Source organism: Streptomyces sp. NPDC050743 (genome assembly GCF_044456925.1).
Lineage (GTDB): Bacteria > Actinomycetota > Actinomycetes > Streptomycetales > Streptomycetaceae > Streptomyces.
In genome coordinates, this window is the sequence record NZ_JBITGJ010000059.1 from 1 (window position 1) to 55,480 (window position 55,480).

The 55,480-nt window shown below is 71.2% G+C and carries 55 protein-coding genes and 1 pseudogene (1 of these 56 cut by a window edge); 25 read left to right on the forward strand and 31 right to left on the reverse strand.

Annotated features, from left to right (window positions below; genetic code table 11):
• Positions 1 to 175 precede the first annotated feature (175 nt).
• The 4 genes from ACIBJF_RS36550 (at position 176) to ACIBJF_RS36565 (ending at position 4,418) form a co-directional block, all read left to right on the forward strand.
• Complete coding sequence (locus tag ACIBJF_RS36550) at positions 176 to 1,084, forward strand: sortase (protein WP_399180397.1); 909 nt, start codon at positions 176 to 178, stop codon at positions 1,082 to 1,084.
• Positions 1,085 to 1,119: 35 nt separating this feature from the next.
• The gene (gene pstB, locus ACIBJF_RS36555) at positions 1,120 to 1,941 is read left to right on the forward strand and encodes a phosphate ABC transporter ATP-binding protein PstB (protein ID WP_399180399.1); all 822 of its coding nucleotides are present in this window, start codon (positions 1,120 to 1,122) and stop codon (positions 1,939 to 1,941) included.
• 185 nt (positions 1,942 to 2,126) lie between these two features.
• On the forward strand, positions 2,127 to 2,402 hold the full coding sequence (locus tag ACIBJF_RS36560; RefSeq protein WP_351802473.1) for a hypothetical protein: 276 nt from the start codon (positions 2,127 to 2,129) through the stop codon (positions 2,400 to 2,402).
• A gap of 189 nt (positions 2,403 to 2,591) precedes the next feature.
• Positions 2,592 to 4,418 carry a phosphatidylglycerol lysyltransferase domain-containing protein gene (locus tag ACIBJF_RS36565; RefSeq protein ID WP_399180401.1) on the forward strand — a complete coding sequence of 609 codons (1,827 nt, stop codon included), beginning with the start codon at positions 2,592 to 2,594 and terminating at the stop codon, positions 4,416 to 4,418.
• Between the two features lie 15 nt (positions 4,419 to 4,433).
• Here ACIBJF_RS36565 and ACIBJF_RS36570 read toward each other — a convergent pair whose 3' ends face one another.
• The 7 genes from ACIBJF_RS36570 to ACIBJF_RS36600 form a co-directional block, all read right to left on the reverse strand.
• Positions 4,434 to 5,702, reverse strand: a complete 1,269-nt coding sequence (locus tag ACIBJF_RS36570; RefSeq protein ID WP_399180403.1) for an ArgE/DapE family deacylase — start codon at positions 5,700 to 5,702, stop codon at positions 4,434 to 4,436.
• A gap of 78 nt (positions 5,703 to 5,780) precedes the next feature.
• On the reverse strand, positions 5,781 to 6,464 hold the full coding sequence (locus ACIBJF_RS36575) for a hypothetical protein (RefSeq protein ID WP_399180405.1): 684 nt from the start codon (positions 6,462 to 6,464) through the stop codon (positions 5,781 to 5,783).
• Between the two features lie 88 nt (positions 6,465 to 6,552).
• Positions 6,553 to 7,962: an ATP-binding protein gene (locus ACIBJF_RS36580; protein ID WP_399180407.1), complete on the reverse strand. Its 1,410-nt coding sequence runs from the start codon at positions 7,960 to 7,962 to the stop codon at positions 6,553 to 6,555.
• Entirely contained in the window at positions 7,963 to 8,694 is a 732-nt protein-coding gene (locus ACIBJF_RS36585; RefSeq protein ID WP_399180409.1) for a response regulator transcription factor, read from the reverse strand.
• 156 nt (positions 8,695 to 8,850) lie between these two features.
• Positions 8,851 to 9,498 carry a CE1759 family FMN reductase gene (locus tag ACIBJF_RS36590; protein WP_399180411.1) on the reverse strand — a complete coding sequence of 216 codons (648 nt, stop codon included), beginning with the start codon at positions 9,496 to 9,498 and terminating at the stop codon, positions 8,851 to 8,853.
• Positions 9,495 to 10,583, reverse strand: coding sequence for an LLM class flavin-dependent oxidoreductase (locus ACIBJF_RS36595; protein ID WP_399180413.1), 1,089 nt, complete (start codon positions 10,581 to 10,583; stop codon positions 9,495 to 9,497). Before ACIBJF_RS36595 ends, ACIBJF_RS36590 begins: the two co-directional genes overlap by 4 nt.
• Before the next feature lie 119 nt (positions 10,584 to 10,702).
• A complete protein-coding gene (locus ACIBJF_RS36600; RefSeq protein ID WP_399180415.1) occupies positions 10,703 to 11,593 on the reverse strand; it encodes an NADP-dependent oxidoreductase in 891 nt (296 codons plus the stop codon).
• A gap of 135 nt (positions 11,594 to 11,728) precedes the next feature.
• Here ACIBJF_RS36600 and ACIBJF_RS36605 point away from each other — a divergent pair, with 135 nt between their 5' ends.
• Complete coding sequence (locus ACIBJF_RS36605) at positions 11,729 to 12,133, forward strand: winged helix-turn-helix transcriptional regulator (RefSeq protein ID WP_399180417.1); 405 nt, start codon at positions 11,729 to 11,731, stop codon at positions 12,131 to 12,133.
• Positions 12,134 to 12,159: 26 nt separating this feature from the next.
• Here the strand turns inward: ACIBJF_RS36605 and ACIBJF_RS36610 are convergent, their stop codons facing one another.
• On the reverse strand, positions 12,160 to 12,639 hold the full coding sequence (locus ACIBJF_RS36610; protein ID WP_399180419.1) for a hypothetical protein: 480 nt from the start codon (positions 12,637 to 12,639) through the stop codon (positions 12,160 to 12,162).
• 125 nt (positions 12,640 to 12,764) lie between these two features.
• On the opposite strand from ACIBJF_RS36610, the gene ACIBJF_RS36615 reads away from it, so the two are divergent.
• Genes ACIBJF_RS36615 through ACIBJF_RS36625 form a run of 3 tightly spaced genes read left to right on the forward strand, consistent with a single transcriptional unit; the run spans position 12,765 to position 14,088 of the window.
• Positions 12,765 to 13,103 carry a YnfA family protein gene (locus tag ACIBJF_RS36615; RefSeq protein ID WP_399180421.1) on the forward strand — a complete coding sequence of 113 codons (339 nt, stop codon included), beginning with the start codon at positions 12,765 to 12,767 and terminating at the stop codon, positions 13,101 to 13,103.
• A 53-nt stretch (positions 13,104 to 13,156) separates the two neighbouring features.
• Entirely contained in the window at positions 13,157 to 13,918 is a 762-nt protein-coding gene (locus ACIBJF_RS36620; protein ID WP_399180423.1) for an SDR family NAD(P)-dependent oxidoreductase, read from the forward strand.
• Positions 13,918 to 14,088, forward strand: a complete 171-nt coding sequence (locus tag ACIBJF_RS36625; RefSeq protein ID WP_399180425.1) for a hypothetical protein — start codon at positions 13,918 to 13,920, stop codon at positions 14,086 to 14,088. Before ACIBJF_RS36620 ends, ACIBJF_RS36625 begins: the two co-directional genes overlap by 1 nt.
• A 22-nt stretch (positions 14,089 to 14,110) precedes the next feature.
• Here ACIBJF_RS36625 and ACIBJF_RS36630 read toward each other — a convergent pair whose 3' ends face one another.
• The 3 genes from ACIBJF_RS36630 to ACIBJF_RS36640 all read right to left on the reverse strand — a co-directional run bounded on the left by ACIBJF_RS36630 (position 14,111) and on the right by ACIBJF_RS36640 (position 15,933).
• Positions 14,111 to 14,752: a hypothetical protein gene (locus ACIBJF_RS36630; RefSeq protein WP_399180427.1), complete on the reverse strand. Its 642-nt coding sequence runs from the start codon at positions 14,750 to 14,752 to the stop codon at positions 14,111 to 14,113.
• Complete coding sequence (locus ACIBJF_RS36635; RefSeq protein ID WP_399180429.1) at positions 14,749 to 15,309, reverse strand: SigE family RNA polymerase sigma factor; 561 nt, start codon at positions 15,307 to 15,309, stop codon at positions 14,749 to 14,751. Before ACIBJF_RS36635 ends, ACIBJF_RS36630 begins: the two co-directional genes overlap by 4 nt.
• A 78-nt stretch (positions 15,310 to 15,387) precedes the next feature.
• Positions 15,388 to 15,933, reverse strand: a complete 546-nt coding sequence (locus ACIBJF_RS36640; protein ID WP_399180431.1) for a hypothetical protein — start codon at positions 15,931 to 15,933, stop codon at positions 15,388 to 15,390.
• Positions 15,934 to 16,516: 583 nt separating this feature from the next.
• On the opposite strand from ACIBJF_RS36640, the gene ACIBJF_RS36645 reads away from it, so the two are divergent.
• Positions 16,517 to 16,663, forward strand: coding sequence for a hypothetical protein (locus ACIBJF_RS36645; RefSeq protein ID WP_399180433.1), 147 nt, complete (start codon positions 16,517 to 16,519; stop codon positions 16,661 to 16,663).
• Here ACIBJF_RS36645 and ACIBJF_RS36650 read toward each other — a convergent pair.
• The gene (locus tag ACIBJF_RS36650; RefSeq protein ID WP_399180435.1) at positions 16,660 to 17,853 is read right to left on the reverse strand and encodes an RtcB family protein; all 1,194 of its coding nucleotides are present in this window, start codon (positions 17,851 to 17,853) and stop codon (positions 16,660 to 16,662) included. The two genes, ACIBJF_RS36645 and ACIBJF_RS36650, sit on opposite strands and share 4 nt — an antisense overlap.
• Positions 17,854 to 18,076: 223 nt before the next feature.
• Here ACIBJF_RS36650 and ACIBJF_RS36655 point away from each other — a divergent pair, with 223 nt between their 5' ends.
• The 3 genes from ACIBJF_RS36655 (at position 18,077) to ACIBJF_RS36665 (ending at position 21,320) form a co-directional block, all read left to right on the forward strand.
• Positions 18,077 to 18,934, forward strand: coding sequence for a DUF3558 domain-containing protein (locus ACIBJF_RS36655; RefSeq protein ID WP_399180437.1), 858 nt, complete (start codon positions 18,077 to 18,079; stop codon positions 18,932 to 18,934).
• A gap of 128 nt (positions 18,935 to 19,062) precedes the next feature.
• On the forward strand, positions 19,063 to 19,959 hold the full coding sequence (locus ACIBJF_RS36660; protein ID WP_399180439.1) for a DUF3558 family protein: 897 nt from the start codon (positions 19,063 to 19,065) through the stop codon (positions 19,957 to 19,959).
• A 92-nt stretch (positions 19,960 to 20,051) separates the two neighbouring features.
• Positions 20,052 to 21,320 carry a DUF2637 domain-containing protein gene (locus tag ACIBJF_RS36665; RefSeq protein ID WP_399180441.1) on the forward strand — a complete coding sequence of 423 codons (1,269 nt, stop codon included), beginning with the start codon at positions 20,052 to 20,054 and terminating at the stop codon, positions 21,318 to 21,320.
• A gap of 67 nt (positions 21,321 to 21,387) precedes the next feature.
• Here ACIBJF_RS36665 and lysS read toward each other — a convergent pair whose 3' ends face one another.
• Entirely contained in the window at positions 21,388 to 23,127 is a 1,740-nt protein-coding gene (gene lysS / locus ACIBJF_RS36670) for a lysine--tRNA ligase (protein WP_399180443.1), read from the reverse strand.
• 147 nt (positions 23,128 to 23,274) lie between these two features.
• Here lysS and argS point away from each other — a divergent pair, with 147 nt between their 5' ends.
• From argS to ACIBJF_RS36695, 5 genes are all read left to right on the forward strand, one after another.
• Entirely contained in the window at positions 23,275 to 25,041 is a 1,767-nt protein-coding gene (argS, locus tag ACIBJF_RS36675; protein ID WP_399180444.1) for an arginine--tRNA ligase, read from the forward strand.
• A gap of 64 nt (positions 25,042 to 25,105) precedes the next feature.
• Positions 25,106 to 25,984, forward strand: coding sequence for a nucleic acid/nucleotide deaminase domain-containing protein (locus ACIBJF_RS36680; RefSeq protein ID WP_399180446.1), 879 nt, complete (start codon positions 25,106 to 25,108; stop codon positions 25,982 to 25,984).
• Positions 25,981 to 27,660: a hypothetical protein gene (locus tag ACIBJF_RS36685; protein WP_399180448.1), complete on the forward strand. Its 1,680-nt coding sequence runs from the start codon at positions 25,981 to 25,983 to the stop codon at positions 27,658 to 27,660. The genes ACIBJF_RS36680 and ACIBJF_RS36685 overlap by 4 nt, the downstream gene beginning before the upstream one ends.
• A 136-nt stretch (positions 27,661 to 27,796) precedes the next feature.
• The gene (locus ACIBJF_RS36690) at positions 27,797 to 29,536 is read left to right on the forward strand and encodes a nucleic acid/nucleotide deaminase domain-containing protein (protein WP_399180450.1); all 1,740 of its coding nucleotides are present in this window, start codon (positions 27,797 to 27,799) and stop codon (positions 29,534 to 29,536) included.
• Positions 29,537 to 29,546: 10 nt separating this feature from the next.
• Positions 29,547 to 30,131 carry an SUKH-4 family immunity protein gene (locus ACIBJF_RS36695; RefSeq protein WP_399180452.1) on the forward strand — a complete coding sequence of 195 codons (585 nt, stop codon included), beginning with the start codon at positions 29,547 to 29,549 and terminating at the stop codon, positions 30,129 to 30,131.
• 47 nt (positions 30,132 to 30,178) lie between these two features.
• Here the strand turns inward: ACIBJF_RS36695 and ACIBJF_RS36700 are convergent, their stop codons facing one another.
• Complete coding sequence (locus tag ACIBJF_RS36700) at positions 30,179 to 31,162, reverse strand: helix-turn-helix transcriptional regulator (RefSeq protein ID WP_399180454.1); 984 nt, start codon at positions 31,160 to 31,162, stop codon at positions 30,179 to 30,181.
• Between the two features lie 73 nt (positions 31,163 to 31,235).
• Here ACIBJF_RS36700 and ACIBJF_RS36705 point away from each other — a divergent pair, with 73 nt between their 5' ends.
• On the forward strand, positions 31,236 to 31,622 hold the full coding sequence (locus ACIBJF_RS36705) for a VOC family protein (protein ID WP_399180456.1): 387 nt from the start codon (positions 31,236 to 31,238) through the stop codon (positions 31,620 to 31,622).
• A 74-nt stretch (positions 31,623 to 31,696) separates the two neighbouring features.
• Here the strand turns inward: ACIBJF_RS36705 and ACIBJF_RS36710 are convergent, their stop codons facing one another.
• Positions 31,697 to 32,851, reverse strand: coding sequence for a hypothetical protein (locus ACIBJF_RS36710; RefSeq protein ID WP_399180458.1), 1,155 nt, complete (start codon positions 32,849 to 32,851; stop codon positions 31,697 to 31,699).
• A gap of 134 nt (positions 32,852 to 32,985) precedes the next feature.
• Between ACIBJF_RS36710 and ACIBJF_RS36715 the strand changes: the two genes are divergently transcribed.
• Complete coding sequence (locus tag ACIBJF_RS36715; RefSeq protein WP_399180460.1) at positions 32,986 to 33,804, forward strand: DUF4253 domain-containing protein; 819 nt, start codon at positions 32,986 to 32,988, stop codon at positions 33,802 to 33,804.
• A gap of 90 nt (positions 33,805 to 33,894) precedes the next feature.
• On the opposite strand, the gene hemB is transcribed toward ACIBJF_RS36715, so the two are convergent.
• The gene (hemB, locus tag ACIBJF_RS36720; RefSeq protein ID WP_399180462.1) at positions 33,895 to 34,887 is read right to left on the reverse strand and encodes a porphobilinogen synthase; all 993 of its coding nucleotides are present in this window, start codon (positions 34,885 to 34,887) and stop codon (positions 33,895 to 33,897) included.
• A 236-nt stretch (positions 34,888 to 35,123) separates the two neighbouring features.
• Here hemB and ACIBJF_RS36725 point away from each other — a divergent pair, with 236 nt between their 5' ends.
• Positions 35,124 to 36,116, forward strand: a complete 993-nt coding sequence (locus ACIBJF_RS36725; RefSeq protein ID WP_399180464.1) for a phospholipase D-like domain-containing protein — start codon at positions 35,124 to 35,126, stop codon at positions 36,114 to 36,116.
• Positions 36,117 to 36,261: 145 nt separating this feature from the next.
• Here ACIBJF_RS36725 and ACIBJF_RS36730 read toward each other — a convergent pair whose 3' ends face one another.
• The gene (locus ACIBJF_RS36730; RefSeq protein WP_399180466.1) at positions 36,262 to 37,257 is read right to left on the reverse strand and encodes a helix-turn-helix domain-containing protein; all 996 of its coding nucleotides are present in this window, start codon (positions 37,255 to 37,257) and stop codon (positions 36,262 to 36,264) included.
• Positions 37,258 to 37,712: 455 nt separating this feature from the next.
• Between ACIBJF_RS36730 and ACIBJF_RS36735 the strand changes: the two are divergent.
• Together ACIBJF_RS36735 and ACIBJF_RS36740 are read left to right on the forward strand one after the other, a co-directional pair.
• Positions 37,713 to 38,494, forward strand: a pseudogene (locus ACIBJF_RS36735) (helix-turn-helix transcriptional regulator).
• A complete protein-coding gene (locus tag ACIBJF_RS36740; RefSeq protein WP_399180468.1) occupies positions 38,491 to 38,667 on the forward strand; it encodes a DUF397 domain-containing protein in 177 nt (58 codons plus the stop codon). The pseudogene ACIBJF_RS36735 and the gene ACIBJF_RS36740 overlap by 4 nt, the downstream one beginning before the upstream one ends.
• A gap of 36 nt (positions 38,668 to 38,703) precedes the next feature.
• Here ACIBJF_RS36740 and ACIBJF_RS36745 read toward each other — a convergent pair whose 3' ends face one another.
• From ACIBJF_RS36745 to ACIBJF_RS36765, 5 genes are all read right to left on the reverse strand, one after another.
• Positions 38,704 to 40,416, reverse strand: a complete 1,713-nt coding sequence (locus tag ACIBJF_RS36745; RefSeq protein ID WP_399180470.1) for a uroporphyrinogen-III synthase — start codon at positions 40,414 to 40,416, stop codon at positions 38,704 to 38,706.
• Complete coding sequence (hemC, locus tag ACIBJF_RS36750) at positions 40,413 to 41,372, reverse strand: hydroxymethylbilane synthase (RefSeq protein ID WP_399180472.1); 960 nt, start codon at positions 41,370 to 41,372, stop codon at positions 40,413 to 40,415. The genes ACIBJF_RS36745 and hemC overlap by 4 nt, the downstream gene beginning before the upstream one ends.
• Positions 41,369 to 43,084, reverse strand: coding sequence for a glutamyl-tRNA reductase (locus tag ACIBJF_RS36755; protein WP_399180474.1), 1,716 nt, complete (start codon positions 43,082 to 43,084; stop codon positions 41,369 to 41,371). Before ACIBJF_RS36755 ends, hemC begins: the two co-directional genes overlap by 4 nt.
• The gene (locus tag ACIBJF_RS36760) at positions 43,081 to 43,869 is read right to left on the reverse strand and encodes a redox-sensing transcriptional repressor Rex (protein WP_399180476.1); all 789 of its coding nucleotides are present in this window, start codon (positions 43,867 to 43,869) and stop codon (positions 43,081 to 43,083) included. Before ACIBJF_RS36760 ends, ACIBJF_RS36755 begins: the two co-directional genes overlap by 4 nt.
• A gap of 280 nt (positions 43,870 to 44,149) precedes the next feature.
• Complete coding sequence (locus ACIBJF_RS36765) at positions 44,150 to 44,431, reverse strand: glutaredoxin family protein (RefSeq protein WP_399180478.1); 282 nt, start codon at positions 44,429 to 44,431, stop codon at positions 44,150 to 44,152.
• Positions 44,432 to 44,558: 127 nt separating this feature from the next.
• On the opposite strand from ACIBJF_RS36765, the gene ACIBJF_RS36770 reads away from it, so the two are divergent.
• From ACIBJF_RS36770 to ACIBJF_RS36780, 3 genes are all read left to right on the forward strand, one after another.
• Entirely contained in the window at positions 44,559 to 45,488 is a 930-nt protein-coding gene (locus ACIBJF_RS36770) for an HAD family hydrolase (RefSeq protein WP_399180480.1), read from the forward strand.
• 406 nt (positions 45,489 to 45,894) lie between these two features.
• Positions 45,895 to 46,674 carry an ECF subfamily RNA polymerase sigma factor, BldN family gene (locus tag ACIBJF_RS36775; RefSeq protein ID WP_399180482.1) on the forward strand — a complete coding sequence of 260 codons (780 nt, stop codon included), beginning with the start codon at positions 45,895 to 45,897 and terminating at the stop codon, positions 46,672 to 46,674.
• Between the two features lie 236 nt (positions 46,675 to 46,910).
• On the forward strand, positions 46,911 to 48,143 hold the full coding sequence (locus ACIBJF_RS36780) for a DUF5667 domain-containing protein (RefSeq protein ID WP_399180483.1): 1,233 nt from the start codon (positions 46,911 to 46,913) through the stop codon (positions 48,141 to 48,143).
• 103 nt (positions 48,144 to 48,246) lie between these two features.
• Here ACIBJF_RS36780 and ACIBJF_RS36785 read toward each other — a convergent pair whose 3' ends face one another.
• The 9 genes from ACIBJF_RS36785 to ACIBJF_RS36825 all read right to left on the reverse strand — a co-directional run.
• Complete coding sequence (locus ACIBJF_RS36785; RefSeq protein ID WP_399180485.1) at positions 48,247 to 49,323, reverse strand: lysophospholipid acyltransferase family protein; 1,077 nt, start codon at positions 49,321 to 49,323, stop codon at positions 48,247 to 48,249.
• A 23-nt stretch (positions 49,324 to 49,346) separates the two neighbouring features.
• A complete protein-coding gene (locus ACIBJF_RS36790) occupies positions 49,347 to 50,408 on the reverse strand; it encodes an NAD-dependent epimerase/dehydratase family protein (protein WP_399180487.1) in 1,062 nt (353 codons plus the stop codon).
• A gap of 213 nt (positions 50,409 to 50,621) precedes the next feature.
• Complete coding sequence (locus tag ACIBJF_RS36795; protein WP_003948845.1) at positions 50,622 to 50,720, reverse strand: 30S ribosomal protein bS22; 99 nt, start codon at positions 50,718 to 50,720, stop codon at positions 50,622 to 50,624.
• A 147-nt stretch (positions 50,721 to 50,867) separates the two neighbouring features.
• Positions 50,868 to 51,080 (reverse strand): helix-turn-helix domain-containing protein, encoded by a 213-nt coding sequence (locus tag ACIBJF_RS36800; protein ID WP_159045602.1) that lies wholly within the window; start codon positions 51,078 to 51,080, stop codon positions 50,868 to 50,870.
• Between the two features lie 129 nt (positions 51,081 to 51,209).
• On the reverse strand, positions 51,210 to 52,025 hold the full coding sequence (locus ACIBJF_RS36805) for a phosphatase (RefSeq protein ID WP_399180489.1): 816 nt from the start codon (positions 52,023 to 52,025) through the stop codon (positions 51,210 to 51,212).
• A 166-nt stretch (positions 52,026 to 52,191) separates the two neighbouring features.
• Positions 52,192 to 53,364, reverse strand: a complete 1,173-nt coding sequence (locus ACIBJF_RS36810) for an acetoin utilization protein AcuC (RefSeq protein ID WP_399180491.1) — start codon at positions 53,362 to 53,364, stop codon at positions 52,192 to 52,194.
• The gene (locus tag ACIBJF_RS36815) at positions 53,315 to 54,526 is read right to left on the reverse strand and encodes an MFS transporter (RefSeq protein WP_399180493.1); all 1,212 of its coding nucleotides are present in this window, start codon (positions 54,524 to 54,526) and stop codon (positions 53,315 to 53,317) included. The genes ACIBJF_RS36810 and ACIBJF_RS36815 overlap by 50 nt, the downstream gene beginning before the upstream one ends.
• 81 nt (positions 54,527 to 54,607) lie before the next feature.
• The gene (locus tag ACIBJF_RS36820) at positions 54,608 to 55,372 is read right to left on the reverse strand and encodes a VC0807 family protein (RefSeq protein ID WP_399180495.1); all 765 of its coding nucleotides are present in this window, start codon (positions 55,370 to 55,372) and stop codon (positions 54,608 to 54,610) included.
• 93 nt (positions 55,373 to 55,465) lie between these two features.
• Positions 55,466 to 55,480, reverse strand: partial view of an HAD family hydrolase gene (locus ACIBJF_RS36825; protein ID WP_399180497.1) — the 3' end only. It continues 630 nt past the right edge of the window; 15 of the gene's 645 nt are visible here — the last part of the coding sequence; its start codon lies off the right edge, out of view; its stop codon occupies positions 55,466 to 55,468.

The window sequence follows — 55,480 nt, forward strand, 5'->3', positions numbered from 1 at the left end:
GCCTCCCCCCCGCCGCGGTGCTCGCGGGGGCGCCGGGGGGGGGCCCCGGGGGGGCGCGCCCCCCCCCCCCCCCCCCGCCCCCCCCCCCGCGGGGGGCGCCCCCCCCCCCCCGCGGCGGCCCCCCCCCCGGCCGCACCCGAAACCACCCCACGACCAGTGAAGGAGGCGGGCCGCCGTGACGGTCGCCGTACAGACCACGCTCGCACCGGCCGTGCCCCGGACGCTCGCCCGGAGCGTCACCGCCGTCCGCCACCTCGCCCGCGGCGCCCTGCTCAGCCTGGCCGCACTGCTGCTGGGCAGCACCGCCCAGCTGCTGGTGCTCAGCGGCGTCCAGCAACACAACGCCCAGCACGCCGCGTTCGACGAGCTGCGCTCCCAACTCGCCCTGGGCACCGCCCCGGTGGCCCAGACCGACCAGCAGGGCAGGCTGCTCGCGCCCGGCACCCCGGTCGCCCTCGTCGACGTACCCGAGCTGGGCCTCACCCAGGTCGTGCTGGAGGGCACCGACTCCTCGGTGCTGACCGACGGCCCCGGACACCGCCGGGACACACCGATGCCCGGGCAGTCCGGCACCAGCGTGCTGATGGGCCGGGCGGCCGCGTACGGCGGCCCTTTCGGGCACCTGGCCGAGCTGACGGCCGGGGACACGTTCACCGTGACCACCGGCCAGGGCAAGGCGCGCTACCGGGTCACCGACGTCCGCCGGGCCGGCGATCCGGCACCCGCGCCCCTGCCCCCCGGCAAGGGCCGTCTGGTGCTGGTCACGGCCACCGGTCCCCGTTTCATGCCGAGCGGCGTGCTGCGCGTCGACGCCGACCTGGTCTCGGCACCGTTCCAGACCCCGGCCGCGGTGATCCGCTCCGGCACCCTGCCCGGCTCCGAGGAGCCGCTGGCCCGGCCCTCCGGGGTGCCGTGGCCGCTGGTGATGTGGCTGCAGGCGCTGCTGCTCGCGGCGGTCGCCGCGGTGTGGACCTGGCACCGCTGGGGCCGCCACCAGACGTGGCTGGTCTTCGCCCCGGTCCTCGCGGTGCTCGGCCTTCAGGTCGCCACCCGCACCACCGAACTCCTCCCGAACCTGCTGTAGCCCACACCGAGCCCTCTGTCACCGAGGTGGCCCCCATGACCGACACCGCCGTACTCCCCGCGACCGACGCCCCGTCCGCCCGGCCGGCCACCCTGGAGGCCCGCGCGGTCTCGGCCTGGTTCGGCAGCCACCAGGTGCTCAGCCGGGTCTCGCTGACCATGCCGGCGGGCCGGGTGACCGCCCTGATCGGCCCCTCCGGCTGCGGGAAGTCCACGTTCCTGCGCACCCTGAACCGCATGCACGAGCTGATCCCCGGGGCGGCCTTCGGCGGCGAGGTGCTCTTCGACGGCGAGGACGTCTACGCCCCCGAGCGCCGGCTCACCGACGCCCGGCGAAGCATCGGCATGGTCTTCCAGAAGCCGAACCCGTTCCCGGCGATGTCGATCTACGACAACGTGGTGGCGGGCCTGAAACTGACCGGCACCCGCGTCAGCCGCCGCGAGAAGGACGAGCTGGTCGAGGAGTCCCTGACCCGGGCCGGCCTGTGGAAGGAGGTCGGCGACCGCCTGCGGCAGCCCGGCGGCGCGCTCTCCGGCGGCCAGCAGCAGCGCCTGTGCATCGCCCGCGCCCTCGCCGTACGCCCCCGGGTCCTGCTCATGGACGAGCCGTGCTCGGCGCTCGACCCGACCTCCACCCGCCGCGTCGAGGAGACGATCCAGGACCTGCGGGACGAGGTCACGATCGTGATCGTCACCCACAACATGCAGCAGGCCGCGCGCGTCTCCGACCAGTGCGCCTTCTTCCTCGCCGAACAGGGCACGCCCGGCGGGATCGTCGAGCACGGCCCCACGGAGCAGATGTTCGAATCCCCGGCGGACGCGCGCACGGCGGACTACGTGGCGGGCCGCTTCGGCTGATCCGCCTGCCGCGCGAACCCGATCTCCCCGGACACACCCGCACACCGGCCCCGGAGTGACAGCCGACACACGGCGCGGCGCCGTCTGGACGTCCTCGGCGTCTAACCGGCGGACCCTACGTATTGTAGGTTCCCAACCGGCCGGCGGTCGCAGGGCTGTTCATTCGTCTGTTCATCGGGGGATCCATGCGGGACACGGAAACGGAGGCCGGCGGCGAGGTCTGTGTGCGCAGTCTGGCGCCGACGCTGGCCCTGCTGGTCGTCAGTCTTCTCGTCGCCGCCGTCGGTGTGTACGAGCTGTGCGGGTTCGGGCTGCACAGCCTCGACCGGCGGCCGCATCTGTTCAGCGACGGACTCGCGACCGGCGGGGTGATCGTCGCCGCCGTCGCGGCCGGCGCGGCGGTGGGCAACCTGGCCTGGCATCTGGCGGCGGCCCGGCGGGACCGGGGAGCGCCCGGGTGACGGGGCGGAGGAAGGACCGGGGAAGCGCCGGGTAAGAGGCGCGGTACGGGGAGGGCCGGGTAAGAGCGGTTGTCGGTACGCTCCTCTCCGAACACCGCCCCAGCCGGGCTGCCCTACAGACTGTAGGGTCAACGTGGCCCCGACCGGGGTCGCCCCGTCCCCTCCCCTCCCCCAAGGTGACCAGTCACCATGCCCGCTCAGCAGCAGACCCTGCCCTCCCCACAGCTCCCCGCACAGCGCGGCGCGCGCCGCGTGCCGCAGCTGCCCGTGCCCGGCCCCCGCCTGCGCGCGCGGGCGGCGACGGCCACCGTGTGGTACCTGCGGCTGATCGCCGTCTTCAACATCATCGCGGTCATGTCGCTGCCGTTCCGCAAAGAGGTGCAGGAACACAACGACGGCAAGCTCTTCACCGCCCGCCACGTCCACGCGCACACGCACCACGCCGGCCAGTTCTTCACCCCGTACCTGGCCACCGCCGGCCTGGCCTCGGCCGCGGCGGCGATCTTCCTGGCGCTGGTGATGCGACGCGGGAAGCGGGCCGCGTGGGTGGTCAACCTGCTGTGCGCGGGTCCCCTGTTCGTGCTCTACGTCCTCGCGCTCACCCAGCACCCGTTCCGCGACCACGCCTTCAACTGGGTCTCCACCGCCCTCACCGGCCTCTTCGTGGCCGCGCTGCTGATCGGCCGCCGTGAGTTCAACGCCATCGGCGACCCCTCCAACCCGAAGCTCGCGCTGGCCGTCGGCGCCGGCGGGATCCTGGTGACCGGCTGCCTCGGCACGCTGCTCGTGCACGCCACCAACAAGCTGCCCCACGCCCCCTGGGGCGAAGAGCTCGCCTACACCCTGCTGCGCGGCATCAGCGTCGGCCCGCTCGCCGACCGGGTCGACTCCGTGCACGCGCCCCGCTGGGCCGACATCATCATCAACCTGCTGCTCGCCGCGGCCTTCTGCCTGGTCCTGTACGCCTGCTTCCGCTCCCCGCGCGGCCGCAAGCTGCTCACCGAGGAGGACGAGTCCCGGCTGCGCGCCCTGCTCGACAAGCACGGCGCGCGCGACTCCCTCGGCTACTTCGCGCTGCGCCGCGACAAGGCCGCCATCTTCTCCCCCACCGGCAAGGCGGCCGTCACCTACCGCGTCGTCGGCGCGGTCTCCCTCGCCTCCGGCGACCCGATCGGCGACCCCGAGGCCTGGCCGGGCGCCATCGACGCCTGGCTCACCGAGGCCCGCCGGCACGCCTGGACCCCGGCCGTCATGGGCGCGAGCGAGGAGGCCGGCACCATCTACGCCCGGCACGGCCTGGACGCGCTGGAGCTGGGCGACGAGGCGATCGTGGACATCGCGGACTTCACCCTCGAAGGCCGGGCGATGCGCGTGGTCCGCCAGGCCCACAACCGGGTCAAGCGGGCCGGCTACACGGTCCGCATCCGCCGCCACGAGGACATCCCCGCCGACGAGATGGCGCTGCTCGTCGAGTGCGCCGACCGCTGGCGCGACGGCGCCACCGAGCGCGGCTTCTCCATGGCCCTCGGCCGGCTCGGCGACCCGGTGGACGGCCGCTGCGTGATGCTTGAGTGCCGCGACGCCGACGACGAGCCGCGCGCCCTGCTCAGCTTCGTCCCCTGGGGCGAGCAGGGCCTGTCCCTGGACCTGATGCGCCGGGACCGCGACTGCGAGAACGGCCTGATGGAGTACATGGTCGTGGAGCTGTTGCTGCGCGCCAAGGAGCTGGACATCCAGCGGGTGTCGCTGAACTTCGCGATGTTCCGCTCGGTCTTCGAGCGCGGCGCCCGCCTGGGCGCGGGCCCGGTCCTGCGCCTGTGGCGCTCCACCCTCACCTTCTTCTCACGCTGGTGGCAGATCGAGTCCCTCTACCGCGCCAACGCCAAGTACCGCCCGGTGTGGGAACCGCGTTTCCTGCTCTTCGCCAAGAGCAGCGACATCCCGAGGATCGGCCTGGCGAGCGCCCGGGCGGAGGGCTTCCTCACGCTGCCGGGGATGGGCGGACGGAAGTCCTGAGCCGGAGCGGGCCGCTCACTTCACCCCGACCGTCCGCAGCGCCGTCACCACCACGGACCGCGCCACACCGACCACGTCCCGCACCGACACCCACTCCCGCGGACTGTGCGCCACCCGCACGTCCCCCGGCCCGTACTGCAGGGCCGGTATCCCGGCCGCCGTGTACAGCCGCAGGTCACTGCCGTACGGCGCCCCGCGCTCACGCGGCCGGGAGCCGCCGTTCGCGTCGGCGCAGGCATCGGCCACGGTCCGCCGCAGCGGGTGCCCGTCCGTCAGCCGCCCGCTCGCGAACTGCCCGCCGGTCCAGGCGACTTGAGCCGGATGCCCCCGCAACCAGGGGTCACCGGCGCACGCCTTCGCCACCCACTGCTCGAACTCCCGCCGCGCCGCGTCGGGTTCCTCCCCGATCCGCACCCCGAGCCGCCCCTCCGCGACCAGCAGGTCCGGCACGCTGCTGGCCCAGTCACCGGCCCGCAGCGTGCCGACGGACAGGGCGTACGGGATCGGGTACTCGGCCATCAGCGGGGACGGGTCCTGGTTGCGCGCGGCCTCCAGTTCCCCGAGCGCCCGGTGCAGCGGCAGATACGCGTCGATCGCGCTGACCCCCGCGTCCCGCGAGCTCGCGTGGGCCGCCTCGCCGGGCACGGTGAGGCGGAAGGTGAGGGCGCCGGCGTTGGCGGTGACGAGGGTGTCCGCCGTCGGCTCGGTGATCACGCAGGCGTCCCCGGTGTGCCCGCGCCGCAGCGTCCCGAAGGCCCCGAGCCCGCCGTCCTCCTCCCCCACGACGAAGTGCAGGGCGATCCGCCCGCGCAGCCGTACTCCGGCCGCCCGGATCGCGGCGAGCGCGGCGAGATGGGCGACGAGCCCGGCCTTCATGTCACAGGCCCCACGCCCGTGCACGCGGTCACCCCCGACGACCCTCGGCACGAACGGATCCCCGTCCCACGCGGCCGGATCCCCGGGCGGTACGACGTCCACGTGCCCCTGAAGGATCAGCGTCGGCCCGTCACCACCGTCGGCCGTGTACCCGACCAGCCCCCAGGCCTCGTCCCGGGCGGCCTCCGTCCCCGGAAACGCGGGATCCGCGCGCAGGGCGGGCAGATCCATGGACCACAGATCGACGTCCAGCCCGAGCCGCTCCAGCCGTCCGGCGAGCAGGTGCTGGATCTCCGACTCGGCCGCGGACCCGGTCACGCTCGGCACGGAGATCAGTTCCAGCAGCATCCGTCCGACGGCGGCCTCGTCCACGCACGCGAGAGCAGCGGCCTCCACCTCGGCGAGCATCCTGCGGCCTCCCCCTCCTGAAGTCCGGCCTCGATCATCGCCCCGGACCGGGCCTCTGGAACAGCCCGCGGCAGCGGCCTACCCGGCGGACGAGGGCCCGAGGTCCGGCACGGTCACGGAGTCGGTGACGGACTCGACGGAGTAGGACTCGCCGGCGCCGGCCCGCCACCCGGGGTCGTAGGCGCAGGATGTGCCGGCGCCGCCGCTGAAGTACTGCCGGTCCGGGAACCAGGTGAAGGACATCCGCTCGTCGCCGTCCCGGCGGACGTGGAGCGACCATTCGGCGCCCTTCCCGCCCTCGCGGTACGACGTGACCTCCCAGCCCTCGTCCCGCAGCCGCCGGTGCAGTCTGCGCAGGCCGGGGACGGCCTGGCCGGCGGGCACACGGTCCAGCGCCCAGTCGTGGTACAGCCGGTAGGCGCCGTCGACGGTCTTGTCCTCGAGTCCCAGCGGGCCTCCGTCGTAGCAGTACTCGGCGTCGAGCGTGTTCTCCGGGCTGACGCCGACCCGCTCGACGCCCGGCGGCACGGTCCGGGTGAACCCGATGATGTCGTAGGCCTCCTGGGAGCGTCTGAAGACCCGGTCCGCCATGTCGTTCGGCGCCATGCGGGGGTAGTCCGTCGCCCCGCACGCGTTCAGGGCGAGCGTTCCGACGAGGGCGAGTACGAGGGCGAGCGCGACGCCACCGCACCCGAGGGATCCGAAGACGACGAGGCGGGCCGCGGTACCGGTGGCGCCGGACGCTGTGCTCTTCTCGGGCATACGGGGACGCTATGCGGGCGCGGGGGCCCGGCGGATGAGGGCCGCTACCTGTGAACCGGTAGGTACGGCTACTCACTCGGCCCGGTGCTCACCCGCCGACCGTGAAACCGATCACCGCTCCGCCGCCCTCCCGCCGGAAGGCGAACGGCGCTCCGCCATGGGCCATGGCGACCTCCCGGACGATGGACAGTCCCAGCCCCGACCCCGGCAGGGACCGCGCGTCCGCGGCCCGGTAGAAGCGGTCGAAGATCCGGATCAGGTCGCCCTCGGCGATGCCCGGCCCCCGGTCCAGGACCTCCACCCGCACGGTCCCCGGCCGCGCCGGCCCGGTGATGCTGACCTCGATCGGCGCCTTCCCGCCCCGGTCGAACTTCGCCGCGTTCTCCACCAGGTTCGACACGGCCCGCTGCAGCATCCCGGGCCGCCCGTCGGTCGTCGTGTCACCGCTGGCGCGCAGCACGATCTCGCGCCCGGTACGGCGCTTGGCGAGCCCCACGACGTCCTCGGCGATGTCGGCGAGGTCCACCCGCTGCGGCGGCTCGGTGTCGGACTGCCCCGCGGCGAGGTCGACGAGCTCGTTGACCAGGTCGGTCAGCTCCCGGGCCTCCTGGGTGAGATCGGCGACCAGTTCCTCCCGGGTGGCGGGGGGCAGTTCGTCGATGCGGCGCAGGAGGGAGATGTTGGTGCGCAGGGAGGTCAGCGGCGTACGCAGCTCGTGCCCCGCGTCCTGCACCAGCCGCCGCTGGTCCTCCTCGGACTGCGCGAGCCGGCCCAGCATCCGGTCGAAGGCGCGGCCGAGGCGCCCCACCTCGTCCAGCCCGGCCACCGGCACCTCGATGCCCAGCTGGCGGGTGCGGGCCACGTCCTCAGCGGCTGAGGTGAGGATCACCAGGCGCCGGGTGATCCGGCGGGCCAGCCACCAGCCGAACAGACCGGCCGCCACCACGACCGCCGACATCAGGATCAGCGTCCGCTGCTGCAGCGTGCGCAGCAGGTCCTCGGTGTCGCTGAACTCCTGCGCGACCTGCACCGCGCCCCGTCCGTCGCCGAGCGAGACGGTGGCGATGCGGAACAGGTCCTCGTCCACCCGTACGTCCTTGTGCTCGACGACCTTCCCGGCCGTCGTCGCGAGCGCCATGGCCTTGTCCCGGGAGGTGACGGGCAGGCTCGGGTTGCCGTGGTCCACGATCTGGCCCTGCGCGCCCAGCACCTGCACATCGGTGCGGGCGGGCCGGACCAGGTCGTGCCCGGGGCGGGAGGAGGAGAAGTCGTCGGGGACCATCTCGTGCTGCCGCACCTCGCCCTGCACGTCCTGCACGACCTGCGTGAACACCGACTGCTGGTCGACCCGGACCAGCCGCGCGGCGCTGCCGTACGACAGGATGCCGACGAGGATCGTGACGGCGGCGGTGACGGCCGCGAAGGAGACGGCGAAAGTGGTGCGCAGGGAGACCAGCTTGGGCCGGCCGGGGGTCGGCAGCCGCCGCAGGCGGCCCACCTAGTCCTCCCGGAGCACGTAACCCACGCCCCGCACCGTGTGGATCAGCTGCGGGGCGCCGGGCTCGTCGAGCTTGCGGCGCAGGTAGCCGACGTAGACGGCGAGGTTCTTCGAGCCGGGCCCGAAGTCGTAGCCCCAGATGCGGTCGTAGATCGTGGAGTGGTCGAGCACGATGCCCGCGTTGCGCACGAGCAGTTCCAGCAGCTCGAACTCGGTGCGGGTCAGCTCCAGCTCGCGCTTGCCGCGCCAGGCCCGGCGGGCCTGCAGGTCCATGCGGATGCCGGCGGCCTCGATCTGCCGGTCGGAGAGCTGGGGCTCCCGGCCGCCGTTCTCCCCGGCGCCGGCGCCGGTGCCGGCCGGCACCGGGCTGGTGCGGCGGAGCAGGGCGCGCAGCCGGGCGAAGACCTCCTCGACGTCGAACGGCTTGACCACGTAGTCGTCGGCGCCTGCGTCCAGGCCCGCGATGCGGTCGGCGGTCTCCACGAGGGCGGTGAGCATGAGGATCGGGGTGCGGTCGCCCTCGGCGCGCAGCACCCGGCAGACCTGGAGGCCGTCGATCCCCGGCATCATCACGTCGAGCAGGAGAATGTCCGGCGGCGTCTTGTGGGCCTGCGCCAGCGCCTCGACGCCGTCGGCCACCGCCGTCACCTCATACCCTTCCAGGGTCAGGGCACGCTCCAGGGCATGGCGGATGGCACGGTCGTCTTCGGCGAGCAGCACAGTCTGGGGCACGCACCCAGTCTGCCAAGGCCTTCGGCGGTTCGGCCGGGGCGAGCGGACGTACGATCACCCTTTTTACCCCTCTCTCACCGTCACACGGGCAACCCGGCCCCTGGATCTACCGTCTTCTCACCGTCACGGGGAGACGTGCGGGCGGGCGCCCTCCCCTCACCCGCCGGACGCGCCGAGTCTCGCCAGCTGCTCCTCGAAGGGCACGACGACCTGGAGACCGCGCGAGGCGTCCGCCTCGGCTCCGCCCGGGGTACGCGCCACGAGGCCGGCCGAGGTGTCCGCCGCGGCCGCCGACAGCCCGGTCATCAGGCCGGCCAGCTCCCGCGCCGCCCGCTCGATCCGCCCCGCCAGTCCCTCCTCGCCCCAGTCCTCCGACGCGGCGTACACACCCGTCGGCACGACGACGGCCCGCAGGTAGGCGAACAGCGGCCGCAGGGCGTGCTCCAGCACCAGGGAGTGCCGGGCCGTACCCCCGGTCGCCGCGATCAGCACCGGCTTGCCGACCAGCGCCTCCTTGTCCAGCACGTCGAAGAACGACTTGAAGAGCCCGCTGTAGGACGCGCTGAACACGGGTGTGACGACGATCAGCCCGTCGGCCCCCGCCACCGCGTCCTGCGCGGCGGCGAGCGCCTTCCCGGCGAACCCGTTGGTGAAGTTGTGCGCGATCTCGACGGCGAGGTCCCGCAGCTCGATCACCTCCACGTCCGTCTCCGTCCGGCTCGCCACCGCGGTGGCGAGCCGGTCGCCGAGCAGCCGGGTGGAGGAGGGGACGCTCAGTCCCGCGGACACGACGACGAGCCTCATGCGGCGGTCTCCTTCTGTGCGGCGGCGAGCAGGGACCGGTGGGTCGGCGCGTCCGGCACGTCCGCGGGGCGGCCGTTCGCGAACTCCTTGCGCAGCACGGGCACGACCTCCTCGCCGAGCATGTCGATCTGCTCCAGCACGGTCTTCAGCGGCAGCCCGGCGTGGTCCACCAGGAACAGCTGGCGCTGGTAGTCACCGGCGTACTCCCGGAAGGACAGGGTCTTCTCGATGACCTGCTCCGGGGTGCCGACGGTCAGCGGGGTCTGGTCGGTGAAGTCCTCCAGGGAGGGCCCGTGGCCGTAGACCGGCGCGTTGTCGAAGTACGGCCGGAACTCGCGCACCGCGTCCTGCGAGTTCTTCCGCATGAACACCTGGCCGCCGAGGCCGACGATCGCCTGCTCGGGCGTGCCGTGCCCGTAGTGCGCGAACCGGGCCCGGTACAGCTCGACCATCCGCTTGGTGTGGTCGGCCGGCCAGAAGATGTTGTTGTGGAAGAAGCCGTCGCCGTAGTAGGCCGCCTGCTCGGCGATCTCGGGCGAGCGGATGGAGCCGTGCCAGACGAAGGGCGGGACGCCGTCCAGCGGGCGCGGGGTGGAGGTGAAGCCCTGCAGCGGGGTGCGGAACTTGCCCTCCCAGTCCACGACGTCCTCGCGCCACAGCCGGCGCAGCAGGGCGTAGTTCTCGATGGCGAGGTTGATGCCCTGCCGGATGTCCTGTCCGAACCAGGGGTAGACCGGCCCGGTGTTGCCGCGGCCCATCATCAGGTCGACGCGCCCGTCGGCCAGGTGCTGGAGCATCGCGAAGTCCTCCGCGATCTTCACCGGGTCGTTGGTGGTGATCAGGGTGGTGGAGGTGGAGAGGATCAGCTTCTCCGTCCGCGCTGCCACGTAGCCGAGCATCGTGGTCGGGGACGACGGCACGAACGGCGGGTTGTGGTGCTCGCCGGTGGCGAAGACGTCCAGGCCGACCTCCTCGGCCTTGAGCGCGATGGCGACCATGGCCTTGATCCGCTCGCGCTCGGTCGGCGTACGCCCCGTGGTGGGGTCCGGCGTGACATCGCCGACCGTGAAGATCCCGAACTGCATGGTCGCTCACCCTCCAAGTCGTTTAGGGTTCAACTATATCCGCTGAACCGCCACCCCGGCGGAGTTATTCCGGTCACCTCGCGGTCCGTCACCGCAGAGCAGGTCCGCCCCATCCGGGGTCAGGGGACCAGAACCAGCCGCCCCCGCACCCCGCCCTCCGCGAGCCGCGCATGCGCCTTGGCCGCCTCCTCCAGGGCGTACGTCCGAGCCACCCGCAGGGTCAGCACCCCCTCGTCCACCAGCCGGACCAGCTCCCCGAGCTGCGCGCCGTCGGCCCGCACCCACACGTTCTCCATGCGCACCCCCCGCTCCGCCTCCGGCAGCGCCCCGTCACGGACCGCGACGAACGCGCCCCCGTCCCGCACCCACGCGAGCGCGGGTGCCCCGAGCACGGCGGCGTCCAGTACCGCGTCCACGCTCCCCGGCTCGGCCCCGCCGGCCGTGAAGTGGGCGGCGCCCAGGGACCGCACCAGCTCCTCGTCGTCCGCCCGGGCGTGCCCGGTCACCTCGATCCCCCGGTGCGCGGCCAGCTGCACCGCGAACCCGCCGACCGCACCCGCGGCCCCGGTCACCAGCAGCCGGTCGCCCGGCGCGAGGTCCAGCAGGTCCAGGGCCTGCAGCGCGGTCAGTCCGTTCAGCGGCAGGGTGCCCGCGTGCGCCGCGTCCACCGAGGCGGGCGCCACGGCCACGGCCCCAGCGTCCACGACGACGTACTCGGCATGAGCACCCAGCGGATCCGCGACCCCCGGCACCAGCGCCACCACCGGATCGCCGGCCTCCCAGGAGGCGGGGCCGCCCACCGCGTCCACCGTGCCGGCCACGTCCCAGCCGAGCCCGAGGGTCTTGCCGGCCCCTCCGAAGACACCGGCGCGCACGGCCGCGTCCACCGGGTTCAGCGCGCTCGCGGCCACCTTGATCCGCACCTGCCGCGCTCCCGGCTCCGGCACCGCGACGTCCGCGATCTCCACGCTCTCCGGCCCGCCGAACGCCCTCACCACAGCAGCACGCATGACAACTCTCCCCACATTCAAAGCAGTTGATGACTCCGCGACACCTCTCCGGCCGCAGCACCAACCGTAGGAGAGCTACTATCCATCGGTAAGTAGTTACCTGAGAGTGCGTAGCTGTCCCGAAGGGAAGGGCCCATGGCGACCATGACCGCCGCCCAGCGCCGCGAGCGGGCCCGCGCCGACTACGACGCCTTCCTGCGCGAATGCCCCACCAACCAGCTCCTCGGCCGGCTCAGCGACAAGTGGGTCAGCCTCGTCGTCGCCGCCCTGGCCACGGGTCCCCTGCGCTACAGCGACCTCGGCCGCAAGATCGCCGGCGTCAGCCCCAAGATGCTCACCCAGACGCTGCGCACCCTCGAACGGGACGGCATCATCAGCCGCACGGTCACCCCGTCCGTCCCCGTCCGCGTCGACTACGAGCTCACCCCGCTCGGCGCCGGCCTCGCCGGCCTGCTGACGGCCGTGAAGGACTGGGCCGAGACCCACTTCGAGGAGGTACGAGCGGCCCGCGAGCGCTACGACGCGGAGAACCCCGCCTGATCCGCCGATCCCCTGATCAGGGGGCTTCAGAAGGCGTACGCGTCCCCGGTGTCCAGGACCAGCACCTTCGTCCGGTCGTTCGTGCGGTCCCTGTCCGCGGCGCCGCCGCCCCACGCCGTGTCGATCTCCACGGTGACCTCCGACGGCTTCTCCTTCAGCCGCACCGGCACGTCCAGTTGCTCACCCACCCCGTTCGCGGCCAGCGCGCCCGTCCCGCACAGCACCGTCCGCTCGTCCTCCCGGACACAGCGCGCGGGCAGCCGCTGCTCCTCGGCCAACGCCACCGACCAGCGCAGTCGCACGGTCGCGTCGGGCAGGGCGGACGGACCGTCGTTGTGCGGGGTCAGCTTCACCTCCACCCTGTCGCCGTTCATCACGGCGGTCCCGTGAAAGGCGAGGTCGGCCTCGAGCCCGGCCGCCGGGGCGGCCACGGCGGCCCCCGCCCCCAGAACCACACCGGCCAAGGTCCCCGCCGCACCCCAGGTCCACTTCCGCACGCCGCTCACCACTCCACGCTCGCGATCCGACTGGCGTAGGGATGTATGCCACGGGGACCTCGGCGAAAGGCGCCCTCCAACAGGTGACAGGCGGCCCGTGAACGCCGCTCGCCCTGCGTGCCAAGCTGCTGCCCATGTCGATCCTCCGCTCCGCCGCCCTGTTCGTCGTCGCCGCCGTCTTCGAGATCGGCGGCGCCTGGCTGATCTGGCAGGGCGTACGCGAGCACCGGGGCTGGCTGTGGATGACCGGCGGGGTCCTGGCCCTCGGCGCCTACGGCTTCGTCGCCACCTTCCAGCCGGACGCCCACTTCGGCCGCATCCTGGCCGCGTACGGGGGCATCTTCGTCGCGGGCTCACTGCTGTGGGGCGCGGTCGCGGACGGCTACCGCCCGGACCGCTACGACATCGTGGGCGCGCTGGTCTGCTTGGCCGGTATGGCCGTGATCATGTGGGCCCCGAGGAACGGCGCCTGAGCCTCACTTAGGCTGGACGGAGCCTTTAGCCACCAGACCCCGAGGAGCTGCCCATGGCCCCCGCCTCCCGCATCGCCGTCGTCACCGGTGCGAGCAGCGGCATCGGCGCCGCCACGGCCCGGCAGCTCGCCGAGGCCGGCTACCGCGTCGTCCTCACCGCCCGCCGCAAGGACCGTATCGAGGCGCTCGCGGAGGAGCTGACCAAGGTGGGCCACTCGGCGGTGGCCTACCAGCTGGACGTCACCGACCGCGCGGCCGTCGACGAGTTCGCGACGGCCTTCCAGACCATCGGCGTCCTGGTCAACAACGCGGGCGGCGCCCTCGGCGCGGACCCCGTGGCCACCGGCGACCCGGCGGACTGGCGCACGATGTACGAGACGAACGTCATCGGCACCCTGAACCTCACCCAGGCCCTGCTGCCGAAGCTGGTGGCGAGCGGCGACGGCGTGATCGTGGTCGTCTCCTCCACTGCCGGCCACGGCACGTACGAGGGCGGCGGTGGCTATGTCGCCGCCAAGCACGGCGCCCACGTCCTCGCCGAGACCCTCCGCCTGGAGATCGTCGGCCAGCCGGTCCGCGTCATCGAGATCGCCCCCGGCATGGTCAAGACGGAGGAGTTCGCCCTGACCCGCTTCGCCGGCGACGAGACGAAGGCGGCCAAGGTGTACGAGGGCGTGGCCGAACCCCTCACCGCGGACGACGTGGCGGAGACGATCACCTGGGCGGTCACCCGTCCCAGCCACGTCAACGTGGACCTCCTCGTCCTGCGGCCCCGCGCCCAGGCCTCCAACACCAAGGTCCACCGGGAGCCGTGATGCCCGAAGAAACCACCGAGGTCCCCGGCTCCCCGGACGACCTGGAGCAACGCCGCCTGGCCCAGGAGACCAAGGACGAACGCAAGGTCTGGTACTTCCTGGGCTACTTCCTCTTCGGCATCCACATCGTGGCCTTCGTGATGATCTACGCGGTACGCCACGCGAAGTGAGCCGCCCTGCCCAGGGCGGTTCCTACAGGCGGGTGGTCAGCAGCAGGGTGCCGTCCGCGGCGTGGACACGGACGGTGGGCTTGGCGGTGGCGAGGCCCGGTGCGGACGTCTCCGCGCAGTAGGCGACCCAGCCCGGGGCGCCGGGCAGGGTGTACAACCGGGCCCGCAGCGTCCGGCCGCCGACCACCAGGGTGATCTTGGCCGGGGTCTTTGGGCCGCGGTAGACCCCGGCCCAGACGGTGCCCGAGCCGGTACCCCGCGCCGCGCCGCCGACGTGCCCGGGGGGCGTGTCCGCGACCAGGACGGTGTCCGGGGCGGAGGCGGGACGACCGGCGCCCACCAGGAACACGCCCCGACCGGTCAGCCACAGGGACGTGCCCGAGGGGGTCGTGACCTTCTCGCCGGGCGTCACCGTTTCGGCCCGCGCGGAGGCGCCCGCCGAGGCCGTGCCGCCGGGCCTGACAGGCGAGGTGTCACCGGACCGGACGGCCAGGAGGCACACGGGGGCGAGGAGCGCCGCGGCCACGGCCAGGCCTGCGGCGCGACGCCGGCGCCGCAGGGCACGTCCCTGCCGGACCACCGCTGCCACGGGAGGCGGACTGACAGGGATCCGGGAGGCGGCCTGACGCAGCGCCTGGGCCAAGGCGTCGTCGTCGGTGTTCATAGGCCGTCCTTTGCTGTCGAGCTGATGGGTGCACAAGGCGGGAGCGGGACGGCGGTGCGGCCGGTCAGCTCGGCCAGCAAGCCATCCTGGCGCAGCCTGGCCAGCGCGCGGGAGAGCTGGCTGCGCACCGTGCTTTCCCGGGTGCCCAGTGCCTTCGCCACCTGGGCGTGGGTCATGTCCTCGAAGAAGTGCAGTACCACCGCCGTCCGCTGTCGGGCCGGCAGCTGTCCCAGCGCCTGCACCAGGGCCTCGCGTTGATCCCTCGACGTCTCGGGGGAGGGCGCCGCGGTGTCCGGCAGGTGCGCGGTGAGCCATTCGCGGACCCGGCTGCGGCGGAACTGGTCCGCATGGCAGCGGATCATGATCCGGCGCACGTAGGCGGCCGGGTCGCTGCTGTCGCGCACTCGGTGCCACTTCACGAAGGCTCTGGCCAGCGCGGTCTGCGCGAGGTCCTCGGCGCTGTGGTGGCCCCCGGTGAGCAGGTAGGCGGTGCGGACCAGGGCCGGCCAGCGGGCGGCCATGAAGTCCTGGAACTCGTCGTCGATGGAGCTGGTCAATTGGTCCTTGCCCGAGATCGGCGTACAGCCCGGCGAGCAGGCGGCCGCCGCCCGGGGTGGGGGCGGCCGCTTGTTCCGCTAGCTCTCGACGGTGATGACCGGCTTGTCCGCGCCGACCTTGTGCGTGTCGAACACGTAGAAGGCGCCCCAGCCGGGCTTGCCCGCCAGCGTGGCCACCTGGGCGTCCAGGGAACGGTCGCCCAGCTTGATGGTGACCTTCGTGGAGGCGGAGACCGGGCCCCGGTAGATTCCCGCCCACAGGGTGCCGGAAGCGTCCCCGCGAGCCACGGTGGTGACCTTGCCCGGCGCGACGTCGGCGACCCGGATCAGCTCCGGCCGGTCGGAGCCTGAGGACTTCGGCGCCACGATGGACAGCCCCTCCGGGGTCAGCCACAGCGTGTCACCGCTGGCGGTGAGCTTCTGGCCCGGCTGGACCGTCTGCACGCCGTCGGCCGACGCCTGCACCGCCTTGGCGACCGTGGCCGCGTGCGCCGGGGACGCCTTGGCCGGCGCGTTCGCAGCAGCAGCCGCCACCCCGGCACCCGTCGCCAGCAGCGCGGCCGCGACCACCGCCACCAGCGAGGTCCGCCCGCGGTTCCGCTTGTGCACACCAAAAGACGTCACAACAACTCCCCTGCATCCGAAAGGCGTTGCTCCACCCCAGAAGGCGGAGCGGACGAGCCCTCGTGCCCATCCACCCCCCAGACGGGCCCCCGCCGGCCAAACGCTGCTCCGGCCGCTCGGCGATTCCCTGTGACGCCGCTCACACATGACACCTGCCGCCGGGCACCCCACGCCTCCCGGCCGTCCCACGCCCGGTGCGGACCGGCGCCCGGCGGATCGACGAGGCGATCGCCACCGAGCCCCCCGCCGCCGACAAGCGCGGCAGCCACTTCCACTTCCTGCGCCCCGAGGGCGAGCCGGCGCTGACGCCGCCTCTGATCGGCAGCCCAGCCTTCGCCCTCTCGCCGAGGAACCGGCCGGGGCGGGGACGCTGCAGGCCCCTGGCAGGTTCGGATCGCGCCGAACATCCCGCCGTACCCACACCGTCCCGGCCTTCCCCACATCGATACCGGCAACCCCGAGCCGGCCGGCGGACCGGTCCGCGGCACGTTCACGCTCCCGGCCGGCGTCCTGATGTCCGACCGGCCCGCGCGGAACTCCGGCAACCTCCGGGTCTGGCCGGGCACGCAATCAGGGTCCACGGATGCGCCGCGCCCACCCGCCGATCGACCTGCCCGAGCCCGAGCGCTTCCGGATCAGCGCACGGGACCACGCGTCCCGTCGAAGCGAGTTCCTCCAGGACCCGTGGCTCGACTACGAGCCGATCAGGTCCCGGCCGGCGGGCCCCTAGCCCTTCACGCAGACGACCTGCTTCAGCTTGGCCACGACCTGCACCAGGTCCCGCTGCTGGTCGATGACCTGGTCGATGGACTTGTAGGCGCCCGGGATCTCGTCCACGACGCCGGAGTCCTTGCGGCACTCCACGCCCCGGGTCTGCTCCTCCAAGTCCTTCGTCGAGAAGCGCCTCTTGGCGGCGTTGCGGCTCATCCGCCGACCCGCGCCGTGCGAGGCCGAGTTGAAGGCCTTCTCGTTGCCGAGGCCCTTCACGATGTACGACCCCGTGCCCATGGAGCCCGGGATGATCCCGTACTCGCCGGAGCCCGCCCGGATCGCGCCCTTGCGGGTCACGAGCAGGTCCACGCCCTCGTACCGCTCCTCGGCGACATAGTTGTGGTGGCAGGAGATCTCCGGCTCGAAGGCCGGCTTGGCCTTCTTGAACTCCTTGCGGATGACGTCCTTCAGGAGGGCCATCATCAGCGTGCGGTTGTACTTGGCGTACTCCTGCGCCCAGAACAGGTCGTTTCGGTAGGCCGCCATCTGCGGGGTGTCCGCGACGAAGACGGCGAGGTCGCGGTCGACCAGACCCTGGTTGTGCGGGAGGTTCTGGGCCACGCCGATGTGGTGCTCGGCGAGTTCCTTTCCGATGTTGCGGGAGCCGGAGTGGAGCATCAGCCAGACGGCACCGTCTTCACTCGTGCAGACTTCGACGAAGTGGTTGCCCGCCCCAAGTGTCCCCATCTGTCCGACCGCTCGGCCCTTACGGAAGTGAACCGACTCGGCCACCCCGTCGAACCGCCCCCAGAAGTCGTCCCATCCGGCCGTGGCCAGCCCGTGGAAGTCCCCCGGCTCCACGGGATCCTCATGCATCCCCCGCCCCACCGGAATCGCCTGCTCGATCTTCGACCGCAGCCGCGACAGGTCCCCCGGCAGGTCGTTCGCCGTCAGGGACGTCTTCACCGCCGACATCCCGCACCCGATGTCCACCCCGACCGCCGCCGGGCACACCGCGCCCCGCATGGCGATGACGGAGCCGACCGTCGCGCCCTTGCCGTAGTGCACGTCCGGCATCACGGCCAGGCCCTTGATCCAGGGCAGGGTCGCCACGTTCTGGAGCTGACGCAGGGCCACGTCCTCGACCGTCGCGGGGTCGGTCCACATCCGGATCGGGATCTTCGCGCCCGGCATCTCCACGTACGACATAGGTTCCTCATTCCCCCGAAAACGACAACAAAGGCTTACACAAGGCTTATAAGCAGCAAAGCGAAAAAGCAGCACCGACGCCGGTGAAAAGGGACAAGGGACCGGCGGCCACGGCAGCGCGTGCGATACACATTGTCTCCAGGGGACGCCCCGCTGCGGCAAACGAATAACCAGCGGGGACACTGGAGCACCGAGCGAGCGCACACCCGAGAGGAGCCCGACCGTGCAGCGGAAGGCGTACGTAACCGGCACCGCCGCCCTCCTCGCGGCGCTGCTGGCCGGCTGCACCAGCGGCTCGGGCGGCGACAGCCCCACGGACAACGCCAATCCGGGCGCCGCCGACACCGCCTCGGCCGTCGCCCAGCCCGGCAAGTACCGCACGCTGCCCGAACCCTGCGGCGCGGTCGGCCACGACAGCCTCGACTCGCTGCTGCCCGGCATCAAGCAGATCACCGACCCCGATCAGCGGGACAAGGCCTACCAGGGCCAGGCCGCGCTCACCTACGACACCGAGCGCAAGGTCGGCTGCCACTGGAAGGTGGAGTCCGCCGACGCCACCGACCGTCTCTCGGTCGACTTCGAGCGCGTGGTGTCGTACGACAACACGGTCAGCGACGACGACCAGGCGAAGACGCTGTTCGAGGGCAAGGAGACGGCCGCCGACCTCCCCGCGCCGAGCTCCTCGCCGGCGAGCGGGGCGAGCGGGACGGCCGCGCCGGCGCCGACGTCCTCGCCCTCGTCCAGTGGCTCCCCGTCGTCCTCCGCGAGCGGCGACGCCTCTCCCTCCGGATCCCCGTCCGGGTCGCCCTCCGGCTCCCCCTCCGGTTCCGCCGCGGCCGATCTGCGGCCGCGGGTGCTGTCCGATCTCGGTGACGAGGCGTATATCGACGACCAGCTCGGTTCGTCCGGTTCGACCGCCGAACAGCGGACGGTGACTGTGGTGTTCCGCACGTCCAACGTCGTCGTCACCATCGTGTACGAGGAGCAGCCGACGGCCGTCGGAACGGTCCCGGACAGCAAGGAAATGCAGGACAGGGCCCGTAATCTGGCCTCTCAACTGGACGGCGCGCTGGGCGGTTGACGGCCGGGCGAGCCGCTCACCGCGCCGCACGCAAAGCACCCGAACCGAAACCGCACAGCTCCTTCACCGCGTACCGTGGGCCCCCGCAGGAACCCGCACGATCACCGAGCGTCATGAGTGAAGGAACCATGCAGCGAGCAGCCCAGCAAGACGACCGTGCCCAGCGACAGACGCGTGGCAAGCGCCTGAGCCGTGTTCTTGTCTGCGCGGCAGCCGTGCCGGCGGTGCTGATCACCGCCGCCTGTTCGTCGGACTCGGGCGACTCCAAGGGCAAGAGCACGGACAGCAGCACGCAGCAGTCCGCGGGCGGCGGCACCAAGCCCTCGGCGAGCGCGTCCCCCACCGTGCAGGCGGCCGCGTACAAGAAGCTGCCGGACGCGTGTGCTGTGTTGTCGAAGAAGACCCTGACGAACCTCACCCCGAAGGACACCTCGGGCAAGAAGGGCAGTTCGGACGATCCGTCGTCGCGTGCCTCCTGCTCCTGGAGCAGCCTGGACAACAACGGCGTGAAGGGATCGCAGTTCCGGTGGCTGAACGTGTCCCTGCTCCGTTTCGACTCGGACACCACGCGCGGTGCCGGTGACACCCAGGCCCACTCGTACTTCGGGCAGCAGGTCAAGGACGCCGAGTCGGTGGCCGGCGCGAAGAACACCAAGCAGATCCCGCTGTCCGGCACGGGCGCGGAGGCGACGGTCGTGCGCTACGACCTGAAGAAGAAGGAAGGTCTGTTCAAGCAACAGACGGTGGTCGCGCGGGTCGAGAACGTGGTCGTCACGCTCGACTACAACGGCGCCGGCCTCGCGGGCGAGAAGACCCCGGACGCCGAGGAGCTGACGAAGGCCGCGGAGAGCGCGATCAAGGAAGTGGTCGGGGCGGTGTCGTCCGCCAACGGCGGCTCGTCGTCGGCCGGTTCCGCCTCGACGGCCCCGTCGAAGCCGGCTTCCCCGTCGAAGTCCTCCGGCTCCCCGTCCAAGTCGGCCTCTTCCAGCGCTTCTCCGTCCAAGTCGGCCGCGAAGAAGAGCTGACGGAGGGCCGGAAGCCCTGACCGGTACCACGTCCGCCGTTGGCGTGTGCCACCCTGTTGCGCGCAACAACTGGCAAGGGGAGGGGAGTACGCGTGGCCGCGCCACTGAAGCTGACTCGGATACACCGCGTTCTCATCGGCGTGGTCGTGACCGGCGCCTTGATCATCGCCGGAATCGGCTTCGCCGGTTCCTACGCGGCCGTCCGTGAGCTGGCCATCAAGAAGGGCTTCGGGAACTTCTCCTATGTCTTTCCGGTGGGCATCGACGCGGGCATCTGTGTCCTGCTGGCCCTGGACCTGCTGCTGACCTGGATCCGTATCCCCTTCCCGCTGCTTCGCCAGACGGCGTGGCTGCTGACGGCGGCGACGATCGCGTTCAACGGCGCCGCCGCCTGGCCGGACCCGCTGGGCGTCGGCATGCACGCGGTGATCCCGGTGCTGTTCGTGGTCGCGGTGGAGGCGGCCCGGCACGCGATCGGCCGGATCGCCGACATCACGGCGGACAAGCACATGGAGGGCGTCCGCCTGACCCGCTGGCTCCTCTCCCCCGTCCCCACCTTCCTCCTCTGGCGCCGGATGAAGCTGTGGGAGCTGCGCTCCTACGACCAGGTCATCAAGCTGGAGCAGGAACGTCTCGTCTACCAGGCCCGGCTCCGTTCCCGCTTCGGGCGCGCATGGCGCAGGAAGGCCCCGGTGGAATCCCTGATGCCGCTGCGCCTGGCCCGGTACGGCGTGCCGCTGGCGGAGACGGCACCGGCGGGCCTGGCGGCGGCGGGCATCGAACCGGTCCTGCTGCAGGCCGCCCCGCAGCAGCCACAGCTCACGGCGAACTCCATGGCCGAGGGCGGTCGCGGCGTCGGCGCGGCGCCCATCCCGATGCAGGCGGCGCCTCCTGGCGAGCAGCGCCCGCAGGAGCCCCCGGCGGACGACGAGAGCCCCTGGTTCCAGACCCCGCGCCAGGTCGACTACCACGGCGGGTACGACCCCACGTACGACCCGATGATGCAGGAACCCCAGTACGCCCCGGACGAGCAGTACGAGGAGTGGTACGAGGAGCAGCAGCCGGAGGACTTCCAGCAGCCCTCCCCGGAGGAGACCGGCAGCTTCCCCATCCCGGTGGGCCCGAACCGCACCCGCGAACTCGGCGAGGGCGGCGGCACCCCGGAACCGGACCCGACCGAGGACGACTACTACCAGGTCTTCCGCAAGTCGATCGACGGCAGCTTCCCCACCCCGCACCAGTTCGGCGAGGCCGTCGAGGCGACGTACGGCCTCACGCTCCCCCCGCGTGACGCCGACCGTATGGTCAAGCGCTTCACCAACCGCTTCAACGCGGAACTGGAAGAGAACCACATCGCGTGACGGCAGGAAAAAGGGGGCCCTCCACACCGGAGGGCCCCCTTTTTCTCACGCGCTTTCCCGCGGGCTCCTACTCCCCGAGCAGCCGCCGCACCCGCTCCTGGCCCACCGCGAGCAGCAGCGTGGGCAGTCGCGGCCCGGTGTCCCGCCCGACGAGCAGGTGGTACAGCAGGGCGAAGAAGGACCGCTGAGCCGTCTTGATCTCGGCCGGCAGCTCCTTCGGCGTGGCGTCGGCCGGGAACCCGGCCTGCACCTTGGGCACGCCGTACACGAGGTGGGTCAGCCCGTCGAGCGACCAGTGCTCGGCGAGCCCGTCGAGCAGCAGCCGCACCGACTGCTGGGAGGCCTCGTCGAGGGACTTCAGCAGCTCGGCGTCGGGCTCGTCGCGCACGATGGTCCGCTGGTCGGCGGGGACGTGCGTATTGATCCAGGCCTCGGCCCGGTCGTACCGCGGCCGTGCCTCGTCCAGGGACGCCAGCGGCTGCTCCGGGTCCAGCTCGGAGAGGATCCGCAGTGCCTGGTCCTCGTGCCCGGCGGTGATGTCGGCGACGGACGCCAGCGTGCGGTACGGCAGCGGGCGCGGCGTCTTCGGCAGCTCACCGCCGGCCGTGCCGACCGCGCGCGTGTACGCGGCCACGTCGCCCGGCAGCGCGGAACCGTCGGCGACCTTCGCCGCCAGCTTGTCCCACTCGTCGTACAGCCGCTGGATCTCCTGGTCGAAGGCGATCTTGAAGGACTGGTTGGGCTTGCGGCGGGCGTAGAGCCAGCGCAGGATCTGCGGCTCCATGATCTTCAGCGCGTCGGCGGGGGTCGGGACCCCGCCCCGCGAGGACGACATCTTCGCCATGCCGGAGATACCCACGAACGCGTACATGGGGCCGATCGGCTGCTTGCCGCCGAAGATCCCGACGATCTGCCCGCCGACCTGGAAGGAGGAGCCCGGCGAGGAGTGGTCGACACCGCTCGGCTCGAAGACGACGCCCTCGTACGCCCAGCGCATCGGCCAGTCGACCTTCCAGACCAGCTTGCCGCGGTTGAACTCGCTGAGCCGGACGGTCTCGGCGAAGCCGCACGCGGTGCAGGTGTAGGCCAGCTCGGTGGAGTCGTCGTCGTAGGAGGTGACGGTCGTCAGGTCCTTCTCGCAGTTGCCGCAGTACGGCTTGTACGGGAAGTAGCCGGCGGAGCCGGAGCTGCCGTCGTCCTCGGACGCGGCGCCCGAGCCCTCCTCGGCCTCCAGCTCGGCCTCGTCGACGGCCTTCTGCTGCTGCTTCTTCGGGGCCTTCTTCGTGCGGTACTGGGCGAGGATCGCGTCGATGTCACCGCGGTGCCTCATGGCGTGCAGGATCTGCTCGCGGTAGGCGCCGGAGGTGTACTGCGCGGTCTGGCTGATCCCGTCGAACTCGACGCCCAGCTCGGCCAGCGAGGCGGTCATCGCGGCCTTGAAGTGCTCGGCCCAGTTCGGGTACGACGATCCGCGCGGCGCCGGCACCGAGGTCAGCGGCTTGCCGATGTGCTCGGCCCAGGTCTCGTCGATGCCCGCGACACCCGCCGGGACCTTCCGGTACCGGTCATAGTCGTCCCAGGAGATCAGGTGCCGGACCTGGTACCCGCGGCGGCGGATCTCGTCGGCGACCAGGTGCGGGGTCATGACCTCGCGCAGGTTGCCGAGGTGGATCGGACCCGACGGCGAGAGTCCGGACGCGACGACGACCGGTTTGCCCGGGGCCCGGCGCTCCGACTCCTCGATGACCTCATCCGCGAAACGGGAGACCCAGTCGGTGGTCTCGGTGCTCAGAGCCACGATCGGCACGTCCTTCTTTCTGAACGGGGTGGCACTCCGTCTGATCGGGGTGACACTCCATTCTCACAGACCGGGATGCGACGGCGAAAACGGCTTTACCTGCCATGGGATACTGGCTGGGACTATCCATCCACGAGGAGAACGGCACCCATTCCTATGGCCTCGGTCACGTCCCTCAGCGACAACGTCCAGCAGCACCTCGCGTCCGCCCTCTCGGCCACCCTGCCGGAGGCCGCCGGCGCGGACCCGCTGCTGCGACGAAGCGACCGGGCCGACTTCCAGGCCAACGGGATCCTGGCCCTGGCCAAGAAGGCGAAGGCGAACCCGCGGGAGCTGGCGACGCAGGTCGTCTCCCACGTGGTGACGGGTGACGAGCTGATCAAGGACGTCGAGGTCTCCGGCCCCGGCTTCCTGAACGTCAGGATCGCGGACCGGGCGATCACCGCGAACCTGGCCGCGCGGTACGCGGACGAGACGGGCCGCCTCGGCGTGCCGACCGCCGCGCAGCCGGGCACGACGGTGATCGACTACGCGCAGCCGAACGTGGCGAAGGAGATGCACGTAGGCCATCTGCGGTCGGCGGTGATCGGCGACTCGGTGGTCCAGCTCCTCGAGTTCACCGGCGAGAACGTGGTCCGCCGCCACCACATCGGCGACTGGGGCACCCAGTTCGGCATGCTCATCCAGTACCTGGACGAGCACCCGCACGAGCTGGACCACAAGGAGGCCCAGGTCACCGGTGAGGAGGCGATGTCGAACCTCGACCGCCTCTACAAGGCCGCGCGGAAGCTCTTCGACTCCGACGAGGAGTTCAAGACGCGGGCCCGCCGCCGGGTGGTCGACCTCCAGGCCGGCGACCCGCACACGCTCGCCATGTGGCAGAAGTTCGTGGACGAGTCGAAGATCTACTTCTTCTCCGTCTTCGAGAAGCTGGACATGGAGATCCGCGACCCCGACATCGTCGGCGAGTCCGGCTACAACGACATGCTCGCGGAGACCTGCCGCCTCCTGGAGGAGTCGGGCGTCGCGGTCCGCAGCGAGGGCGCCCTGTGCGTCTTCTTCGACGACATCAAGGGCCCGGACGGCAACCCGGTCCCGCTGATCGTCCAGAAGTCGGACGGCGGCTACGGCTACGCGGCCACCGACCTCTCCGCGATCCGCGACCGCGTCTTCAACCTCAAGGCGAACACGCTCCTGTACGTGGTGGACGCCCGCCAGGCCCTGCACTTCAAGATGGTCTTCGAGACGGCGCGCCGGGCCGGCTGGCTGAACGAGGACGTCACCGCCTTCCAGCTGGCCTTCGGCACGGTCCTCGGCAAGGACGGCAAGCCGTTCAAGACGCGTGAGGGCGAGACCGTCCGCCTGGTCGACCTCCTCGACGAGGCGATCGACCGCGCCTCGGCCGTCGTACGGGAGAAGGCCCAGGACCTGTCCGAGGAGGAGATCGCCGAGCGGGGAGCCCAGGTGGGCATCGGCGCGGTGAAGTACGCGGACCTGTCGACGTCGGCGAACCGGGACTACAAGTTCGACCTGGACCAGATGGTCTCGCTCAACGGCGACACGAGCGTGTATCTGCAGTACGCCTACGCCCGCATCCAGTCCATCCTCCGCAAGGCCGGCGAGACCCGCCCGGCCGCGCACCCGGAGCTGGAACTGACGGAGGCCGAGCGCGCCCTGGGCCTGCACGCCGACGCCTTCGCCGAGACGGTGACGGAGGCGGCGGCGGAGTACGCCCCGCACAAGCTGGCGGCCTACCTCTACCAGCTGGCGTCCCTGTACACGACCTTCTACGACAAGTGCCCGGTCCTGAAGGCCGAGACGCCGGCCCAGGTGGAGAACCGCCTCTTCCTGTGCGACATCACGGCCCGCACCCTGCACCGGGGCATGGCCCTGCTGGGCATCCGGACTCCGGAGAAGCTCTGACCCTCTGACGGGCAGCCCTTAGAGTCTGCTGCAGACCCGTCTCCGCAGACTCTGAGGGAGCCCGATGTCCGAGCGAGTCCCCGATCCGTCCACGGCCCACTTCGGCGCGGACGGCATGCGCCGGTTCACGGTGCCGGCCTCCTACGGCGTCCAGTTGCCCGACGCGGCCCGCGAGGCGCTGGCGGACACGGGGGTCCCGCTGCACGTGCAGCCCTACTTCACGGCCGCCGGTGACACCGACGACCCGACCCTGGGGATCACCGCCGGCCACCAGGGGCTGCCCGCACCCGCCGACGGCCGGGAGAACTGGCTGCGGATCGGCGGCGACCCGCTGGCCCACCTGTGCGTGCGTCCGGACGGCGCGGTGCAGGCGGTGTTCCTCGGCCTCGACGAGGACGACATGTTCGTCAGCTCGGACATCCTGGCCTTCAACGCCTCGCTGGCCGCCCTGGACCGCCGCATGCCGGTGATCGCCGCCTCGACCAGCCTCCCGGTGGCCGCCGCCGCCTTCCGCGAACTCAACGCCGAGCTGCGCCGGATCGACGCCGCCGCGTTCGAGGAGCGCGAGAGCTGGTGGCCGAAGGTGCTGGACGACGTACGGCACACGCTGAACTTCCCGTTCTCCTCCGCCTTCGAGTACGTCGACGCGTCCGGCGCCAAGCAGATCGTCACCGACGCCACGGGCCCGGGACGCCCGCACCCCGAGGAACTGGTCTGGCAGCGCCTGCACGCGCAAGGGGTGGCCCCGGAGCAGGTCCGACGCGTCTACTGCGAGCTGGAGCCGTGCATGATGCCGGGCCACTACTGCGCCGTATGGCTGCAAGCCACCTTCCCGCACGCGGAGTTCACGCACAGCTTCGACTACGGCTCCACCGCGGACTCACGCGAAGAGGGCCTCAAGGAGTTGATCACGCAGGCGGCGCAGCAGGCGGGCCGCCGGTGAGCGGAGCGCTGAAGTGGTCCCGCCCGGCGGCGGGCCGCGAACCGGCGGCCGCCGCGCTGCTCTCCTGGCTGGCCGATCCGACGGCTCCTCGCCTGTGTGTCGTCACCGGGAGCGCGGGATGCGGCAAGTCGACGTTGCTGGCGTGGCTGATCGGGCACGGGACGCGGGAGGGGACGCAGCCGGAACGCCGGATCCACGGCTTCGTCCCCCTGTCCGGCCGGACCGCCCTGACCGCGGCCTGGACCCTGGCCCAGCAGCTGTCGGTGGCCGCCCGCACCCCGGGCGAGCTGGTCGAGGCGCTGGCGGCCGACGAGCGCCGTACGGTGATCGCGCTGCCGGAGCTGCATGGAGCGGAGGACGCCGGGCCGGTCGCCGAACTGGCGCTGGCCTTGTCGGAGTTGCCGCAGGTACGGCTGCTGGTGGAGGTCCGGAGCGAGAACGCCGAGGCCGCGGCGCTCACGGCCGTGCCCTCGGCCGTGATGGACCTCGACCAGGCGCAGTGGACGGATCCGGAGCGGTACGCGGCGTGGGCGGCTGACCAGCCGACCGACCGCCGGGCGGCGTCCGAGGACGCGAAGGCGCCAGTGGATCTGGACGATCCGGCGGCGGTCTGCGCAGCGGACCCCTGGCAGGTGTCCCTGGGCTACCAACGCTCCGGTGACGCTCACGGAGGCCTGTGCGCGGCGTGGCTGCGGGCGGGAGCTTCCCTGACGCGGGAGCAGACACCGGCGGACCGGGCCGTCGTGCTCCTGGCGGCGCTGGGCGACGAGGCCGACCCGCGGCTGCCGCAGGCGCTCGCCGCGCTGGCCGAGGGTGCCGCTTGGCGGGTGGTCTGGCGCAGGGTGCGGGGCGACGTGCGCCCGCCGTGGCCGGGACCGGCACGTGCGCTGTCGTCGGGGAGCGGGAAGCTCGCCGGGACGCTGGCGGTGGCCGATCACCAGGGCACGGTCCGCCTTGTCGGCGAGGCGGACGCGGCTCCGGCCGGCCGGTTGCCGGAGCCGGTGCAGGGGGTGCGCGCGGTGGCGGCCACGCCGGAGGGGGACGTACTCGTCCTGGACGCGCAGGGCAGGCTGCACACCCGGCACAGTCCCTCGGCGCCGAGGGCGACGGGTCTGGCGGCGCTGCTGGAGGACGGGCCGACGCCACTGGAACGGCTGACGGAGACGGCTCAGACCCAACTGGGCGGCGATGTGGCCGCGTTGGCGTTTTCCGGGGGACTGCTCGCGACCGGGGACGTCGCGGGCCGAGTACACGCCCTCTCCGCAGCCGACGCGGAGTCGGGGTCGTGGGTGGCGCACCTGCACCAGGGCGAGGTCGCGGCCGTGGCGGCCCTGCGCCTGGCGACACCGGAGGACGGACGGGGCATCCCCCTGATCTACAGCGGTGGGTACGACGGCGCGGTACGGGCGTGGGCCCCTGGGGCCGAGCCACTCGCTTCCCCTGTTCGGTCGCGGGCCTGCCCGGTGACGGCCCTGGCGGCAGCGACCACCGACGCCGGATCACCGGTACTGGCCATCGGCTGGGCGGACGGCTTGGTCGAGCACCACACCTTGGACGAGGAGGGGACGGTCCGCGCGTACTGGCCGGGAGCCCCGGTGCGCTCGCTGGCCGTAACCCTTGCCGGGACGCTCCTGATCGGTACGGACGAGACGCTGGTGCACCTGCGCCCGGCCTGAACCGGAGCGACCGCCAGCAGGTGTTGTCACAGTCACGCCATAGAGCAGCCAGGCACCCTTGCCTCCCAACGCCCGCCTACCGTTAGGGTTTTACTACTCATCCGACAATCAGGAGGACGAGGGGGCGTCACGGGGGATGGGCTACACGATTCCGGGCTGGCTGGACCAGGTCCTCGACTACATCGGCATCCACTTCCCGAACGTCGACGAGGACGACTACCGCCACATGGCCACGGCCATGCGGGAGTTCGCCGACAAGTTCGAGGGCCACGGAGCGGACGCGCACAAGGCGGTGGAGCAGATCCTCGCCTCGTCCAAGGGCTGGGCCGTCCACTCGATGCAGACCCACTGGAACCAGGTCAAGGCCGGCCACCTGGACAAGATCCCGGAGCTGGCCCGTCTGTTCGCCGACGCCCTGGACGTGGTCGCGGACATCGTCTTCGGCATGAAGACGAAGGCCGAGGCCGAACTCGCCGTCATGGCCGGCTCGGTGGGCCTCTCGGTCGGCCTGGCCTTCGTCACGGGAGGCCTGTCCGCCGTGCTCGGCGCGGCGGAGGTCACGGCCATGCGCCAGCTGGTGAAACGCATCATCGACGAGGCCGCCGACCAGATCGTGAACGAACTGATCGCCAAGGTCACCGAGCCGGTCAACGCCAAGCTGGAGGCGATGATCGAGGACGCGGTGCTGAATCTGGCGGAGGACGCGTTCACGTTGCCGCCCGCCCCCACCGGCACTGGCGGTGACGGCGGCGCCGATGCCGGGCACGGCCACGGCGGCATGAAGCTGGCCTCGGCGGGAGGCGGCGGTGGCATGGAACTGGCCTCGGCGTCCGGCGGTGGTGCGGGAGGTGACCTCCACATCGACCACGAGGAGTTCGAGTCCGGCGCCGGCAAGCTCTCCTTCCACGGCAGCGAACTCCACGCGAACAGCGCCGCCCCACTCGGCCGGGCCAAGGGCCTGTTCGGCCGCACCAGGGGCAAGGACCCCTTCACCCAGACCTTCGACTCGATGATCCATGGTGCCCTGCACGGCTGCGAGAGGGCTCTCGTCAAGGTCGGAAAGCACATCACCGAGACCGTCCCTGACCGGGCGAGGGGAATCTCGCGTCTGCACAAGGGCAACGACATCGAGATCGGGCACCGGGTCAAGGGGATCGAGACGGATCACCACGGGGACGGCAACACCCCGGTGTACCTGCTCAACCACAACGGCACGGTGGAAAGGCTCCATTCGGACGGCCGCACGCCGACCAAGATCGACGGCACCGAGCCGGATCTGCCCGACCTGGTCAGGGGCGGCAAGGTCTGGCGATACCGGTCCTCGGTGGACAAGGGTGACAATCCCTATGCCCTCAAGCCCGACGACGCCAACCCGAAAGTGCAGTCGAGGCGGCTGGGTCCGGACGAGGAGAGCGATCTGGCCTACGCCACGCAGTTGGCGCGCTACTCGAAGAAGGACTACGCAGGCGGCAACTACGCCGCAGCGCACTACGTCGACTCCAACGGAAACAAGTTCATCCTCGTCGGACACAGCAAGGGCGTCCACTCCGAGCGAACCATCGGCTACCCCGTGCTGAGGGACGGCAACCCTGACGGGCTGAGCCCCCTGTACACGGAGCGACAACCATGTCAGGCCGCAAGTTCATGGTGCGATCAGTGGCTCGCCGAACACTTCAAGCACGACATGGACATCACGCACTCCCACAAGTACGACCAGACGCCGGGCCCCGATGGAAAACCCGATCCCAACAAGGACGCCGAACACAAGGCGTACCGCCAGAACCTACGAGACTGGCACGAAAAGTACGGCCTGAGCCGTGGCATGATGACGGAAGCGGACGGCGCGGCGATGGAGGCCGCGCGACAGGCCAAGTGAGGTTCACAGGGTGCTCTTCAGTCTGGATCACGACAGCCTGGCCGAAGTGGTCGGTGAAGAGGACGTGCACCTGCTGCCCGAAGATACCGCGGCACAGTACGGGTTCAGCGGAGAGACGCTCACGTTTCTCACCGAGGTGGGAATTCCGTCCTCGGAGGACTGGGAGATTCCGTTCGGCATTCCCGAGGCCTTCGATCCCGACCTGGTGTGGGACCGCGCCTCCCGCGCTGAGCGGGGCTGGACGTTCCCGGAGGGTGTCGACAAAGTCGTGCCCATCGGGAACTTTCCGATCAACGCCGTAGTGATCGATCCGGAAACCGGTGTGGTGTACCAGTACACGGACGCGACACAGGAGTTGATCCCGATCCACCAGGATCTTTCGTCCCTGGCGAAGACCGTGGTCTCCTTCGTCGGCTACATCGATTCCTTCGAGCGGGCAGAGGGCGAAGACCCCGAACACGAGGATGCTCGTCGTTGGCAGGAGGTCGAGGCGCTGATGGCCGACATCCGGCGCATCGACCCGCTGCCCTTCGCTCACGCCTACAGCGAATGGAACGAACTCTTCGACAACCTGGGAACCGGCATCTACACCTGACGAGCACGGAAGACCGGCCACCGGGGCTCACGCCCTTCCGACGACGGCTAGTCGGGGGGCGCGTCCATGGCGCGCGCGTTGTCCTCGGCCAGTTCCCGCGCCCGGCGTACCAGTGCCTGTCGTACCGAGTCCGGTGCGAGGACGCGCAAGGGCGTGGCCAGGCCGAGGAGGTAGCGGGCGAGGCCGTCCGGGTCGGGGCCGCCGATGTCGACCACCGTGGCATCGGGGCCGTCGGGGCGGTGGGTGCCGACCGTGGGCGGGATCAGCCGTAGCGCCTCGCTGACGGGGAGCGGGAGGCGGATGGTCGCCGAGAGCGGGTAGGGGCCGTTCGCGATGTTGCGGGAGACCAGGTGGGCCGGGTCCGGCGCGTCGGTGAGGTCTGCCGGGTGGACGGTGGGCTGGAGGCGGTCCACCCGGTCGGCGCGGAAGGTGCGCCATTGGGCGCGCGTGACGTCCCGCGCCACGAAGTACCAGCGGCGCCCCGTGTGGACGAGTCGGTATGGATCCACCTCCCTGGTCGTGCCCCTGCCCGCTCCGTCGGTGTACGACATCCGGGCCCGGCGGCCTTCCCGGCAGGCGACGGCCAGCTCCAGCAGCAGGCCGGGCCGGATGTGCGGTCCGTCGGTCCCGTCCGCACCCGGGAGGCGTACGAACGCGTCGTCCAGGTCGCCGAGGCGGTCCGCGATGTGCCGGGGCAGCACCTGCCGCAGCTTCAGCAGAGCCGAGAGGGCTGCCTGGTCCCCGCCGAGCGCGTCGCTCAGGGCGGCCCCGCGCAGGCCGACCGCCACGGCCAGCGCTTCCTCGTCGTCCAGGATCAGCGGCGGCACGCGGGAGCCGGCGCGCAGGCGGTAACCGCCCCAGGGGCCGGCGTCGGAGTCGACGGTGTAGCCGAGGTCCCGCAGCCTCGCTATGTCCCTGCGGACCGTGCGGTCGGTGACCTCCATGCGCTCGGCCAGTTCGGCACAGGTCCAGGAAGGACGGGAGGACAGCAGCGACAGCAGGCGCAGGAGGCGGGCGGAGGAGCTGAGCACGGCGGGAAGTCTGGCACAGGAACCGACATGACCAGGACCGGAACTGTCCTGGTCATGTCCTACCGTCCTCGGCATGAGCACAGAGACGTCATCCGCACCCGCGTTCCGCTTCGCCGCCGTCACCTTCGACTGCGCCGACCCCAAGGAATTGGCCGACTTCTACAGCGAGTTGCTCGGCATGTCCGTCCTCTTCTCCGACGACGACTTCGTCTTCCTCGGCAAGGAGGGCTCGACGGGCCTGGGCTTCAACCGCCTCGCCGACTACCGCCGGCCCACCTGGCCGGACCCGGCCCAGGAGAAGCAGGCGCACATCGAGCTGGGCGTGGACGACCTGGACGCCGCCGAGAAGCGGTTGCTCGAACTGGGCGCGGAAAAGCCCGAGTTCCAGCCGGGCGGGGAGCGGTGGCGGGTGCTGCTCGATCCGGCCGGGCACCCGTTCTGTATCACGACGCTGGTTTGACGTCGTGAGGGACCCCTGAGCGTCCGCCTGACAGCCGCTGCTCCAATACGTGACGAAGTGTTGCTTGATGACTGTCAGTTGTTGACGAGGGTCCCGTCGACCGGCTCGCGGTGTGCGCGTCGGCCCCGGCGGCAGCCGCGAGGGGCCCGCTGGGGCCACAGCAGGACGTACGCCGCCGAGCCGACGCAGAACGCCAGGCGTATGAAGCCCCGGGTGGAGTCGGACGGGATCAGCAGGGCGCCGCCGTAGAGCGAGATGAAGGCGATCCAGCTGACCCACGGGACCAGGCGGCGCTGGCCGATCGAGTCCCAGATCAGGGTGCCCAGGAGGACCGAGGCGTTGTAGTACGTGTACACGCTGGGGTCGAGCAGGATGCGGGCGTCGGCGGCCAGGAAGACCACCGCCGGCCAGCGGCCCCGTCGTACCGCCACGGCGCCGAGGCCCACGCCCAGGGCCATCTGCGCGGGGCGGTCCCACCACGGCGTCGCGGGGTCGTCCACGCCGAACCAGCGCAGAGAGGACGCCGGTTGGTTGGGGATCGCGAAGCGAGCCGCGTGCAGGGTTTCCAGGTGGGTCAGGTAGAAGGGGAGCCAGGCCGCCGCCACCAGGGCGAGGGTCCAGGTCTCCGCGCGCAGACGGGTTGGGCGGGGCAGGGCGAGCAGCAACGGCAGGAAGCCGACCGCCCAGGGCTTGGAGTCGACCGCCAGGGCCAGGAACACGCCCACCGCCGTCGCGTTGCCCCGGACCAGTGCGCGTACCGCGAGCGTGGTGAAGAACAGGGCCAGGACGTCGTCGAGGTGGGCGAAGCGGACCGAGACCTCGACCCACATGGGGATGAAGGCCGCCCCGGCGACCAGGACGCGTTGCTGGAGGCGTTTGTGGTTGACGCCGGTGCCGAGGTAGTGGTCGGCGGCGGCGCGGCCGACCAGGACGAGCATGTACAGGCCGAGCCCGGACATGAACGCGTCGGCCAGTCTCCCGCCCAGGCCGGGTGGGAACGGCGCGAAGAGGCCGGCGACCAGGAAGCTGACCGGGCCGATCTGCAGCTCGGGGTGGTTGGCGTAGAGGGCGAGGCCGCCGCCGGAGGCCTGGCCGAAGAGCAGTTGCTCGCCCTGGCGCAGATAGTGCCAGGACACGGCCGCGTGGCGTTCGGCCACCAGGAACCAGACGGTCGTCCACAGCGTGAGCAGCACGATGTGCCACCGCACCGGGTAACGCCCGATCCGCACGTTCCTCCATCCTTCCCGTCACCCTGCCCTCATCCATCACAACACCAACCGGTAAGAGATGGTTCGGAAGCCGTGGGTTCCTCGGACGAGGCCGGTCAACGGCGTTGTCAGTGGCGGCCTTTACAGTCACTGGCATGGCGACTCTTCCCAACCCGCTGCCCAAGCTGGCCACCGACCCCAGCGGCCGTACCCTCGGGCTCCAGCTGCCGCCCGGCAGGCTCGTCGACCTGACGCACGACGGCCCCTGGCACGAACCGCTCCTGTGGCACGCGGAGAAGCCGGCCGCGCCGGGCACGTGGAAGGCGCTGGGCGCGCCGGCGGCCCGCGCCGGTCTGCTGCCGGTGCTCGTGGACCTGGCCGCGTCCCGGGGCGGCCTGGAGAACTGGGCGCTGCGGCCCGGCTACACGTCGTACCCGGGCGATCACGACGCCGAGGACGTCCTGGCGGAGTACTGGGCGGAGGAGACGGAGGACGACGAGATCACCGAGGACCTCGAGCCGTTCGGCGACGAATGGCCCGGCCTCGCCCCGGCCGGCGCGCTCGCCGCGGACCCGGATACCCGCGCCGCGCAGGTCGCCGACGCGCTCAGGGGCGGCCGGGGCGCGATGATCGAGGAGGCGCACCTCGCCCTGGTCCCGGCCCGCCGGTCCGCCGACATACCGGCGGCGATCGGCTGGACCGGGCCGGTGAACTACGAGAGTGACGTGGCTCGCATGTGCGCGGTGCTGCGTTCCTGGGAGGACCGGTTCGGCATACGGGTCGTGGCGCTCGGCCTGGACTCCCTCGTCGTCTCGGTGGCGGCTCCGCCGACCACCGAGGAGGACGCCGAGGCGGTGGCGGCGGAGCACTTCGCGTTCTGCCCGGACAATGTGCTCCAGGGCGAGCAGGACACCTTCCGCGCCTACGCGAAGGACCTGATAGGGGCGCCCGCCTGGACCTTCTGGTGGGACTGAGCCCGGCCGGAGCTCCCCGAAAAACATGCGGCCCTCGGGCCGGCTCCACTCCGAGCCGGCCCGAGGGCCGCAGCGTGTTCGCGCCCCGGCTCAGCGCAGCTTCCGCGCCACCTCGGTCGCCCAGTAGGTGAGGATGGTGCGGGCCCCGGCGCGCTTGATGCCCGTCAGCGTCTCGAAGATGGCCCGGTCCCGGTCCACCCAGCCCTTCTCGGCGGCGGCCTCGATCATCGCGTACTCGCCGGAGATCTGGTAGGCGGCGACGGGCACGTCCACGGCGTCCGCGACCCGGGCGAGGATGTCGAGGTACGGTCCGGCCGGCTTGACCATGACCATGTCCGCGCCCTCTTCCAGGTCGAGGGACAGTTCCCGCAGGGACTCGCGCCAGTTGGCCGGGTCCTGCTGGTAGGTCTTGCGGTCGCCCTGGAGCGAGGAGGCGACGGCCTCGCGGAAGGGGCCGTAGAAGGCGGACGAGTACTTGGCGGTGTAGGCGAGGATCGCCACGTCCTCGCGCCCGATCTGGTCGAGCGCGTCGCGGACGACGCCGATCTGACCGTCCATCATCCCGCTCGGCCCGACGACGTGGGCGCCGGCGTCGGCCTGCACCTGGGCCATCTCCGCGTACCGCTCCAGGGTCGCGTCGTTGTCGACACGGCCCTCGGCGTCCAGGACCCCGCAGTGCCCGTGGTCGGTGAACTCGTCCAGGCACAGGTCGGACATGACGAGCAGGTCGTCGCCGACCTCGGCGCGCACGTCCCGGAGCGCGACCTGCAGGATCCCGTCCGGGTCCGTGCCGGCCGTGCCCTGCGCGTCCTTCTTGGCCTCCTCCGGCACGCCGAACAGCATGATCCCGGAGATCCCGGCCTGCACGGCCTCCAGCGCGGCCTTCTTCAGGCTGTCGCGGGTGTGCTGGACGACACCGGGCATGGTGGCGATCGGCACCGGCTCGCTCACGCCCTCCCGGACGAACGCCGGGAGGATGAAGTCGGCCGGGTGCAGGCGCGTCTCGGCGACCATGCGGCGCATGACGGGCGACGTGCGCAGCCGCCGGGGACGCGTACCGGGGAAGGATCCGTACTTCGTCATGCCCTCTACGCTACGCCCGCCCGGCCCCCGTCTTTGCCGACGCCGTGTCGGACCGGCCGCCGGCTCCTAGGCGGCCCGCAGCGGGCCCATTCCCGGACAAACCGGCGCCGTCATACGAAGTCTTTGCGCTCTCCTGGCGATCCCTGGATCCGCGCGCCTCCCGGGCGTTCTACGCGCGTGGTGTCATGCCCGCGCCACCCCCTCCCCGTGCGCTCACGCTCACCTAGGAGACACGCATGCTGCGGAAGGTCCTCACCCGCGCGACCATCGCCCTGACCGCCGGCGCCGCCGTCGTCGCCACGGCCGTCCCCGCCAACGCCGCGAGCTACTCGGCCTTCGCCTTCTCCCAGACCGGCAGCCAGCCGACGATCTACGACTTCATCAACTCGGCCACCAGCAAGCTCGACATGACGATGTACGAGCTGGAGGACACCACGGCCGTCAACGACCTCATAGCCCTGAAGAACAAGGGCGTCACGGTCCGCGTCATCCTCGACCGCCAGCACAAGACCGCCAACAACTCGGCGTACACGTCCCTGACGAACGCGGGCATAGGCGTGGTCTGGTCGTCGTCGGCCTTCGTCTACACCCACCAGAAGACGATCACCGTCGACGGCGTCAAGTCCCTGGTCATGACCGGTAACCTGACGGCGCAGTACTACACGACCAGCCGCGACTACGGCGTCTTCACCGACGACACGCGCGACGTCGCCGCCATCGAGAAGGTCTTCAACGCCGACTACACGGCCACCTCGGTCACCCCGACCGACGGCGACCACCTCCTGTGGTCCCCCAACGACTCCCGCAACCGCCTGGTGTCCTTCATCAACTCCGCGACCAAGTCCCTCGACGTCGAGGAACTGGAGTTCAGCGACAGCACGGTGGTCAACGCGATCGTGGCCCGCGCCAAGGCCGGCGTGAAGGTCCGCGTGGTCCTGGAGAATCCTTCCAGCTACTCCAGCGAGGTCTCCGCCATCAAGGCCGCGGGCGGCACGGTCGTCGGCTACTCCGACCCCAACGGCTTCTACATCCACGCCAAGGCCATGGTCGCCGACTACGGCCTGTCCACCCAGGAGGTCGAGGCCGGCTCCATGAACATCAGCAGCAACTCCCTCAGCAACAACCGGGAGCTGGGCATCATCCTGACCGGCACGGGCGTGGCCCAGCCGGTGGCCCGGACGGTCGAGACGACGTTCAACAGCGACTACGCGGGCGGTACGACGGCCTGACCGGCGCGAGCGGCAGGCGGCCGCCCTTCGCACCCGCCTGCCGCTCAGTGTCCGCCCAAGTCCGTGAGTACCCGGTCGACCAACTGCGCCCGGTCGGCGGCGGGAGCCAGCCGGGACCGGAGGCCCACGGGCCAGTACAGCGGGCTCATGCGGCGCACGCGCCCTCGCCCGGCATCGTTTGGCCGGCGCGGCAGTCACGACAGCGGCCGGGGTGCGGGGAGCGGAAGGCGCGGTCGCAACCGTCGCAGTTCTGGAGCGGGTCGGATCGACGGGTGGCTCCGGCCGCCTCGACCCCGCTGATCGGTGACGGTGCGTGGCGGGCGGGGAGCGGTACCGGCCGCATCGCACGGAGCCGGTAGGCGAGCACAGCGGCCGGGTGCTGCATGTCCTCCGGAAGACCCACGGTCAGAGCGCGGTGAACGGCGGCCTCCGTGATGCCGACCGCGAACCACGCGGCGACGGCGGGTGCGAGTCGGTCCACCTGCCGCTGGGAGAGGGCGAGGCGGTCGTCGGTGCGGCGCAGACCCGCGAGGAGGGCAACGGCCCTGTCGTGACGCCGGTCGGCGGGGGTGTCCGGCGCAAGCCGGGCGGGCTGCGCGGGCGCGGCTTCGGGTTCGGGCGCGGGTTCGGGTGCGTCGTCGCGGTGGGGGGCTTGGTCGTCCTCCTCGGGCGGTTCCTGTGCCTCCGCGCCTGCCTCGGGCCGAGGGTCGCGGGTACCGGTCGTTGACGCGGGACGCTCGGCCACGCGCAAGGGCGCGATGGCGGCGGCGCGAGCCGGGACGGGGGTGTGGTGGACGTACGTCCGTGTGACCAGGCGGCCCGACTCCGTGTGCTCGCGGACCCGCGCCAGGTAGCCGTGCGCCTCCAACTCGCGCAGCGCGGCAGCGATGCGGTCCCGTCCCTCGGGGAAGCGTTCGGCGAGGCTGCGGATGTCGACCGGAGTGCCCTCGGGCACCGACAGGATGTGGGTCGCGAGTCCGATGGCGGTCAGGGACAGTTCGCGGTGCTGGGCAAGGTGGTTGCCTACGACGACGTACTGCCCGGAGTGGTACGTGCGTACGTGGGTGACACCGGAGTGGGTGGTGGATCGCCGAACACCCGGAATCGTGCGCCGGACAGCGTTAGGCTTCTTCTCAGCCATGGGGAAGAGGCTCCATCTTCCTCGTTGGTCAGGCCCTCGCACTGGGATTGCCGTCCCGGCGGGGGCCGATGCATGTGTGGGCTTGCGGAGTTGTGACAGAGGCAATTGCCTCGGGGCGAGACTGCCCGCCCGTGCCGCCGCCGCGCCAGCCAGATCGACCGGATTCACCCACCCGGGTGACCTACGCGAGGTTTGGTTTGGTTGGTTGGTTTTTTCCCCGGGTTCTTTGGTCTTTTACGGCCCGAAGCCCCGGCCGCAGCGCCACCGGATCACCCGTTTCCCGGCGCCGGTGCGAGGTGCGCCGAGGTGGGGAGGGTGGAGATTTGCTCGTTCACGTCACTCAGCGTGTCCAAGCGCGCTTAGCCTGTGAAGAACGGCAGCCCGCTGGTGACGGGAGGACGACGTACGGGAGCGACTGGGACGCGGAGCTGGAAGACGACGAGGCCGGAGCCGTCATGCGGACGGTCTCACGGCAACTGAAGCTCTGGCGGGAGGCGGCAGGCCTCACCCAGGCCGAGTTCGGAGCGGCCATCGGCTACGGGGAGGAGCTGGTCTCCTCGGTGGAGCGGGGGCGGCGGATTCCCCGGCCGGAGTACCTGGACGCGGCGGACGAGGCCCTGGGTGCGGGCGGCCGGATCGCGGCGATGAAGACGGACGTGGCGGAGGTCCGGTACCCGAAGAAGGTGCGGGATCTGAAGAAGCTGGAGGCGGAGGCGGTCGAGCTGTGCGCCTACAACAACTCCGTGATCCATGGGCTGTTGCAGACGGAGGAGTACGTGCGCGCGTCGATGGCCACCCGACGGCCTCCGTTCACAGAGGAGGAATTGGAACAGCACGTGGCAGCCCGCCTGGCGCGCCAGGACATCCTCGCCGAAGCGCCGCTGCGAGTCTTCAGCTTCGTCCAATGTGAGTCGACGCTGCGGCGCCCCGTCGGTGGCAGGATGGTCATGCGAAGGCAGCTCGAACACCTGCTGGACGCCGGTCAGTTCAGGAACGTCGACTTGCAGGTCCTGCCCTTGGAGCGGGAGGACAACGCCGGTCTGGCGGGTTCGTTCAGGCTGCTGCGGCTGCGGGACGGCAGACTGTCGGACACAACGAGGTCCAACTCGTCAGCCGCGTGATCACCGACCCGAAAGAGGTTCAGGTGCTGGACATCCGCTATGGGATCATCCGCGCACAGGCTCTCACCCCTCGGGAGTCGCTGGCCTTCATCGAGAAAGTGCTTGGAGAGACATGAAGCTGGAGTGGATAAAAAGCAGCTACAGCACGCCTGATGGCCCCGACTGCGTCGAGGTGGCCACCGCCCCCGACCAGATCCTCGTCCGCGACTCCAAGAATCCCACCGGCCCCCGCCTTGCCCTCGCCCCCACGGCGTGGGCGACCTTCCTGCCCTACGCCGCCGACCACTGAGCGTGCGGGTGCCCTGGACAGGGCACCCGCCACACCTCACGTCGTGGAGCGACGCCTCCGCGCCCCCGGCCGCCGCTCACTCGGCCGCGTCACCGGATCCCCGTTCTCCACGGCGGCAGCCCGCCGCTTCAGGCCGAAGTCGGCCAGCGCCTCGGCCAGCTTGTGCACGGACGGCTCCGGGGCCATGACGTCCACCCGCAGGCCGTGCTCCTCGGCCGTCTTCGCCGTGGCCGGGCCGATGCAGGCGATCACCGTCACGTTGTGCGGCTTGCCCGCGATGCCGACCAGGTTCCGGACCGTCGAGGAGGACGTGAAGAGGACCGCGTCGAAGCCGCCGCCCTTGATCGCCTCGCGGGTCTCGGCCGGCGGAGGCGAGGCGCGGACCGTCCGGTAGGCGGTCACGTCGTCGACCTCCCAGCCGAGCTCGATGAGCCCGGCGACGAGCGTCTCGGTGGCGATGTCGGCGCGCGGCAGGAACACCCGGTCGATCGGGTCGAACACCGGGTCGTACGGCGGCCAGTCCTCCAGCAGACCCGCGGCCGACTGCTCCCCGCTCGGCACCAGGTCCGGCTTCACGCCGAAGGCGACCAGCGCCTTGGCCGTCTGCTCGCCCACCGCGGCCACCTTGATGCCCGCGAAGGCACGCGCGTCGAGGCCGTACTCCTCGAACTTCTCCCGCACCGCCTTCACCGCGTTGACCGACGTGAAGGCGATCCACTCGTAGCGTCCCGTCACCAGACCCTTGACCGCTCGCTCCATCTGCTGCGGGGTGCGCGGCGGCTCCACCGCGATGGTCGGGACCTCGTACGGCACCGCTCCGTAGGACCGCAGCTGGTCGGAGAGCGACGCCGCCTGCTCCTTCGTGCGCGGCACGAGCACCTTCCAGCCGAACAGCGGCTTGGACTCGAACCACGACAGCTGGTCGCGCCGGGCGGCGGTGGAACGCTCACCGACCACGGCTATCACCGGCCGGCCACCGTCCGGCGACGGCAGCACCTTCGCCTGCTTCAGGGTCTGCGCGATCGTGCCGAGCGTCGCCGCCCAGGTGCGCTGTCGCGTCGTCGTACCGGCGATCGTCACCGTCAGGGGGGTGTCCGGCTTGCGGCCCGCGGACACGAGTTCACCGGCCGCTGCGGCCACCGAGTCGAGGGTCGTCGAGACGACGACCGTGCCGTCCGACGCGCCCACCTCGGTCCAGCAGCGGTCCGACGCCGTACGGGCGTCCACGAACCGGACGTCCGCGCCCTCGGCGCCGCGCAGCGGCACACCGGCGTACGCGGGCACGCCGACCGCCGCCGCGACACCCGGGACCACCTCGAAGGGCACCCCGGCGGCGGCGCAGGCGAGCATTTCCTCGGCCGCGTACGTATCAAGTCCCGGGTCCCCGGACACCGCACGGACGACCCGCCTGCCGCCCCGCGCAGCCTCCATGACAAGATGAGCGGCATCCCGGGCAGCGGCCGGGACAGCGGCGGTTGTTGACGTGCCGTCAACGACCGTCAGCTGGGGCGTGCCCATGCCCGGCGGCGGGACCGAAGAGGGATCGGCGTCGGTCTGCACGACGGAGACGCCCGGTCGGGCGTGCGTCCGGATGACGTCGAGCACCTCGTGCTCGGCGACCAGGACGTCCGCGCTCGACAGCGCCTCCACGGCGCGCAGAGTCAGCAGTCCCGGATCTCCGGGTCCGGCACCGAGGAAGGTGACGTGCCCGTGTTCCGGACCGGCGGCAGGAAGGGCGGTGGGGCTCAATGTGCTCGCTCCCCCATCAGACCGGCCGCGCCCTGGGCGAGCATCTCGGTGGCGAGGTCGCGACCGAGTGCCAACGCCTGGTCGTGCGTCTGGGGCACGGGACCGGTGGTGGACAGCTGCACCATGCGGGTGCCGTCGGTCGTGCCGACGACGCCGCGCAGGCGCATTTCCTTGACAATCTGCCCGTCGGCCAGGAGGTCGGCCAGCGCGCCCACAGGGGCGCTGCAGCCGGCCTCCAGGGCGGCGAGCAGTGACCGTTCGGCGGTCACGGCGGCCCGCGTGAACGGGTCGTCGAGCTCGCCGAGCGCCGCGATCAGGTCCGCGTTGCCCGCGGCACACTCGATCGCCAGGGCCCCCTGGCCGGGGGCGGGCAGAACCGTGTCGACCGACAGGAAGTCGGTCACCTCGTCGATCCGGCCGATCCGGTTCAGTCCGGCGGCGGCCAGTACGACGGCGTCGAGTTCGCCGTCGTGGACGTACCGGATCCGGGTGTCGACGTTGCCGCGGATCGCGACCGTCTCGATGTCCAGGCCGTGGGCGCGGGCGTACGCGTTCAGCTGCGCCATGCGGCGCGGCGAACCGGTGCCGATGCGCGCCCCGCGCGGCAGGTCCGTGAACTTCAGCGCGTCCCGGGCGACGATCACGTCCCGCGGGTCCTCGCGCACCGGTACGGCGGCCAGGACCAGGTCCTCGGGCTGCGTGGTCGGGAGGTCCTTGAGCGAGTGAACCGCGAAGTCGACCTCGCCGCGTATCAGCGCGTCGCGCAGCGCCGTGACGAACACGCCGGTGCCGCCGATCTGCGCGAGCGCCTCGCGGGAGACATCGCCGTACGTGGTGATCTCGACCAGCTCCACGGGCCGCCCGGTCACCCGGCGGACGGACTCCGCCACCTGCCCGGACTGGGCCATGGCGAGCTTGCTGCGCCTGGTCCCCAGCCTCAGTGCCTTCTCAGTCATGCCGGTCGGTCCTTCTTTTCTGTGCTGTCCCCGGCCCGGGAGACGGAGGCGACCGTCTCGGGGTCCAGGTCGAACAGGGTGCGCAGCGCGTCCGCGTACCCGGCGCCGCCGGGCTCGGCCGCGAGCTGCTTGACCCGTACGGTCGGCGCGTGCAGCAGCTTGTCGACGACCCGGTGCACGGCCTGCCGGATCTCGCCGCGCTGGCGTTCGTCCAGGTCGGGCAGGCGGCCGTCGAGCCGCGCGATCTCGCCCGCGACGACATCGGCGGCCATGGTGCGCAGTGCGACCACGGTCGGCGTGATGTGCGCCGCCCGCTGGGCCGCCCCGAAGGCGGCGACCTCGTCGGAGACGATACGCCGAACCTGGTCGACGTCGGCCGCCATCGGCGCGTCGGCGGAGGCCTCCGCCAGCGACTCGATGTCCACCAGCCGCACCCCGGCCAGCCGGTGCACGGCCGCGTCGATGTCCCGGGGCATGGCCAGGTCGAGCAGGAAGAGGAAGGGCGCCGGGCGCTCGGCGACCGGCTCCGGCCTGCGCCGCTCGGGGATCCGGCCCACGGTCGCGGCGGTCGCGGCGAGCGCGGTGATCAGCTCGGCGTCCGCCTCGGGGCCGCGACGGCCCGGGCGGTCGATCGTTTTGCCTGCGGCCCAGGCCGCGTGCTGCTCCAGGGTGGCCGCGTCCATACCGGCGACGGCGGCCTCGCCCATGAGGGAGAAGCCGGGCTGTGCGGCGGCCAGGTCCAGGGGGCAGTTCTCGTCGGTGCCGACGGTGGTGGGCGGCAGGGGGGCCGCGGTGGCCTTCGGGGCCGTACGGACGCCTCGGTCATCGGTCGGACGGGCGCCGTCGGCGATCTCGGCGACGGGGGCGCCGGTGCGGCCCTCGACCGCCTGCGCGACCGCCTCCGCAGTGAGCACCAGGCCGGTCGCCCCGGTACAGGAGACGACGACGTCGGCACGTGTCAGCTCGCCCGGCACGGCATCCATCCGTACCGCGCGGGCGGTCACCGCGTTGCCGTCGGCGCCGGTCAGTATCTGTGCGAGCCGCTCGGCGCGCTCGAAGGTGCGGTTGGCGACGACGACCTCGGCGACCCCGGCCCGCGCCAGCGTGGCGGCGGCCAGCGAGGACATCGAACCGGCGCCGATGACCAGCGCCTTCTTGCCCGCGGCCCAGTCCTCGACGGCTCCGCCGACGGCCAGCTGCTCCAGGCCGAAGGTGACCAGGGACTGGCCAGCGCGGTCGATGCCGGTCTCGGAGTGGGCGCGCTTGCCGACCCGCAGGGCCTGCTGGAACAGGTCGTTCAGCAGCTTGCCGGCGGTGTGCAGGTCCTGCGCCGTGGCCAGGGAGTCCTTGATCTGGCCGAGGATCTGCCCCTCGCCGACGACCATCGAGTCCAGGCCGCAGGCCACCGAGAACAGGTGGTGGACGGCCCGGTCCTCGTAGTGCACGTAGAGGTAGGGGGTGAGCTCCTCCAGGCCGACGCCGCTGTGCTGGGCGAGCAGCGTGGACAGCTCGGCGACACCGGCGTGGAACTTGTCCACGTCGGCGTACAGCTCGATGCGGTTGCAGGTGGCGAGCACCGCGGCCTCGGTGGCCGGCTCGGCGGCGACCGTGTCCTGCAGCAGCTTGATCTGGGCGTCCGCGCTCAGCGCGGCCCGCTCCAGCACACTGACCGGCGCGCTGCGGTGGCTCAGCCCGACGACGAGGAGACTCATGCCGGCATCACGGCGGGTACGTCCCCGTCGGGCCCCTGGTCTGCGGAATCGTCGGCGGCTGCGCCACGGGGAGCGGCCGAGGGAAGCGCGCCCTCGCCCACCGCGGTCTCCAGGGGGGTCTCCTCGCCGGCCTTGCGCTGCTCGTGGAAGGCGAGGATCTGGAGTTCGATCGAGAGGTCGACCTTACGCACGTCGACGCCGTCCGGGACGGACAGCACGGTCGGCGCGAAGTTCAGGATGGAGGTGACCCCGGCGGCCACGAGCCGGTCGCAGACCTGCTGGGCGGCACCGGCGGGGGTGGCGATGACGCCGATGGACACCCCGTTGTCCTTGATGATCTTCTCGAGGTCGTCCGTGTGCTGCACGGGGATGCCCGCGACCGGCTTTCCGGCCATCGCGGGATCGGCGTCGATCAGCGCGGCCACCCGGAAACCACGGGAGGCGAACCCGCCGTAATTGGCCAGGGCGGCGCCGAGGTTACCGATACCGACGATCACAACCGGCCAGTCCTGGGTCAGGCCGAGTTCACGGGAGATCTGGTAGACGAGATACTCCACGTCGTAGCCGACACCGCGCGTTCCGTAGGAGCCCAGGTAGGAGAAGTCCTTGCGCAGCTTGGCGGAGTTGACCCCCGCCGCGGCCGCCAGCTCCTCGGAGGAGACCGTGGGTACCGAGCGCTCCGACAGCGCGGTCAGGGCTCGGAGGTACAGGGGAAGCCTGGCGACGGTGGCCTCGGGAATCCCTCGGCTACGGGTCGCCGGTCGGTGTGTTCGGCCAGTTGCCACGGTGCTCCTGCGGGTAGAGCGGGGCTGCAGGCGGTCATACGTCCCCAGACCGCCCCGTCGACAGCAGGCTATGTCTTTGTGAACGCGTGCACAAAGATGGTGTCCGATTTGCCCGGCAGAAGTGACCGGGGTCACGCACCTTTCACGGCGTCGACGGGAACCGGTGCATACGCACCGGCGCTCCTTCGTTACTGGGGGCAAAACCGCACACTCTCCTCACGAATCCCGCCCCCGAGATCAGACCGCCGTCGATCCTAAGCGACTTTCCGGCCGGTTTGGACTAGTCGGTCAGTGCCCGGCGCAGCCGCTCCTCGTTCACGCGCCAGAAGGTGTGCTGTTCACCGTCGACCAGTACGACCGGGATCTGCTCCCAGTACCGGTCATGGAGGTCCCGGTCCTCGGTGATGTCCTTCCGCTCCCAGGACACGCCGAGTTCCGCGCAGACCTTCTCGATCACGACCTGCGCGTCGTCGCAGAGATGACAGCCGGGCTTGCGGATCAGCGTGACGAGTCGGTCGCGGGGATCGGCGGCGTCGGCCTTGCGGCGGAAAAGTGGACTCATACCGGCCATTGTCGCGCGTGCCGCGCACGCTTCGGATCGGCTCTTTAACGGCTCGGTCGCGGAGAGTTCACACGCATCCAACCTCTGGACTGCCGGAAGCACCGAACAAACTGGCTATGCTCACGACATGGCCGCTCTCGGATGGCTCACTCCTCGTAGGCGCTCCGCCACGGCGCGCAGCGTGTTGGCAGGCGAGGCCTCGGCGGAGGCTGCCCGCAAGTCCTCGCAGGAGGCGCAGGAAACCCCGCAGGCCGATGACAGGGAACCGGAGTTCCCCGTCATCGGCGACGACAAGGCGGCTGCCTTCTTCGACCTCGACAACACCGTCATGCAGGGCGCCGCCCTGTTCCACTTCGGCCGGGGCCTGTACAAGCGGAAGTTCTTCGAGACGCGCGACCTCGCCAAGTTCGCCTGGCAGCAGGCCTGGTTCCGGCTGGCCGGCGTCGAGGACCCCGAGCACATGCAGGACGCGCGTGACTCGGCGCTGTCGATCGTCAAGGGCCACCGGGTCGCCGAGCTGGAGTCGATCGGCGAGGAGATCTACGACGAGTACATGGCCGACCGCATCTGGCCCGGCACCCGCGCCCTGGCCCAAGCCCACCTGGACGCCGGGCAGAAGGTGTGGCTGGTCACGGCGGCCCCGGTGGAGATCGCCCAGGTGATCGCCCGCCGCCTGGGCCTCACCGGCGCGCTCGGCACGGTGGCCGAGTCGGTGGACGGCATCTACACCGGCAAGCTGGTCGGCGAGCCGCTGCACGGCCCCGCGAAGGCGGAGGCGGTTCGCGCGCTGGCCGCGGCCGAGGGCCTCGACCTCTCCCGCTGCGCGGCCTACAGCGACAGCCACAACGACATCCCGATGCTCTCCCTCGTCGGCCACCCCTACGCCATCAATCCCGACACCAAGCTGCGCAAGCACGCCCGCGAGAAGGACTGGCGCCTGCGGGACTACCGCACCGGCCGGAAGGCGGCGAAGGTCGGCATTCCGGCGGCGGCGGGCGTGGGCGCGGTGGCCGGTGGCACCGCGGCGGCGATCGCGCTGAGCCGACGGCGCCGATAAGTCCTGGCCGGCGGAGACGGATCAGCGCCGCAGGTCCGGAGGCCGTCCCCGGCCACGGCCCGTCGCGGGCCGACAGCGCGGTTCCCCGCGCCCCCACGGGGCGCTCGCGGCTGCGCCCCGAGCCCCTCCCTCGGCTTCCGCGCCCGGATTATGCCGCGGCCACTTCAACACGCGCTGTACCTCGCCGAAACCGGCCAGATTTCGGTCAACAAGCGATCAGGCTACGGCACTTGAGGTGGCGTCAATCGGTAACAGATGCGACGCAATCGATGATTTGAGCAACTCGGTGTAGCAGTGCCTGCACGAAGCGTTATTCTCCTCAGACGCAAACCGGTACCCCTCCGTCGCTACGACGGGTGAACGGTCCCGCACTGCACGTGATGGAAGCTCTGCCTCTGGGAGTCCCGTGTACCCACACGTCGGGGTTGACGCCTCGGGCCTGGCTACGCTGCGCGCAACTGTCGCAACGGTCAAAGAGACGCTGCGCGGCCTCGTCCCCACCGCGTACGCCGTCCCCGCCCTCGCCACCGCCACGCCCGTCGGCCCGTGCTACGCACTGGCCGAAGGCAGCGCCGCCGTGGGCAGACGAGGGCGCTCCGCCGGCGCCGCCACCGCCCGCCGCCCGGCCGCGGACAGCGACAGCGCCCGGATGATGGACCTGGTCGAGCGCGCCCAGGCCGGCGAGGCCGAGGCCTTCGGCCGGCTGTACGACCAGTACAGCGACACGGTGTACCGGTACATCTACTACCGCGTCGGCGGCCGGGCCACCGCCGAGGACCTGACGAGCGAGACCTTTCTGCGGGCCTTGCGCAGGATCGGCACCTTCACCTGGCAGGGCCGCGACTTCGGGGCCTGGCTGGTGACGATCGCCCGCAACCTCGTCGCCGACCACTTCAAGTCCAGCCGCTTCCGCCTGGAGGTCACCACCGGCGAGATGCTCGACGCCAACGAGGTCGAGCGCTCCCCGGAGGACTCCGTCCTGGAGTCGCTGTCGAACGCCGCCCTGCTGGACGCCGTGCGCCGGCTCAACCCGCAGCAGCAGGAGTGCGTGACGCTCCGCTTCCTCCAGGGCCTCTCCGTCGCCGAGACCGCTCGCGTCATGGGCAAGAACGAGGGCGCCATCAAGACCCTCCAGTACCGCGCCGTACGCACGCTGGCCCGTCTGCTGCCGGACGACGCCCGCTGAAAAACAGGTGACTCTCGGCAACAACAACTCACGTTCCGTGAACGTCTGTTGTCTTTGCGATCCGGGCACCCGCCGTGCGTAACCCAAGTGCCGCGCCAGTCGTTGTGCGGGATACAGGCTCCCTGTGGTCACGTCCTGGCCGACCCTGATCGCTCGATCGTGTGAAGTGGTCGCGGGCGTGCAACCCTCAGGACCCCCTGGGGAGTCGACCGTCATGACGAGAGGAGGTGCCGCCAGTGATCGCGAACGTATCGGCGCACCGGCGGGCGAACGCCTTCGCCCAGGCCCTGGAAGAACAGCCCGACCGGGACACGGCGGCAGAGCAGTCCGTAGGACCGGCGGGTTCCCCGCCGACCGCCGAGGAGCGGACCGAGCAGGGCGAGCTGCTGGCCCTGGCCGCGGACCTCGGCGCACTGCCGAAGCCGCACCTCGATCCCGAGGTCAAGGTCGTGCAGCGCGCCCAGCTGGTGGCCGCGATGGAGGCCATGCTCCAGGAGGGCACCGGGGCGGCGGACGCGTCCGTACCGGAACAGCGCTCATCCCGGTCCCGGGGCGCGCACCGGGCGAGCCCGCTGGGCAAACTCCGGCCGCGTTCCCGGCTGACCAAGGGGCTCGCGGCGGGCGGGCTCAGCGTGGGCGTGGCCGCGGGAGCCTTCGGCGGAGTCGCCGCCGCGAGCTCGGACGCCCTGCCCGGTGACTCCCTCTACGGCCTCAAACGCGGCATCGAGGACTTCAAGCTCAACTATCTGACCGACGGCGACGACCAGCGCGGCCAGACCTATCTCGACCAGGCCTCCACCCGGCTCAACGAGGCCCGCCGGCTGCTGGAGCGCGGCCGCGGCGGCCACCTGGACCACGAGTCCATCGGCGAGATCCGCCGCACGCTCTCCGGCATGCAGCAGGACGTCACCGAGGGCCACCGCCTGCTCCACGAGGCCTACGAGGCCGACCCCAAGTCGCTCGGCCCGATCCAGGCGCTGTCCACCTTCTCCCGCTCCCACCGCGAGGCGTGGAGCGCGCTCAGCGACAAGCTGCCCGTGCAGCTCGGGGACGTCAAAGAGCAGGTGTCGTCGGTGTTCGACGCCATAGACCAGGAGGTCGCCCCGCTGCAGTCCCTGCTCCCGCAGGCACCCGCCCAGGGCCGCGACGGCAAGCGGCAGGGCTCCGGCTCCGCATCCGGTGGCTCCTCCGGCGACCACCGGTCGACGGCGCCCAGCTCCACCAGCACCACCCCGTCCTCCGGCCGGCACGCACGCCCGGGCGACCCGAGCGGCTCCGCCACCGGCAGCAGCGGCGAGGGTCTGCTCGGCGGCGACACGGGCGGCCTGCTGGACCCACCGAAGACGGGCACCGGCACCAGCGCCCCGTCCGCCGGCAAATCCCCGTCCGCCGCCCCCGACGTCACCCTCCCCCCGCTCCTCCCCGGCCTCCTGCCGGGCCTGGGCATCGACAGCGAGGACACGCACTGACGCCGGTACGGCAACGACACCGGGGGCGCCCCACCCGAGCGGGGCGCCCCCGGTGTCGTATGCGGACGGGGTGAGGGGCGGAAAATCAGAAGAACGCGGAAGGTCAGAAGAACACCGAGCGCCGCTGAACCAACAGCTTGTACAGCGTGTGCTGGATCTGCTCCCGCACCTGGTCGGTCAGGTTGAACATCAGCATCGGATCCTCGGCCGCCTCCGCCGGATACCCGTCCGTCGGAATCGGCTCCCCGAACTGAATCGTCCACTTGGTCGGCAACGGAATCGCACCGAGCGGCCCCAGCCACGGAAACGTCGGCGTCAACGGGAAGTACGGGAAGCCCAGCAACCGCGCCAGCGTCTTCGCGTTGCCGATCATCGGGTAGATCTCCTCCGCCCCCACGATCGAGCACGGAATGATCGGCACCCCCTGCCGCAGCGCGGTCGACACGAAGCCGCCCCGCCCGAACCGCTGCAACTTGTACCGCTCGCTGAAAGGTTTCCCGATGCCCTTGAAGCCCTCCGGCATCACCCCGACCAGCTCGCCCTGAGCCAGCAGCCGCTCGGCGTCCTCCGTGCAGGCCAGGGTGTGCCCCAGCTTGCGGGCCAGCTCGTTGACCACCGGCAGCACGAAGACCAAGTCGGCCGCCAGCAGCCGTAGATGACGGTCGGCCGGATGCTGGTCGTGCACCGCGACCTGCATCATCAGCCCGTCCAGCGGCAGCGTCCCGGAGTGGTTGGCGACGATCAGCGCCCCGCCGTCCGCCGGGATGTTCTCGATGCCCTTCACGTCGACCCGGAAGTACTTCTCGTACACCGGCCGCAGCAGCGACATCAGGACCTGGTCGGTCAGCTCCTCGTCGTAACCGAAGTCGTCGACGTCGTAGTCCCCGGTCAGCCGGCGCCGCAGAAAGGCCAGCCCGGCCGCCACACGCCGCTCCAGGCCGCCGCCGTCCCACTCGTCGGCACCCGACGGCTCCAGCGGCTCCTCCGGCTTCTCCTCGCGGCTCACAGGCCCATCTTCCCGTGCCCGGCCCAGGCCCGGCAGGGGCTGGACCTCACCCATCTCCCCGGCCTCGCCGAGGGCGCCGCGCCGGCTGCCCGTGCTCCGGCGTCGCGCCGGGCGCTGCACCGCGCCACCGCGGGACCGGTCGTCGTCGAACGGAATGACCTTGGCGTCCGCCATCGTTGCTGCGCTCCTCGGTTGCGCTAGTCGACGCTGTGCGTCGTGGGCATGCCGCCGCCCTTGGCGGCCAGCGCGGCGATCCGGTCGACGGCCCCCGCGAGGGCTTGAGGCGGCACCAGCCCGGGGCCCTGGCCGCCCGCGAAGTCCGCGAACGTCTCCGCCGTCGTGTACCTGGGCGTGAAGCCCAGCGTGTCGCGCATCTGGACCGTGTCCACCACCCGCCCGTGCGTGAGCAGCCGGATCTGCTCCGGCGAGAAGTCCGTCATACCGAGCGTACGCACCAGCGAACCCGCCCAGGTGACCGCAGGCAGCAGCAGCGGCACGGTAGGCCGCCCGAGCCGCCGGGAGCACTGCGAGAGCAGCAGCACACCCTCCCCGGCGATGTTGAACGTGCCGCTGTTGAGGGTGCCCTTGCGCGGTTCGTGCGAGGCGATCCTGAGCACCTCGACGACGTCGTCCTCGTGCACGAACTGCAGCCGCGGGTCGTAGCCGAACACGGTCGGCAGCACGGGCAGCGCGAAGTACGAGGCGAGCGGGGTGTCGGCGGCGGGCCCGAGGATGTTGGCGAACCGCAGCACGCACACGGCGACGTCCGGCCGGCGCCGTGCGAACCCGCGCACATAGCCCTCGACCTCGACGGTGTCCTTGGCGAAGCCGCCGCTCGGCAGCGACTTCGGCGGGGTCGTCTCGGTGAACACGGCGGGATCCCGCGGCGCGGACCCGTAGACGTTGGTGCTGGACTTCACCACCAGCCGCTTCACGTTCGGAGACTTCTGGCAGGCGCCGAGCAGCTGCATGGTGCCGATGACGTTGGTCTCCTTGACCGTGGCCCGGTTGCCGCTGCCCAGCGCGGTGCCGGTCACGTCCATGTGGACGACCGTGTCGGCGCCCGTCTCGGCCAGCACCCGGGCGATGGTCGGCTGCCGGATGTCGGCCTGGATGAAGTCCGCCCCGCCCAGATGGTGGGCCGGCGGCACCGCGTCCACGGCGATCACCCGGTCGACCTCCGGATCCCGCTGGATCCGCCGTACGAACCGGCCGCCCAGTTGCCGGGCCACTCCGGTGACGAGCACGACCTTCCCCAAGATCAGCGCCTTCCCTCGTACGTGATGCGTACGGCCAACCTAGCGGGTTGATGTTGCGCTGTGATGACCGCCCGATGCACGAAGTGACGGAAATTCACTCATCGGCATTTGACGGGTTCCCCGGACCATGCCGGGTTCACCGGATATGCCTGTGGCCTCCCATCGTGCCGATGGAAGGCCACAGATACGCGTGACACGCTCTCGCGACGCCGCTTACTTCTTGTTGCGGCGCTGAACGCGCGTGCGCTTGAGCAGCTTGCGGTGCTTCTTCTTGGCCATCCGCTTGCGCCGCTTCTTGATAACAGAGCCCACGACTACCCTCGCTCACTTCTCATCACTCGGTTGTTTGGGCGCCATGGGCCCACACGACCTACGAGGGGCTAGCCTACCCAACCGAGCGCCGAGGTCGTAATCGAGGGTGGTACCCGGGGTCACCCGGGGGTCACCCCGGGGTTGCCGTCAGGCTGTCTCCACCCCCACATAGCTGTCACGGAGGTACTCGTGTACCGCTTGCTCCGGGACACGGAACGACCGCCCGACCCGGATCGCGGGCAGATGACCGCTGTGCACCAGGCGGTACACGGTCATCTTCGACACTCGCATCACCGAGGCGACCTCCGCCACGGTAAGGAACACGACCTCGTTCAGAGGCCTCTCGTCAGCTGCAGCCATGACACACCTGAACCTTCCGCACTCGACGGCCACCGGCTTCCCCTTCCGGTGACTCTTCGTCGTTGCGTGCTCACTCCCCAATGTAGGGGCGGGTGATGCAAGTGGGGAAGAGGTGCACCCATCGCAGGCCTACTGTGACAGACACGCTCGTTTGAGTACGTAGCGGGTGAGCGGCCGGTAGTACTCAGGCCGCACGGCGTCATCAACCGGAACGACGACGGACACGCGCCCCTCCGCCTCCCCCACGAACAGCGCCGGATCGTCGGTGTCGGCCAGCCCGATGGCCTCGAACCCCAGCTGACCAGCACCACAGACCCAGCCGTGATCCCCGACGACCAGCTCGGGCAACGGCCCACCGCCTTCCGCCGCGGCCTCCAGCACGACCCGAACCGGCAGCGGCGAATGACTGTGCACGCCGGGCTCACAACCGGGGCGCCCGCCGCCGGTTTCCCGCACCAACCCAACCCGCCGTGCGTAGCCGAGGTGATGCGTACGTAGACCGAACCGGGTCAATATGTCGATACGGCGACCCTGCGCGGGTGTGAGCACGTCACACCCCGCCGCCGAGAGCGCGTCCGCGAGGCCGGCGTAGAACCCGAGCAGCCGCTGCGGATGCCCGGTCCCGAACAACACGGGCGCGCCGCGCCTGGCCACCTCCCGGATCCGCCCCGCGAAGAGATCCAACGCGGCCAGCGTCCGCTCCGGATCGATCACGTCCGGCCCCGAAGTGTGCCGGGGGTCGCCCGAGACCCCACACTTCTGCGCCATCAGCTCAAGCAACTCCGCCTGACCCCAGGCCCCCTCGGGATCGATCCCGATCAGCAGCCGGGGATCCCGGGCCGCGAACAGCCGATAACTGCGCAGACTGTCCTCCCGAGAGGTCCCCACCTCCCCGGCAAGCCGGACAGCCAGCAGATGCGCACGCAGAGCTCCGCTGGTCGACACGGATGCGATGGTGACGCATGGGAGGAGGGGACGGGCGGGAAACCGGGGAAATGCGCACGGTTGGCGTAAACACCCGACGGCCATCGCACCGCCGGAAGCCCGTACGCCGGCTTCGCCCGGCCGGCCCTAGGGGCGCCTTCCCCGCCGACCGAGCCGCCTGGTGGGTTCAGGGCAGCAGGCCGCGCAGCGGAAACGCCGCCCGGCGAGTGGCCCGTACGGCCTGATCCAAGCGGTCAGCGGGGTCGTACCCGGCCTCCCAGGACGCCCAACTCACCGGCCACCGCCCGTCGGTCATCCGCTGCGGCCCGAACTGCCGAGTCCGGGCGAACACCTCCTGCCGCCACGCCTCCGGGATCATCGCCTCCGGCTCCACCGGCCTGCCCGCCGCGATCCCCACCAGATGCGTCCACGACCGCGGCACGACATCGACCACCGCGTATCCCCCGCCCCCGAGCGCGACCCACTTCCCCCCGGCGTACTCGTGCGCCAGCTCATGACACGCCACCTGCACGGCCCGCTGCGCATCCAGCGACACGGCGAGATGCGCCAGCGGATCCTCGAAGTGCGTATCCGCCCCGTGCTGCGACACCAGCACCTGCGGCCGGAACTCCGCCAGCAACTCCGGCACCACCGCATGGAACGCCCGCAACCACCCGGCGTCCCCGGTCCCCGCCGGCAGGGCGACATTCACGGCCGCCCCCTCGCCCGCCCCGGCGCCCGTCTCCTCCGGCCACCCGGTCTGCGGGAACAACGTACGGGGATGCTCGTGCAACGAGATCGTCAGAACCCGCGGATCCTCCCAGAACGCCGCCTGCACCCCGTCCCCGTGGTGCACGTCGACATCCACATACGCCACCCGCTCGGCCCCCAGCTCCAGCAGCCGGGCGATGGCCAGCGAGGCGTCGTTGTAGATACAGAACCCCGAGGCCCCACCCGGCATCGCATGGTGCAGACCGCCCGCGAAGTTCACGGCGTGATCGGCGCCCCCGCGCCACACCGCCTCCGCCGCCCCCACCGACTGCCCGGCGATCAGCGCGGACACCTCGTGCATCCCCGCGAAGGCGGGATCGTCGAGAGTGCCCAGCCCGTACGACCCATCGGCCCCCGCCGGGTCCGCCGACGCCGCCTTCACCGCGTCGATGTAGTCCTCCCGATGGACCAGCCGCAGCGTGGACTCCCCGGCCGGCTTGGCCGCGACGACCTCCATCTCCCGGTCGAGCCCGAAGGCATCCACCAGTTTCCGGGTCAGTGCCAGCCGGACCGGATCCATCGGGTGGTCCGGGCCGAAGTCATAGCCCGTTACTGCCTCGTCCCACATCAGCTGTGCGCGGCCGCTCATGACCGCCACCGTATCGGTCAGGTTGAGCGGCGAACGACCTGGCGTACACCAACGTCACCAGCACCAACACCATCGGCACGAGCATGGCGCCCCGATAGCTCCAGCCATCGCCCAAAGCACCCACCAGCGGCGAACCGATCAGAAAACCCACGTAATTGAAGATGTTCAGCCGCGCGATGGCCGCATCCGATGCACCCGGGAACAGCCGCCCCGCCGCCGCGAAGGTCTGCGGCACCAGCACGCACAGCCCCAGGCCCAAGAGCGTGAACCCGAGCATCCCGACCCACGCCCCGGGCGCCGAGGCCACCACCGCGAACCCGCCAGCCGCCACCAGCGTCCCGAGCCGTACGACCGCCACGGCCCCGAACCGCCGTACCCCGAAGTCCCCGATGGTCCGCCCCAGCAGCGTGGTCACCATGTACACGTTGTACGGCACCGTCGCCAGCTGCTCCGAGCTGCCCAGCACGTCCTTCAGATACTTCGCGCTCCAGTTGGAGACGGTCGAGTCCCCGATGTAGGCGAAGGTCATCACCAGACACAGCGGCAGCAGCAGCTTGAAGACGACACCCGCGCCCTGGCCCTGTTCCTCCCCGACGGGTGCCGGCCCCCCGTCGACGTACCACCGGCTCCCCACGAGCGTCGCCGGGAGCAGCAGGGCCACCACCGGCAGGTACGACACCCACAGCGCGAGATGCCAGTGCGCCCCGACCCACGCCAGCGAGGCGCCCAGGATCCCGCCCAGGCTGTACGCGGCGTGAAAGCTGAGCATGATGCTGCGCCCGTACGACCGCTGCAGGCTCACCCCGAGCATGTTCATGGAGGCGTCCAGCGCACCCACGGCCAGCCCGAACGCGCCCAGCGCCACCGCCAGTTCCGCGATGTGCCCGCCCGCCCCGGCGCCGAGCAGAGCCAGCAGTACAACCGGCTGGGACCAGCGCAGCAGCCGGCTGGGCCGTATTCGCTTGACCAACTGCTCGGTGGTCACACTGCCGACACCGGCGAGGACCGGCACGGCGGCCAGGAAGACCGGCAGCAGCGCGTCGGAGACGCCGTACCGGTCCTGGATGGCCGGGATCCGCGTCACCAGCAGGGCGAAGGTGGCGCCCTGGGCGAAGAAGCTGAACGCCAGCGAGGCCCTACCGCGCCGCAGCACATCAGTCATGGCGGCGAGCGTAGGGCCCCGGGCTACTTGTGGGTAGATCCAGCCAAAGATGAATTTCCTTCAGCTTCACCGAGTGCAGGCTCAGGCGGCGACAGCGACCTCGGACGTCCCGGCCGCCGACATCCCGGCCTCGGCAGCCTCGGACTTGCCCGCTTCCACCTCGGCGGTCAGCATCTTCTCCATCGGCTCGACGGCCAGGCCCCCGCTGACCACGAACCCGATCACCATCGCACCGATGAGGAAGACGCTGCCGAGCCACACCATCGTGTCCACGGGAATGGTGTACGCACCCACGACCCGGGCGACACACTCGGCGAGCAGCACCAGCCCCCACACGACCGAGAACGCCTTCTCCTTGCGCCGGAAGGCCGCGGACCGGTCCGAGGCACCGGAGACGAGCCGCTCCCAGGCGGCTTCCTTGACCGCGTCCCCCTTCACCAGGAACGGCTTCATACCCGCGGTCATCATCGGCTTGCCCAGCCACACGGAGGCGAGGATCCCGAAGGCGATGACACTGCTGATCCCGCTGTCCTTGGCGAGCATCAGCCGCGGGTCACCGGAGACGAAGCTCAGCAACAGGGAGACGACGTTGACGACCAGGATGAGACCGGCCAGGGGGTTGGTCTTCCGCTCCTTGACCAGGCCCCACACCGTCCGCAGCGCCGGCACGACACTGCTCCAGGCGAGCGCCGCGAAGGTGCTCATGCCGAAGGCGTCCTTGAAGAGGTAGTACGAGCCGAGCGGCACCGCCACGTCCAGGATCAGCGGCTTGAAGTTGTCCAGCACACTCGAGTTCTGCTTCCGCTGCTGCTCGGTCCGGCCCTGGGCCCCCGTGTTCTTCGTCATGCCCTCAGCTTCGCCGCCGCAGGGGGTGCGCCAGTAGAAACGAACATCCGGACGTCCGCATGACAATTGTCAGGCACCGGGCGATGGCTTCCGTCAAACCAGCAGGTC

Bases quoted from the DNA above. Each gene is read 5' to 3' on its own strand.
- ACIBJF_RS36625 (WP_399180425.1), top strand. From the start codon at position 13,918: ATGCCCGAAGAAACCACCGAGGTCCCCGGCTCCCCGGACGACCTGGAG.
- hemC (WP_399180472.1), bottom strand. From the start codon at position 41,372: ATGACTGAGAAGGCACTGAGGCTGGGGACCAGGCGCAGCAAGCTCGCC.
- hemB (WP_399180462.1), bottom strand. From the start codon at position 34,887: ATGACGAAGTACGGATCCTTCCCCGGTACGCGTCCCCGGCGGCTGCGC.
- ACIBJF_RS36770 (WP_399180480.1), top strand. From the start codon at position 44,559: ATGGCCGCTCTCGGATGGCTCACTCCTCGTAGGCGCTCCGCCACGGCG.
- ACIBJF_RS36705 (WP_399180456.1), top strand. From the start codon at position 31,236: ATGAGCACAGAGACGTCATCCGCACCCGCGTTCCGCTTCGCCGCCGTC.
- ACIBJF_RS36810 (WP_399180491.1), bottom strand. From the start codon at position 53,364: ATGAGCGGCCGCGCACAGCTGATGTGGGACGAGGCAGTAACGGGCTAT.
- ACIBJF_RS36615 (WP_399180421.1), top strand. From the start codon at position 12,765: ATGTCGATCCTCCGCTCCGCCGCCCTGTTCGTCGTCGCCGCCGTCTTC.
- ACIBJF_RS36740 (WP_399180468.1), top strand. From the start codon at position 38,491: ATGAAGCTGGAGTGGATAAAAAGCAGCTACAGCACGCCTGATGGCCCC.
- pstB (WP_399180399.1), top strand. From the start codon at position 1,120: ATGACCGACACCGCCGTACTCCCCGCGACCGACGCCCCGTCCGCCCGG.
- ACIBJF_RS36715 (WP_399180460.1), top strand. From the start codon at position 32,986: ATGGCGACTCTTCCCAACCCGCTGCCCAAGCTGGCCACCGACCCCAGC.
- ACIBJF_RS36820 (WP_399180495.1), bottom strand. From the start codon at position 55,372: ATGACGAAGAACACGGGGGCCCAGGGCCGGACCGAGCAGCAGCGGAAG.
- ACIBJF_RS36680 (WP_399180446.1), top strand. From the start codon at position 25,106: ATGTCCGAGCGAGTCCCCGATCCGTCCACGGCCCACTTCGGCGCGGAC.
- ACIBJF_RS36650 (WP_399180435.1), bottom strand. From the start codon at position 17,853: ATGTCGTACGTGGAGATGCCGGGCGCGAAGATCCCGATCCGGATGTGG.
- ACIBJF_RS36590 (WP_399180411.1), bottom strand. From the start codon at position 9,498: ATGAGGCTCGTCGTCGTGTCCGCGGGACTGAGCGTCCCCTCCTCCACC.
- ACIBJF_RS36600 (WP_399180415.1), bottom strand. From the start codon at position 11,593: ATGCGTGCTGCTGTGGTGAGGGCGTTCGGCGGGCCGGAGAGCGTGGAG.
- ACIBJF_RS36575 (WP_399180405.1), bottom strand. From the start codon at position 6,464: ATGCCCGAGAAGAGCACAGCGTCCGGCGCCACCGGTACCGCGGCCCGC.
- ACIBJF_RS36765 (WP_399180478.1), bottom strand. From the start codon at position 44,431: ATGAGTCCACTTTTCCGCCGCAAGGCCGACGCCGCCGATCCCCGCGAC.
- ACIBJF_RS36800 (WP_159045602.1), bottom strand. From the start codon at position 51,080: ATGGCTGCAGCTGACGAGAGGCCTCTGAACGAGGTCGTGTTCCTTACC.
- ACIBJF_RS36630 (WP_399180427.1), bottom strand. From the start codon at position 14,752: ATGAACACCGACGACGACGCCTTGGCCCAGGCGCTGCGTCAGGCCGCC.
- ACIBJF_RS36570 (WP_399180403.1), bottom strand. From the start codon at position 5,702: ATGCTCGCCGAGGTGGAGGCCGCTGCTCTCGCGTGCGTGGACGAGGCC.
- ACIBJF_RS36730 (WP_399180466.1), bottom strand. From the start codon at position 37,257: ATGGCTGAGAAGAAGCCTAACGCTGTCCGGCGCACGATTCCGGGTGTT.
- ACIBJF_RS36560 (WP_351802473.1), top strand. From the start codon at position 2,127: ATGCGGGACACGGAAACGGAGGCCGGCGGCGAGGTCTGTGTGCGCAGT.
- ACIBJF_RS36620 (WP_399180423.1), top strand. From the start codon at position 13,157: ATGGCCCCCGCCTCCCGCATCGCCGTCGTCACCGGTGCGAGCAGCGGC.
- ACIBJF_RS36595 (WP_399180413.1), bottom strand. From the start codon at position 10,583: ATGCAGTTCGGGATCTTCACGGTCGGCGATGTCACGCCGGACCCCACC.
- argS (WP_399180444.1), top strand. From the start codon at position 23,275: ATGGCCTCGGTCACGTCCCTCAGCGACAACGTCCAGCAGCACCTCGCG.
- ACIBJF_RS36785 (WP_399180485.1), bottom strand. From the start codon at position 49,323: ATGGCGGACGCCAAGGTCATTCCGTTCGACGACGACCGGTCCCGCGGT.
- ACIBJF_RS36690 (WP_399180450.1), top strand. From the start codon at position 27,797: ATGGGCTACACGATTCCGGGCTGGCTGGACCAGGTCCTCGACTACATC.
- ACIBJF_RS36815 (WP_399180493.1), bottom strand. From the start codon at position 54,526: ATGACTGATGTGCTGCGGCGCGGTAGGGCCTCGCTGGCGTTCAGCTTC.
- ACIBJF_RS36660 (WP_399180439.1), top strand. From the start codon at position 19,063: ATGCAGCGAGCAGCCCAGCAAGACGACCGTGCCCAGCGACAGACGCGT.
- ACIBJF_RS36645 (WP_399180433.1), top strand. From the start codon at position 16,517: ATGCGCCGCGCCCACCCGCCGATCGACCTGCCCGAGCCCGAGCGCTTC.
- ACIBJF_RS36725 (WP_399180464.1), top strand. From the start codon at position 35,124: ATGCTGCGGAAGGTCCTCACCCGCGCGACCATCGCCCTGACCGCCGGC.
- ACIBJF_RS36565 (WP_399180401.1), top strand. From the start codon at position 2,592: ATGCCCGCTCAGCAGCAGACCCTGCCCTCCCCACAGCTCCCCGCACAG.
- ACIBJF_RS36605 (WP_399180417.1), top strand. From the start codon at position 11,729: ATGGCGACCATGACCGCCGCCCAGCGCCGCGAGCGGGCCCGCGCCGAC.
- ACIBJF_RS36755 (WP_399180474.1), bottom strand. From the start codon at position 43,084: ATGAGTCTCCTCGTCGTCGGGCTGAGCCACCGCAGCGCGCCGGTCAGT.